Origin of the sequence: Labrys miyagiensis (genome assembly GCF_030160835.1) — a bacterium.
Classification (GTDB): domain Bacteria; phylum Pseudomonadota; class Alphaproteobacteria; order Rhizobiales; family Labraceae; genus Labrys; species Labrys miyagiensis.
This window is the reverse complement of the sequence record NZ_BSPC01000015.1, coordinates 1-57,671: the sequence shown is the minus strand read 5'-3', so window position 1 is coordinate 57,671 and position 57,671 is coordinate 1. Positions and strand designations below refer to the sequence as shown.

The 57,671-nt window shown below is 64.0% G+C and carries 49 protein-coding genes (1 of these 49 running past the window's edge); 15 read left to right on the top strand and 34 right to left on the bottom strand.

From position 1 onward, the window contains the following. Together QQL24_RS08650 and aspS are read right to left on the bottom strand one after the other, a co-directional pair. Positions 1-2,275, bottom strand: the 5' portion of a protein-coding gene (locus QQL24_RS08650; protein ID WP_284311576.1) for an NADP-dependent malic enzyme. 53 nt of this gene lie to the left of the window's left edge; only the first 2,275 of its 2,328 coding nucleotides appear in the window; the start codon lies at positions 2,273-2,275; its stop codon lies beyond the left edge, outside the window. 107 nt (positions 2,276-2,382) lie between these two features. Then, on the bottom strand, positions 2,383-4,200 hold the full coding sequence (gene aspS / locus QQL24_RS08645) for an aspartate--tRNA ligase (RefSeq protein ID WP_284311883.1): 1,818 nt from the start codon (positions 4,198-4,200) through the stop codon (positions 2,383-2,385). 190 nt (positions 4,201-4,390) lie between these two features. On the opposite strand from aspS, the gene rnd reads away from it, so the two are divergent. Together rnd and QQL24_RS08635 are read left to right on the top strand one after the other, a co-directional pair. Then, a complete protein-coding gene (gene rnd, locus QQL24_RS08640) occupies positions 4,391-5,563 on the top strand; it encodes a ribonuclease D (RefSeq protein WP_284311575.1) in 1,173 nt (390 codons plus the stop codon). A 96-nt stretch (positions 5,564-5,659) separates the two neighbouring features. Then, positions 5,660-6,913, top strand: coding sequence for a D-amino acid dehydrogenase (locus tag QQL24_RS08635; protein ID WP_284311574.1), 1,254 nt, complete (start codon positions 5,660-5,662; stop codon positions 6,911-6,913). A 3-nt stretch (positions 6,914-6,916) separates the two neighbouring features. Here the strand turns inward: QQL24_RS08635 and QQL24_RS08630 are convergent, their stop codons facing one another. From QQL24_RS08630 to parC, 8 genes are all read right to left on the bottom strand, one after another. Then, positions 6,917-8,092: a lysozyme inhibitor LprI family protein gene (locus QQL24_RS08630; protein WP_284311573.1), complete on the bottom strand. Its 1,176-nt coding sequence runs from the start codon at positions 8,090-8,092 to the stop codon at positions 6,917-6,919. A gap of 139 nt (positions 8,093-8,231) precedes the next feature. Beyond that, positions 8,232-9,827: a Ppx/GppA phosphatase family protein gene (locus QQL24_RS08625; RefSeq protein WP_431310663.1), complete on the bottom strand. Its 1,596-nt coding sequence runs from the start codon at positions 9,825-9,827 to the stop codon at positions 8,232-8,234. 1 nt (position 9,828) lies between these two features. After that, positions 9,829-12,012 (bottom strand): RNA degradosome polyphosphate kinase, encoded by a 2,184-nt coding sequence (locus QQL24_RS08620; protein ID WP_284311571.1) that lies wholly within the window; start codon positions 12,010-12,012, stop codon positions 9,829-9,831. Between the two features lie 107 nt (positions 12,013-12,119). After that, complete coding sequence (locus QQL24_RS08615; protein ID WP_284311570.1) at positions 12,120-12,809, bottom strand: P-loop NTPase family protein; 690 nt, start codon at positions 12,807-12,809, stop codon at positions 12,120-12,122. After that, positions 12,806-13,924 carry an AI-2E family transporter gene (locus tag QQL24_RS08610; protein WP_284311569.1) on the bottom strand — a complete coding sequence of 373 codons (1,119 nt, stop codon included), beginning with the start codon at positions 13,922-13,924 and terminating at the stop codon, positions 12,806-12,808. The genes QQL24_RS08615 and QQL24_RS08610 overlap by 4 nt, the downstream gene beginning before the upstream one ends. Positions 13,925-13,952: 28 nt before the next feature. After that, positions 13,953-14,483, bottom strand: a complete 531-nt coding sequence (locus tag QQL24_RS08605; protein ID WP_284311568.1) for a CDP-alcohol phosphatidyltransferase family protein — start codon at positions 14,481-14,483, stop codon at positions 13,953-13,955. 194 nt (positions 14,484-14,677) lie between these two features. After that, complete coding sequence (locus tag QQL24_RS36570) at positions 14,678-15,190, bottom strand: L,D-transpeptidase (RefSeq protein ID WP_431310662.1); 513 nt, start codon at positions 15,188-15,190, stop codon at positions 14,678-14,680. Between the two features lie 506 nt (positions 15,191-15,696). Then, the gene (gene parC, locus QQL24_RS08595; protein ID WP_284311566.1) at positions 15,697-17,946 is read right to left on the bottom strand and encodes a DNA topoisomerase IV subunit A; all 2,250 of its coding nucleotides are present in this window, start codon (positions 17,944-17,946) and stop codon (positions 15,697-15,699) included. Between the two features lie 429 nt (positions 17,947-18,375). Between parC and QQL24_RS08590 the strand changes: the two genes are divergently transcribed. Then, positions 18,376-19,359, top strand: coding sequence for a patatin-like phospholipase family protein (locus QQL24_RS08590; protein ID WP_284311565.1), 984 nt, complete (start codon positions 18,376-18,378; stop codon positions 19,357-19,359). A gap of 13 nt (positions 19,360-19,372) precedes the next feature. Here QQL24_RS08590 and QQL24_RS08585 read toward each other — a convergent pair whose 3' ends face one another. Together QQL24_RS08585 and QQL24_RS08580 are read right to left on the bottom strand one after the other, a co-directional pair. After that, positions 19,373-19,951, bottom strand: coding sequence for a DUF4865 family protein (locus QQL24_RS08585; RefSeq protein WP_284311564.1), 579 nt, complete (start codon positions 19,949-19,951; stop codon positions 19,373-19,375). A gap of 10 nt (positions 19,952-19,961) precedes the next feature. Then, positions 19,962-20,357 (bottom strand): tautomerase family protein, encoded by a 396-nt coding sequence (locus QQL24_RS08580; protein WP_284311563.1) that lies wholly within the window; start codon positions 20,355-20,357, stop codon positions 19,962-19,964. Positions 20,358-20,479: 122 nt separating this feature from the next. Between QQL24_RS08580 and QQL24_RS08575 the strand changes: the two genes are divergently transcribed. Continuing rightward, positions 20,480-21,394 (top strand): LysR substrate-binding domain-containing protein, encoded by a 915-nt coding sequence (locus QQL24_RS08575; RefSeq protein ID WP_284311562.1) that lies wholly within the window; start codon positions 20,480-20,482, stop codon positions 21,392-21,394. Positions 21,395-21,491: 97 nt separating this feature from the next. On the opposite strand, the gene QQL24_RS08570 is transcribed toward QQL24_RS08575, so the two are convergent. From QQL24_RS08570 to QQL24_RS08530, 9 genes are all read right to left on the bottom strand, one after another. Next, on the bottom strand, positions 21,492-21,920 hold the full coding sequence (locus QQL24_RS08570) for a CBS domain-containing protein (RefSeq protein WP_284311561.1): 429 nt from the start codon (positions 21,918-21,920) through the stop codon (positions 21,492-21,494). A 165-nt stretch (positions 21,921-22,085) separates the two neighbouring features. Next, positions 22,086-22,529: a c-type cytochrome gene (locus tag QQL24_RS08565; protein ID WP_284311560.1), complete on the bottom strand. Its 444-nt coding sequence runs from the start codon at positions 22,527-22,529 to the stop codon at positions 22,086-22,088. After that, a complete protein-coding gene (locus QQL24_RS08560) occupies positions 22,526-23,128 on the bottom strand; it encodes an SCO family protein (RefSeq protein ID WP_284311559.1) in 603 nt (200 codons plus the stop codon). The genes QQL24_RS08565 and QQL24_RS08560 overlap by 4 nt, the downstream gene beginning before the upstream one ends. Before the next feature lie 12 nt (positions 23,129-23,140). Next, positions 23,141-23,617: a copper chaperone PCu(A)C gene (locus tag QQL24_RS08555; protein WP_284311558.1), complete on the bottom strand. Its 477-nt coding sequence runs from the start codon at positions 23,615-23,617 to the stop codon at positions 23,141-23,143. A gap of 71 nt (positions 23,618-23,688) precedes the next feature. Beyond that, positions 23,689-24,066 carry a hypothetical protein gene (locus tag QQL24_RS08550; RefSeq protein WP_284311557.1) on the bottom strand — a complete coding sequence of 126 codons (378 nt, stop codon included), beginning with the start codon at positions 24,064-24,066 and terminating at the stop codon, positions 23,689-23,691. A gap of 103 nt (positions 24,067-24,169) precedes the next feature. Further along, positions 24,170-24,589, bottom strand: a complete 420-nt coding sequence (gene dksA / locus QQL24_RS08545) for an RNA polymerase-binding protein DksA (RefSeq protein WP_284311556.1) — start codon at positions 24,587-24,589, stop codon at positions 24,170-24,172. 124 nt (positions 24,590-24,713) lie between these two features. Then, positions 24,714-25,733, bottom strand: a complete 1,020-nt coding sequence (locus tag QQL24_RS08540; protein ID WP_284311555.1) for a YcjF family protein — start codon at positions 25,731-25,733, stop codon at positions 24,714-24,716. Between the two features lie 4 nt (positions 25,734-25,737). Further along, entirely contained in the window at positions 25,738-27,213 is a 1,476-nt protein-coding gene (locus QQL24_RS08535) for a YcjX family GTP-binding protein (protein WP_284311554.1), read from the bottom strand. 251 nt (positions 27,214-27,464) lie between these two features. Then, on the bottom strand, positions 27,465-28,007 hold the full coding sequence (locus QQL24_RS08530; protein WP_284311553.1) for a helix-turn-helix domain-containing protein: 543 nt from the start codon (positions 28,005-28,007) through the stop codon (positions 27,465-27,467). 89 nt (positions 28,008-28,096) lie between these two features. On the opposite strand from QQL24_RS08530, the gene QQL24_RS08525 reads away from it, so the two are divergent. Beyond that, positions 28,097-29,215, top strand: a complete 1,119-nt coding sequence (locus tag QQL24_RS08525) for an aminotransferase (RefSeq protein WP_284311552.1) — start codon at positions 28,097-28,099, stop codon at positions 29,213-29,215. Positions 29,216-29,303: 88 nt separating this feature from the next. On the opposite strand, the gene QQL24_RS08520 is transcribed toward QQL24_RS08525, so the two are convergent. From QQL24_RS08520 to QQL24_RS08505, 4 genes are all read right to left on the bottom strand, one after another. Further along, positions 29,304-29,759, bottom strand: a complete 456-nt coding sequence (locus QQL24_RS08520) for a YccF domain-containing protein (RefSeq protein ID WP_284311551.1) — start codon at positions 29,757-29,759, stop codon at positions 29,304-29,306. Positions 29,760-29,846: 87 nt separating this feature from the next. Beyond that, the gene (locus QQL24_RS08515; RefSeq protein WP_284311550.1) at positions 29,847-30,356 is read right to left on the bottom strand and encodes a SixA phosphatase family protein; all 510 of its coding nucleotides are present in this window, start codon (positions 30,354-30,356) and stop codon (positions 29,847-29,849) included. 11 nt (positions 30,357-30,367) lie between these two features. Further along, positions 30,368-31,153, bottom strand: coding sequence for a M15 family metallopeptidase (locus tag QQL24_RS08510; RefSeq protein ID WP_284311549.1), 786 nt, complete (start codon positions 31,151-31,153; stop codon positions 30,368-30,370). Next, entirely contained in the window at positions 31,150-32,310 is a 1,161-nt protein-coding gene (locus QQL24_RS08505) for a caspase family protein (RefSeq protein ID WP_284311548.1), read from the bottom strand. Before QQL24_RS08505 ends, QQL24_RS08510 begins: the two co-directional genes overlap by 4 nt. A 409-nt stretch (positions 32,311-32,719) precedes the next feature. Here QQL24_RS08505 and QQL24_RS08500 point away from each other — a divergent pair, with 409 nt between their 5' ends. After that, positions 32,720-33,892: a hypothetical protein gene (locus QQL24_RS08500; RefSeq protein WP_284311547.1), complete on the top strand. Its 1,173-nt coding sequence runs from the start codon at positions 32,720-32,722 to the stop codon at positions 33,890-33,892. Positions 33,893-33,978: 86 nt separating this feature from the next. On the opposite strand, the gene QQL24_RS08495 is transcribed toward QQL24_RS08500, so the two are convergent. Further along, entirely contained in the window at positions 33,979-34,857 is an 879-nt protein-coding gene (locus tag QQL24_RS08495) for a LysR substrate-binding domain-containing protein (protein ID WP_284311882.1), read from the bottom strand. A gap of 101 nt (positions 34,858-34,958) precedes the next feature. Between QQL24_RS08495 and QQL24_RS08490 the strand changes: the two genes are divergently transcribed. Next, positions 34,959-35,342 carry an ectoine synthase gene (locus QQL24_RS08490; protein WP_284311546.1) on the top strand — a complete coding sequence of 128 codons (384 nt, stop codon included), beginning with the start codon at positions 34,959-34,961 and terminating at the stop codon, positions 35,340-35,342. A gap of 166 nt (positions 35,343-35,508) precedes the next feature. On the opposite strand, the gene QQL24_RS08485 is transcribed toward QQL24_RS08490, so the two are convergent. Then, a complete protein-coding gene (locus QQL24_RS08485; RefSeq protein WP_284311545.1) occupies positions 35,509-36,051 on the bottom strand; it encodes a universal stress protein in 543 nt (180 codons plus the stop codon). A 154-nt stretch (positions 36,052-36,205) separates the two neighbouring features. Further along, positions 36,206-37,237: an NAD(P)/FAD-dependent oxidoreductase gene (locus QQL24_RS08480; RefSeq protein WP_284311544.1), complete on the bottom strand. Its 1,032-nt coding sequence runs from the start codon at positions 37,235-37,237 to the stop codon at positions 36,206-36,208. A gap of 125 nt (positions 37,238-37,362) precedes the next feature. On the opposite strand from QQL24_RS08480, the gene QQL24_RS08475 reads away from it, so the two are divergent. After that, positions 37,363-38,244 (top strand): AraC family transcriptional regulator, encoded by an 882-nt coding sequence (locus QQL24_RS08475; protein ID WP_284311543.1) that lies wholly within the window; start codon positions 37,363-37,365, stop codon positions 38,242-38,244. 5 nt (positions 38,245-38,249) lie between these two features. Here QQL24_RS08475 and QQL24_RS08470 read toward each other — a convergent pair whose 3' ends face one another. The 3 genes from QQL24_RS08470 to dgcN all read right to left on the bottom strand — a co-directional run bounded on the left by QQL24_RS08470 (position 38,250) and on the right by dgcN (position 40,942). After that, positions 38,250-38,744, bottom strand: coding sequence for a DUF3237 domain-containing protein (locus QQL24_RS08470; protein ID WP_284311542.1), 495 nt, complete (start codon positions 38,742-38,744; stop codon positions 38,250-38,252). A 389-nt stretch (positions 38,745-39,133) separates the two neighbouring features. Next, positions 39,134-39,820 carry a fumarylacetoacetate hydrolase family protein gene (locus QQL24_RS08465; RefSeq protein WP_284311541.1) on the bottom strand — a complete coding sequence of 229 codons (687 nt, stop codon included), beginning with the start codon at positions 39,818-39,820 and terminating at the stop codon, positions 39,134-39,136. A 114-nt stretch (positions 39,821-39,934) separates the two neighbouring features. Further along, entirely contained in the window at positions 39,935-40,942 is a 1,008-nt protein-coding gene (gene dgcN, locus QQL24_RS08460) for an N-acetyltransferase DgcN (RefSeq protein WP_284311540.1), read from the bottom strand. A gap of 214 nt (positions 40,943-41,156) precedes the next feature. Here dgcN and QQL24_RS08455 point away from each other — a divergent pair, with 214 nt between their 5' ends. The 4 genes from QQL24_RS08455 to QQL24_RS08440 are packed head-to-tail and all read left to right on the top strand — an operon-like array spanning position 41,157 to position 45,298. Further along, positions 41,157-42,263 carry an MlaE family ABC transporter permease gene (locus QQL24_RS08455; protein WP_284311539.1) on the top strand — a complete coding sequence of 369 codons (1,107 nt, stop codon included), beginning with the start codon at positions 41,157-41,159 and terminating at the stop codon, positions 42,261-42,263. Positions 42,264-42,277: 14 nt separating this feature from the next. Next, positions 42,278-43,081, top strand: coding sequence for an ABC transporter ATP-binding protein (locus tag QQL24_RS08450; protein ID WP_284311538.1), 804 nt, complete (start codon positions 42,278-42,280; stop codon positions 43,079-43,081). 7 nt (positions 43,082-43,088) lie between these two features. Further along, on the top strand, positions 43,089-44,666 hold the full coding sequence (locus QQL24_RS08445; protein WP_284311537.1) for an MlaD family protein: 1,578 nt from the start codon (positions 43,089-43,091) through the stop codon (positions 44,664-44,666). 44 nt (positions 44,667-44,710) lie between these two features. Then, the gene (locus QQL24_RS08440; RefSeq protein WP_284311536.1) at positions 44,711-45,298 is read left to right on the top strand and encodes an ABC-type transport auxiliary lipoprotein family protein; all 588 of its coding nucleotides are present in this window, start codon (positions 44,711-44,713) and stop codon (positions 45,296-45,298) included. 116 nt (positions 45,299-45,414) lie between these two features. On the opposite strand, the gene QQL24_RS08435 is transcribed toward QQL24_RS08440, so the two are convergent. Continuing rightward, the gene (locus QQL24_RS08435; protein WP_284311535.1) at positions 45,415-46,611 is read right to left on the bottom strand and encodes a hypothetical protein; all 1,197 of its coding nucleotides are present in this window, start codon (positions 46,609-46,611) and stop codon (positions 45,415-45,417) included. 123 nt (positions 46,612-46,734) lie between these two features. Here QQL24_RS08435 and QQL24_RS08430 point away from each other — a divergent pair, with 123 nt between their 5' ends. After that, the gene (locus QQL24_RS08430) at positions 46,735-47,931 is read left to right on the top strand and encodes an MFS transporter (protein ID WP_284311534.1); all 1,197 of its coding nucleotides are present in this window, start codon (positions 46,735-46,737) and stop codon (positions 47,929-47,931) included. On the opposite strand, the gene dgcA is transcribed toward QQL24_RS08430, so the two are convergent. Further along, positions 47,901-48,878: an N-acetyl-D-Glu racemase DgcA gene (dgcA, locus tag QQL24_RS08425; RefSeq protein WP_284311881.1), complete on the bottom strand. Its 978-nt coding sequence runs from the start codon at positions 48,876-48,878 to the stop codon at positions 47,901-47,903. The genes QQL24_RS08430 and dgcA overlap by 31 nt on opposite strands. 15 nt (positions 48,879-48,893) lie before the next feature. Beyond that, positions 48,894-49,214: a 2Fe-2S iron-sulfur cluster-binding protein gene (locus QQL24_RS08420; RefSeq protein WP_284311533.1), complete on the bottom strand. Its 321-nt coding sequence runs from the start codon at positions 49,212-49,214 to the stop codon at positions 48,894-48,896. Between the two features lie 398 nt (positions 49,215-49,612). Here QQL24_RS08420 and QQL24_RS08415 point away from each other — a divergent pair, with 398 nt between their 5' ends. Together QQL24_RS08415 and QQL24_RS08410 are read left to right on the top strand one after the other, a co-directional pair. Continuing rightward, the gene (locus QQL24_RS08415) at positions 49,613-56,599 is read left to right on the top strand and encodes an apolipoprotein A-IV repeat region-like domain-containing protein (protein ID WP_284311532.1); all 6,987 of its coding nucleotides are present in this window, start codon (positions 49,613-49,615) and stop codon (positions 56,597-56,599) included. Between the two features lie 159 nt (positions 56,600-56,758). Beyond that, complete coding sequence (locus QQL24_RS08410) at positions 56,759-57,394, top strand: LysE family translocator (RefSeq protein WP_284311531.1); 636 nt, start codon at positions 56,759-56,761, stop codon at positions 57,392-57,394. Positions 57,395-57,671 lie beyond the last annotated feature (277 nt).

Sequence of the window (57,671 nt, the reverse complement as noted above, 5' to 3'; positions counted from 1 at the left end):
CGCCGCGCACGGTGACGTCGCGGCTGAGGATATGGGCCGGCTTGGCGGCACCGATCAGGATCGGGCCGACAGGCAAGGCGTCGGCCAGCATGCGGGTGAGCTGGAAGCCGATATTGGCGGCATCGAGGTTGGGCATCACCAGCACATTGGCCTCGCCCTGGAGACGGGATGAGCTCAGCTTGAGATCGCGCAGCGTCTCCGACAGCGCCGTATCCGCCTGCATCTCGCCATCCGCCTCCAGGTCAGGCCGCTGCTCGGTGAGCAATTCCAACGCGCGACGCATCTTGCGGGCGGACTCGGTGTCGTAGGTGCCGAAATCGGAATGCGACAGCAGCGCGATCTTGGGATCGATGCCGAAACGGCGCACATGGTTGGCGGCGAGGATCGCCATTTCGGCAATCTCCTCGGCGCAGGGATCGGGCTTCACCTGCGTATCGCAGATGAAATAGGCGCCCTTGGCGGTCAGCACCAGCGAAAGCGCCGAATAATCGCGCACGCCCGGCGCCAGGCCGATGATCTGCCGGACATAGCGCAGATGACGCATATAGGCGCCCTCGAGGCCGCAGATCATCGCATCGGCATCGCCGCGATGGAGGGCAAGCGAGGCGATCACCGAGGTGTTGGAGCGCACGATGGTGCGCGCCGTGTCCGGCGTGACGCCGCCGCGACCGGCAAGCTGATGGTAGAGCGACCAGTAATCCTTGTAGCGTGGGTCGTCGGCCGGATCGATGACCTCGAAATCCCGTCCCGGCTTGACGGTGAGGCCGAAGCGCTGGATGCGATTCTCGATCACCGAAGGGCGGCCGATCAGGATGGGCTTGGCGAGCCCCTCCTCCAGCACCACCTGGGCCGCACGCAGCACGCGCTCGTCCTCGCCCTCGGCATAGACGACGCGCTTGGGATCGGCCTTGGCGGCAGTGAAGAGCGGCTTCATCAGGAAGCCGGAGCGGAAGACGAAGCGCGTCAGGCTCTCCGAATAGGCCTCCAGGTCGGTGATCGGGCGCGTGGCGACGCCCGTCTCGTTGGCGGCGCGCGCCACGGCAGGTGCGATGCGCAGAATCAGGCGAGGATCGAAGGGCGAGGGAATGAGCGAGTCGGCCCCGAAGCGGCGCGTTTCGCCGCCATAGGCGCGGGCAACCACGTCGGAAGGCGTCTCGCGGGCCAGCGCAGCGATCGCCTCGACGGCGGCATGCTTCATCTCTTCATTGATCGTGGTGGCGCCGCAATCGAGCGCGCCACGGAAGATATAAGGAAAGCACAGGACATTGTTGACCTGGTTGGGGAAGTCGGAGCGGCCGGTGCAGATCATCGCATCGGGCCGCACCTGCTTGGCGAGTTCCGGCATGATCTCTGGGAAGGGATTGGCAAGCGCCATGATCAGCGGACGTGGGGCCATTTTGGCCACCATTTCCGGCTTCAGCACCCCGCCGGCCGACAGGCCCAGGAAGACATCCGCGCCTTCGATAATCTCGTCGAGCGTGCGGGCCGACGTCTCCTGCGCATAGGGCTCCTTCCAGGGATCCATCAGCTCGGTGCGGCCCTTGTAGACCACGCCCTTGATGTCGGAGACGAAGATGTTCTCGCGCCTGGCGCCGAGCGAGACCAGGAGGTTGAGGCAGGCGAGCGCTGCCGCACCTGCGCCCGAGGCGACGATCTTCACCTCGGCGATCGACTTGCCGGAAAGCTCGAGCCCGTTGCGCACCGCCGCACCCACGATGATGGCCGTGCCATGCTGGTCGTCGTGGAAGACCGGAATCGACATGCGCTCACGCAGGAGCCGCTCGACCTCGAAACATTCCGGCGCCTTGATATCCTCGAGATTGATGCCGCCGAAAGTCGGTTCCAGCGCCGCCACCACGGTGACAATCTTGTCGATCTCATTGGCGTCGATCTCGATGTCGAAGACGTCGATGCCGGCGAACTTCTTGAACAGGACGGCCTTGCCTTCCATCACCGGCTTGGAGGCCAGGGGGCCGATATTGCCAAGACCGAGCACGGCGGTGCCGTTGGACACCACCGCCACGAGATTGGCGCGGGTGGTGAGGTTGGCGGCCTCGGCCGGATCGGCATGGATGGCTTCGCAGGCGGCGGCCACGCCCGGCGAATAGGCGAGCGCCAGGTCGCGCTGGTTGCCGAGCGGCTTGGTCGCCTGGATCTCGAGCTTACCTGGCCTGGGATGGCGATGATAGATCAGCGCACCCGCGCGCAGATCCTCGGACATGGTCGAGGCGCTTGGCGTTGCGGGAGGCGTCGCGCCGGACTGGCCATCGGACATGGAGTTTCCCATCCTGTTGTGCGGGCGGGCTCCGTGAGCGGCCCCCGCCTCATCTTCTTATACTTCCCTAGCTGTCGCGTACTGCAGCCCCGCCAGCCGCGCCACCTTCACTTTTCCTGCACATTCAGACGAATATGCAGTTCGCGCAACTGCTTTGGGGTTGCTTCCGAAGGAGCCCCCATCAGGATGTCCTCGGCCCGCTGGTTCATCGGGAACAGGGCGACCTCGCGCAGGTTCTGCTCGCCGGCCAGCAGCATGACGATGCGGTCGACGCCCGCCGCCATACCGCCATGGGGCGGCGCGCCATATTGGAAGGCGCGATACATGCCGCCGAAGCGCTCGATTACCGCTTCTTCGCCATAGCCGGCGATCTCGAAGGCCTTCACCATCGCGTCCGGCTTGTGGTTGCGGATGCCGCCGGAAGCAAGTTCGAAGCCGTTGCAGGCGATGTCGTACTGGAAGGCCTTGAGCGTCAGTGGATCCTGGCTCTGCAGCGCTTCGAGGCCGCCCTGCGGCATGGAGAAGGGGTTGTGCGAGAAATCGACCTTCTTGTCGTCCTCGTTCCACTCGTACATCGGGAAGTCAACGATCCAGGCGAATTCGAAGCGGCTCTCGTCGATCAGCTTGAGATCGGTACCGACCTTGGTACGCGCCATGCCGGCGAACTTGTAGAACTTATCCGGTGCACCCGCCACGAAGAAGGCCGCGTCGCCAGCCGTGAGACCGAGCTGGATGCGGATCGCCTCGGCCCGCTCCGGTCCGATGTTGTTGGCGATCGGCCCGCGCGCGCCGACGCCCGTCGCGCCAGGGCTTGCCTGCTGCGTGGTCTCGTCCTTGGCCTTGTCGAAGAACAGAATGTAACCGAGGCCCGGCTGCCCCTCGCTCTGGGCCCAGGAATTCATGCGGTCGGCGAAGGTGCGCTGGCCACCGCCAGGCCCGGGGATGGCCCAGACCTGGTTGGCAGGATCTTCGAGCAGGCGCGCGAAGACCTTGAAGCCGGAGCCGCGATAATGCTCGGAGACATCCTGCATCACCAGCGGGTTGCGCAGGTCCGGCTTGTCCGAACCATATTTGCGAATTGCCTCGGCATAGGGAATGCGCGGCCAGCCCCTGGTGACCGTCTTGCCCTTGCCGAACTCCTCGAAGATACCGGTGATCACCGGTTCGATGGTGTTGAACACGTCTTCCTGCGTGACGAAGCTCATTTCGAGGTCGAGCTGGTAGAACTCGCCCGGCAGGCGGTCGGCACGCGGGTCCTCGTCGCGGAAGCAGGGCGCGATCTGAAAATAGCGGTCGAAGCCGGCCATCATCAGGAGCTGCTTATATTGCTGCGGCGCCTGCGGCAGGGCATAGAACTTGCCGGGATGGATGCGCGAGGGCACCAGGAAGTCACGCGCGCCTTCCGGCGAGGAAGCCGTGAGGATCGGCGTCTGGAACTCGTTGAAGCCGGCCGTCTGCATGCGCTGGCGCATCGAGTTGATGACCTTGCCGCGCAGCATGATGTTGTTGTGGATGCGCTCGCGCCGCAGATCGAGGAAGCGATATTTGAGGCGCGTCTCCTCGGGATAGTCCTGCTCGCCGAACACCGGCAGCGGCAGCTCCGCCGCCTGTCCGAGCACCTCGATCTCCTTGACATAGACCTCGACGAGGCCCGTCGGCATTTCCGGATTCTCGGTGCCTTCCGGGCGCTTGCGGGCATCGCCGTCGATGCGCACCACCCATTCCGCACGCAGCGTCTCGGCAGTCTTGAAGGCCGGAGAATCGGGGTCGACCACGCATTGGGTCAGGCCGTAGTGGTCGCGCAGATCGATGAAGAGCAGGCCGCCATGGTCACGGATGCGATGGCACCAGCCGGAGAGCCTCACATCCTGCCCGACATGGTCGGGGCGAAGATCAGCGCAGGTGTGGGAGCGGTAACGGTGCATCGAAGTGTCTTTCCGGGTCATGTTTTCGGCCATAGACCCCAACGCCCCCATCACAGTCAAGGCTCGCGGAAGAATTCGCGGCCGCTGGTAAGACATGCGGTGTGAAATCCCCGAGCATACGCCTTGTTATCAAGGGGTTGTGTGCGACCCAACCTTGCGTTGGCGCTTGTGCTGGTCGATAAGCATGATTATGCCACAATCTTCATCCGCGCCTGTTCCAATCCTGACCACAACCGAAGCGCTGGCTGCAGCCTGCAGCCGCTTTGCTGAGCATGACTTCGTGACCGTCGACACCGAATTCCTGCGCGAGACGACTTTCTGGCCGAAACTTTGCGTCGTGCAGGTGGCCAGCCGCGAGGAAGCCGTCGTCATCGACGCGCTGGCCGAAGGGCTCGATCTCGCTCCCCTCTTCGACCTGCTGCGCAACGAGAAGGTACTGAAGGTCTTCCACGCCGCCCGCCAGGACATCGAGATCGTCTGGCACCTCGCCGGCTTCATTCCCACCCCGATCTTCGACACGCAGGTTGCCGCCATGGTGCTCGGCTATGGCGATTCCATCGCCTATGACCAGTTGGTGCAGCGTGTCACCAGCACCCATATCGACAAGTCCTCGCGCTTCACGGACTGGTCGAAACGCCCCCTCACCCCGGCGCAGGTGAGCTATGCCGTCTCGGACGTGACGCATCTGCGCGATGTCTATCTAAAGCTCGCGAGCCAGTTGGAGAAGCGCAAGCGCACGCATTGGGTGCTCGACGAGATGTCGGTGCTCACGTCGCCCGACACCTACCGCCAGGCACCCGAGGATGCCTGGCGCCGTGTCGGCGGACGGATGCGCAAGCCGCGCGACATTGCGGTGCTGATCGAGGCAGCCGCCTGGCGCGAACGCGAGGCGCAGCTCAAGAACGTGCCGCGCTCGCGCGTGCTCAAGGACGATGCCCTCACCGAGGTTGCCCTGCAGGCACCCGACACGCCCGAGAAGCTTGCCTCCATCCGCATGATCCCCAAGGGATGGGAGCGTTCGCGCCCCGGCCTCGACCTGATCGATGCGGTCAAGGCCGGCCTGGCACGCGATCCCTCCAGCCTACCGCGTGTCGCCCCTCCCCGCGTCGCCAGCAATGGCGCCAGCGCCACGGTCGAGCTCCTCAAGGTGCTGCTCAAGATGGTGGCGGAAAGCCAGGGCGTCGCTGCCAAGGTGATCGCCACCACCGACGATCTCGACCTTATCGCCGACAATGACGAGGCCGATGTCGCCGCCCTCCATGGCTGGCGCCGGGAGCTCTTCGGCGAGAAGGCTTTGGCCCTCAAGCAGGGCAAGCTGGCTCTCGCGATCGAGCGGGGCAAGGTGACGACAATCAGCCGATAGCGGCAAGCCATCGGCCTGTGATACCGATACACGCAATGCTGCGGCGCAACAGATTCGCCGGCGGCAGGGCTGTGCAGGCAAGGATTTGAGGTCTTCATGAAGGTCGCGGTACTCGGCAGCGGCGTAATCGGGGTCACCTCCGCCTATTATCTCGCCAGGGCCGGGCACGAGGTGGTGGTCTATGACCGCCAGAGCGGCCCTGCTCTCGAAACCAGCTTCGCCAATGCGGGCGAGGTCTCGCCGGGCTATGCCTCGCCTTGGGCGGCGCCGGGCATTCCGCAGAAGGCGATCCGCTGGCTGCTGATGAAGCACGCCCCGCTGATCCTGCGCCCCAAGCCCGATGCGGCTATGGTCGCCTGGGTCTGGCGCATGCTGCTCAACTGCACGGCCGAGCGCTATGCCGTGAACAAGCGCCGCATGGTGCGCCTGGCCGAATACAGCCGCGACAAGCTGATCGAGCTGCGCGCCGCCACGGGCATCCGCTATGACGAGCGCATGCAGGGCACGCTGCAGCTCTTCCGCACGCAGAAGCAGCTCGACGGTATCGGCAAGGATGTTGAGGTGCTCAAGCGCGACGGCGTGCCCTTCGAGGTCCTCGATCCGGAGGGCTGCGTCGCCGCCGAGCCAGCTCTGGCCAAGGTGCGGGAGCTGATCCGCGGCGGCCTGCGCCTGCCCAATGACGAGACTGGCGACTGCTACAAATTCACGGTGGTCCTCACCGATCTCGCGAGGGAACTCGGCGTCGAGTTCAAATATGATACGCAGGTTCAGCAGTTGCGCTTCACGCCCGACCGCATCGAAGGCGTGCAGACCGCCAGCGGCCTCGAAACGGCCGATATCTATATCGTCGCCTTCGGCAGCTATACCCCGGCCTTCGTCAAGCCGCTCGGCTTGCAGGTGCCGGTTTATCCGGTGAAGGGCTATTCGCTCACCATCCCGATCGTCGACGAAAGCCGGGCGCCGGTCTCCACCATCATGGACGAGACCTACAAGATCGCGATCACGCGTCTGGGCGACCGCATCCGCGTCGGCGGCATGGCGGAGATCTCCGGCTTCAGCAAGGATCTGCCACCGCCGCGCCGCGATACGCTGGCCCAATCGGTGACCGATCTCTTCGGTGGCGCCGGCAATCTGGAAGCCGCCACCTTCTGGTCGGGCCTGCGCCCGATGACGCCGGATGGCACGCCGGTCATCGGCAAGACGAGCTACAAGAACCTCCTGCTCAACACCGGTCACGGCACGCTGGGCTGGACCATGGCCTGCGGCTCGGCCCAGGTGATCGCGGATATCGCCAGCGACAGGACGCCGGATATCGAGGTGGGCGACCTCGCGCTGAGCCGGTATGGCTGAGACTCAGCCGCCGCCCTCGGGATCCTCGACCCAGCCGATCCAGTCTTCGAGATAGCTTGCGACAATGCCGGTTGCCGTCCTCGCGGCCATATCTGCCGGCAAGCCGCGCTTTTCGACCAGCCACTGCGCCGTCTGCTTTTCCGCCGCGGGGATCGCTGCGATGAGCCTCGTACGGTCGCTCCTCGGCCAGACCTTGCCGTTGTTCCAACTCTGGATCCGTTTCACCACCTTCTTCAAGCGCTCCGGACCATTGGTGGCGAAGTCCTGCGGTTGCACCGACATTTGGAGTTCGCTCGTGGCAATGGCTGCGAAATGCCCGTGTACCATGGAACCGGCATCGCGCATCAAGACCTCCTGAGGCGCCGAGAACGCGTCGCTGATGGTCTTCCAGGCTGGCTGGGTGAACAGACCGTCGCGAGGCGAGCAATAAGGCGCGCCCGAATCCATCGACGAGCCGTAGAGCTCACCGAAAGCCTTGTAGGCAAGCTCGGGATGTTGCTTGAACAGGAAGCTCTGAGGACATTCCACCACCATGCTGTCCTGATTGTTTTGGATGAGCAGGCGCAGCAGCATGATGAGCCCCGCGTCCTTGTGCGGATCATCCTCGCCGGTCAGCATCTCCTGGCCGCTCTGCAGGCTGGCGACAGCCCGATCGATCGCCTTGTCGCCTTCCTCCCTGGTCACCCCGCTGGCCGGTTCGAAGCGTGCGAGATAGGCAAGCCAGCCGGCGGCCCGGCCGTCATCTCCCAGAGCCCGCAGCTTGTCCGCCGCACGCTTCGGATCGCCCGGGATCGAGGCAACGATCATATCGAAGGCGAGGTTGCGGGTCTCGTCCTTGAGGAAGCCAGTCCGCGAATCCATCTGCTTGCGAAGGCAATCGATCACCTCCTGGTTCTGCTCATAGACCTCGCAACTGCTGCGTCCTTTGAGCCACCCGCGCTGCTCGGCCTTGATCGACGAAGCCGTGTCGGCCGGCGCGCCGGATAGAAGCTTGCCATATAGATCGGCGATGGTCCTATCCACCTCGGCAAGATGCGGATCGCCACATATCGACTTTTCGACAGGAGTGGCGGCCTTCGTACAATCGAAAGAAGCTTGAGACGATGTCTCGCCGGCTCGCGCTGAGATCGCAATCATCGCCAGAATGACACCGGCTAACAACGAAGCCGCTCTCGTCATGTGTTGCTCCTAAGGCCGACTTCGACAGTAGAGGCGCTGTTGCCTTCATTGTCGGCCAGGGCGAAGCTGTATCATACCAAGAGATAGCGATTTGTGGTGTTCGACACCATGCGAGGATGTGGTGCCTGGGATTGTAGGCCTATTCCGCCGCAGCGACTTCCGCCGAATCGATGATCCGGACCAGAGGCTCGCGGCCAATCAGGCGGCCGAGCGCTCTCATGCGGGTGGCCAGGCGTTCGCCGGCCAGGCCTTCCAGATCGCGCGGCACGTCGAGCAGCAGCTTGCCGTGGCTGACATGGAGCGGCGCGCGCGGCAGCACGCCGGGCATCGAGGCCGTCAGGATGTAGGCCACCCGCATCAGTCCGCCGAGGATGCGCGCCCGATCGAGGATTCGGGTCGTCGCGATCTCGCGGATGCGTGCAGAAAGCTGCTCGTCGTTCAGGCCAACATGGCGGAAGAAATTCGCCACTGCCATGTAGGCGCGGCCGCGATGGTCGATGCCCACAAAGGCGGCGTTGGCGATGATGTTGAGGCTCTGCTCGCCCCGATAGTCGGGATGGGCGCGCCAGCCGATATCCGCCACCAGGCAGGCCGCATGGCGCTGGCGCCGTTCGTCGGCCGTCTCGTCGATATTGGTCGACGACATGAAGCGATCGCCCCAGCGCAGCAGCTCCTCGCCGTGTTGAGGCGAGCGGGAGCGCAGGATGTTGAGTTCGCGCGCCGCCGAGATCAGCGGATCGAGCTTGCGGTCTTCCTCATTGAGCAGCGTATAGAGCAACCCCTCGCGCACGCCGAGCGCGGAAATCACCACATCCTTCGGCTTGCCGATCTTGATGATCTCGGCGAGCAGCGCCGCGCCATAGGCCAGCAGGGGCAGGCGGCCGACAGAGACGGTCTCATTGCCGATCAGCGTGGTGTTGTCGACCCGCATGATCAGCTTGCAGAAGTCGAGCATCTCCCTCGCCGGCACGCTATAGCCGTGCATGATGTGCAAGGGATAGCCCATCTGGATCATGTGCAGCTTGGCGAGTGAGCGCCAGGTGCCGCCAACGGCATAGAAGGTACGCTCCTTGAGGCCTCGCAACGGCTCGGCCTTTTCGAGCTTCTCCTGCGCGATCTTGGCGGCCTTGCGGATGTTCTGGCCGGAGGCATCCTGCAAAGCGAGGCCGCCCAGCGGCGTCGTCATGCCCGCGCCGGCGCGATGGCCGTGCACGTCGATCAGTTCGAGCGAACCGCCGCCCATGTCGCCAACCACGCCGTCAGGCATGTGGAAACCGGAGATGACGCCAAAGGCTGATAGCCGCGCCTCGCGCTTGCCCGATAGCACCTCGATCGGGGCGCGGCAGATCTGTGTCGCCCTGGCGATGAACTCCTCGCCATCATCGGCATCGCGGGCCGCGGCGGTCGCCAGGACATAGAGATCCTTCACACCCATGGTGTCGCAGAGGGCGCGGAAACGCACCAGCGCCGCATAGGCCTTGGCGACGGCAGTCGGATCGAGACGCTTCGTCGTCATGATGCCCCGACCGAGGCCGGCCAGGACCTTCTCGTTGAAGATCGCGGTGGGACTGCGCGTCAACCCCTCATAGACGACGAGGCGGACGGAGTTCGACCCGATGTCGATGGTGGCGATCGGCGGTCCCTGGAAGATGCGTCCTTGCGCAAAACCAGGTTGGCCGGGCTTCGGCGCCGAATTTCCCGAAGGTTTCGTCTGGGTTGCCGCAGGGGCCAGCATATCAGCGTCGGCGGCTAAGGAGAGTTCGGGGAGAATTGTGTTCAAGAGATTTGCCTCGTCCCGATAGGCTGGGATTTGTCATGAAATATTTGTGCGCGTTGAACGGCTCTTCATCCGGTAATGGGACTATGCGTTCCGCAGACCCGTCGGGCAAGATGCGCCAGCTCTGTTGGTTGTCGATAAGATTGGCGATCATGATCTGATCCAGCACCTGTTCGTGTACTGTCGGATTCAGAATTGGGCAGAGTGCCTCGACACGGCGATCCAGATTGCGCTCCATCATGTCAGCGGAGGAGATATAGATCACCGCCTTCTGGTGTGGCAGGCCGTGACCGCCACCGAAGGCATAGATGCGGCCATGTTCGAGGAAACGGCCGACGATCGACTTGACCCGGATATTGTCGGAAAGGCCGGGAACCCCGGGCCTCAGGCAGCAGATGCCGCGCACCACCAGATCGACCTGCACGCCGGCCTGGCTCGCCGCATAGAACGCGTCGACGATCATCGGATCGACGAGCGCATTGCATTTGAACCAGATGGCGGCCGGGCGCCCTGCCTTGGCATGTTCGATCTCGGCGGCGATGTGGTCGAGGATGCGCTGCTTCAGCGACACTGGCGAGACCGCCATGCGCTCCAGCGCCGCCGGCTCGGCATAGCCCGTGATGAAGTTGAAGATGCGCGAGACATCACGCGCGATCACCGGGTCGGCGGTGAAGAAGGAGAGGTCCGTGTAGATGCGCGCCGTGATCGGGTGATAATTGCCGGTGCCAACATGGCAATAGGAGACGAGCTGGCCCATCTCGCGCCGCACCACCAGTGAGAGCTTGGCGTGGGTCTTCAGCTCGATGAAGCCGAACACCACCTGCACGCCGGCTCGTTCAAGGTCGCGCGCCCAGCGGATATTGGCCTCCTCGTCGAAGCGCGCCTTGAGCTCCACCAACGCGGTAACCGATTTGCCGGCTTCGGCCGCCTCCGCCAGCGCCTTGACGATCGGGCTGTTGGACGAGGTTCGGTAAAGCGTCTGCTTGATGGCGACGACATTGGGATCACGCGCCGCCTGGTTGAGGAAGGCCACCACCACGTCGAAGGATTCATAGGGGTGATGCACCACGATGTCCTTCTGCCGGATGGCGGCGAAGGCGTCGGAACCGTGGTCGCGGATGCGCTCGGGCGAGCGTGGCGTATAGGGCTTGAACTTCAGATCGGGCCGGTCTAGCGCCACCAGCTGCGAGAGCTCGTTGAGCGCCAGCATGCCCTCGACCTTGAAGACGGCATCATCGGCGACGTCCAGCTCCTCGGTGACGAACTGGCGAATGCCTTCTGCCATGCTCGACTCGATCTCGAGCCGGATCACCACGCCGCGCCGGCGCTGCTTCAAAGCTGTCTCGAACAGAAGCACGAGATCTTCCGCCTCTTCCTCGACTTCAAGGTCGGAGTCGCGGATGACGCGGAACGAACCTTGCCCCTTCACGGTGTAGCCTGGAAACAGCTTGCCGATAAACAGCACCGCGAGATTTTCCAGCGTGATGTAGCGCGCGGCCCCGGTCTCGGCGAAATCCGGCAGGCGGATGAAGCGCTCGACCTTGTTGGGGGCGCGGATGAGGGCGTTCAGCACGCGGCCATCGCTCACGCGCTTGAGCTGCAGGGCGATGGTGAAGCCGAGATTGGGAATGAAGGGGAACGGGTGCGCCGGATCGACCGCCAGCGGGGTGAGGATCGGGAAGATATAGCTGAGGAAATAGTCGTCGAGCCAGGTGCGCTCGGCCTTCGAGAGGTCCCTCGGCTCGGTGATCACGAGGCCTTCGAGCAGGAGATCGTCGCGCAGCTCGGTCCAGCGCTTCTGCTGGTCGGAAGCCAGCCGCGAGACGCCCTCGCCGATCTTCACGAGCTGCTCGGCGGGCGACAGCCCGTCGGGGCTGCGGGCGGTGACACCCTCGCGAACCTGGCCGATCAGGCCGGCGACGCGCACCATGAAGAATTCGTCGAGATTGTTGGCCGAGATCGACAGGAAGCGCAGTTGCTCCAGCAGCGGGTGACTCTTGTTGGACGCCTCCTCGAGCACCCGGCGGTTGAATTGCAGCCAGGACAGCTCGCGATTGATGAAGCGGTCCGGGCTGGTGCGCAGCGTGATGGCGTTCTCGATCGCGACCTCGCGTTGCTCCTCCTGCGTCTCCTCGGTCCGCATCGCACTTTCCTCTGCCGATTCTGTCTGGCTGATCATCGCCCGCGCCGTTCGCTCTCGCTCTACGCCGCCTTTGTGACAGTTCTGTCACAAATGGAACGGCCGAAGAGTCACTCGCTTTCATCGGGTTGTGCAAGAACTTCCTTGAGAAGTTCACCGGCCAGTGCCCTGGTGATGCGCCGCCCCCGCGACAGGCCCTCCCGGTCGAGCACGGCCACGACCTGGCGCGCGGCATCGAAGGAACGCTCGATACGCCTGACCAGGAAATCGACCACGCTGGTGTCGACCACGAGCTGGCGATCGAGGAACAACTTCACCAGCAGCATGCGGAAGAGATCGTCATCCGGGGTGTCGATGGTGAGCACCGTCATGGCGCGCAGGCGCGAGATGAGATCGGGCAGGCCGAGGCCCCAGCGATCGGGAGCTTCATGCGCCGTGATCAGCAAGGAAGCACCAGCCTCGCCCACCAGGTTGAGCAGATGGAACAGCGCCGTCTCGTCGATACCAGCCTGGGCATCCTCAAGCACGACGGCGCCTCGCGCCACCAGTTCCGGCACGGCCTCGTCGCCGAGCAGCCCGGCCGGCATGATCACGGCCTTGGCGGCTTCCGACCAGATCGCGGCGAGATGGCTCTTGCCGGAGCCGGTCGGCCCGATCAGCAGCGCACGCCTGGCCGGCCAGTCGGGCCAGCGCTCGATGAAGGCGTAGGCGCCTTCGTTGGAAGGCGAGACAAGGAAGTCCTCGCGGCTGAATGAGGTCAGCGGCGGTAGGTCGAGCGCCAATTGCCGAGGAAGGGTCATCGCGGAGAGTCCGGCGGCGTCGGCGGGGCGACATGTCCAGCAGAGACGTGGCCGGTATAATAGGAGCTGGCGAGGTAGCGGCCAAGCGCGAAGCGAACGAGCACGCCGATGGCGGCGGCGACCGGCACGGCCACGAGCAGGCCGATGAAGCCGAACAGGCTGCCGGCCGCGAGCAGCGAGAACATCAGCCAGACGGGATGCAGCCCGACCGACCCGCCCACCAGCCTTGGCGAGAGCACATAGCCTTCCAGGACCTGGCCGAGGCCGAAGATGATGGCGACATAGACGGGCAGATGCCAGTCCGGCCAGACCTGCACCAGCGCCACCGCGAGCGTGACGACGAAGCCGAGGATCGAGCCGACATAGGGAATGAAGGAGGCGAGCCCGGTGCACAGGCCGATAAGGAAGCCGAAGCTGACGCCGGCGAAGGTCAGGCAGGAACCATAGAACAGGCCGAGCAGCACGCAGACCGTGGCCTGCCCGCGCACGAAGCCGGCGATCGCCCGGTCGACATCGCGGAAGATGCCCCGTATCGGCTCGGCATGGTCGCGCGGCAGCCAGCTGTCGACCCGGGCGATCATGCCATCCCAGTCGAGCAGGATGTAGAAAGCCACCACCGGGGTGACGATCAGCGCGCTGGCCACCCCGATCACGGCCTGCCCGCCGGACCAGATCGAGGAGAGGACCGAGGAGAGGAAGGTGCCGAGCAAGGCAGCCCCCTGCCCGACATAGTCGCCGAGAGACTTCTGGATGTTCTGGATGCGATCGCCCACCAGGCTGCCGAGCCAGCCCTGGTTGAGCTGGGCCAGGATACGCTGGAGGGAAGCGACATAGCTCGGCAGGCGCTCGCGCAGGCCGTTGAACTGGTCGCCCAGCACCGGCACCAGCAGCAGGATAGCCAGGACGAGGATGAAGATGAAGCAGAGCAGGATCACCGAAGCCGCCGCCCAGCGGGGCAGGCCCAGGCGCTCCAGCCTGTCGGCGATGGGATCGAGGAAATAGGCGATCGCCAGCCCGCCCACGAAGGGGAACAGCATGCCCTGCAGCAGCCAGATCAGCGCGATGAACAGCGCCAGCGCACCCAGCCAGAAATAGATCTGCCGTTGAAAGCTCATACCCACACTCCCGGAACCTTCAACTCGATCAGCTCGCCATATGGTTGAGCCACTGGCGCAGATAGGCGGCAGCGGAGGCAATGGTCAAGACCGCGACGATCGCACTGCCCGCCTCGATGAGGAACGGAAAGGGCCAGCCCGTCCCCTTGGCGAACAGCACGAGCACGACGAAAACAATCTGCGTCGCCGTGTTGAGCTTGGAGAGCTGCGAGGGGGCGATCGTCATCGGCTGCTCCATGACCCAGGACACCAGCACCGCGCCAATGATCATCAGGTCTCGGAAGACGGCGAGGATCACCAGCCAGAGCGGCACGACGCCGACGATGCCGAGCGTCACGAAGATCGAGACCAGCAGTGCCTTGTCCGCCAGGGGATCGAGAACCGCGCCCAGTTTGCTGCGCATGTCGAAGCGCTTGGCGATGTAGCCGTCGATGCCATCCGACACGCCCGCGACCAGGAAAGCGACGAAGGCCCAGCCCCAGGCGCCCGCTCCGATGCACCACACCGCCAGCGGTACCAGGCAGAATCGGAAGATGGTGATGAGGTTGGGTATGGTCATCCTGGGAGCGCGGACACCTTGCTGGGAGCGCGGACGTCTCGTCCGCTCTTGAAACGATGAGCGTTGAGAATAGAGCGCGACCTTGTTTTCGTCACTCCAACGTAGCGAACCGACGTTCCGAGCGGGCGACAAAGCCTCAGACATTCATGTACCCGCACCGTTTCAAGAGCGGACGAAACGTCCGCGCTCCCAGGCTACAGCACCACCACTGTCGCGCCGACGTCGACCCGGTTGTAGAGATCCATCACATCCGGATCAGCCATGCGGATGCATCCCGACGACACCGCCTTGCCGATGGAGTTCGGCTCATTGGTGCCATGGATGCGGTACAGCGTGTCGCCGAGATAGAGCGCCCTCGCCCCCAGCGGGTTGTTGAGGCCGCCATCCATATGATCGGGCAATTCGGGACGGCGGGCGATCATTTCCTTGGGCGGCGCCCAGTCCGGCCATTCGCGCTTGCGGCTGATGGTCTGCGTGCCCTTCCAGGAAAAGCCCTCCTTGCCGACGCCGATGCCGTATTTAAGCGCGGAATTTCCGTCCTCCAGTACGTAATAGAGACGGCGCTCCTGCGTGGAGATCACGATCGTGCCCGCCGCGTAGCCTGAGAACGGCACGACGGTGCGCTTGATCGGCGACTTCAGCAGGGCGGCCTGCTCGTCATCCTTGACGCCGGAATCCAGATTGGGCGCCATCTGGTTGGGATCGATCGAAGCATCCTCTTGCTGCTTGGGCCGACGCTGGGGCTGGAAGTTGCCGTCCTCGTCGCCATAGTAGCCGTTGGGATCGTTGCGATAATCGTAGGAATCATCGAGCTGACGATCCGAGCGATAGTCGGGCGGCGGCTCCCGCCAATAATGCGACCCGCGCGGCTGGTAGTAGCCGTCGTCCCCGCCATCATCGGGGATGTCGACATATCCGCGGGGATAGCCCCATTCCTGAGCCTGTGCCGCACCACCCAGTGCCAGCAGTGCGACAAGGGGCAGTAGCAGCTTTGTCCTGATCGTCATCGTGCAATCCATACTTACCGGAACAACGCCCGGTTGGCCTTACGTCAGCAAGGCAGAATGCAGACACATTCTTGGAGACCGCGGGCGTAATTGTGGCAAAGGCAGCGGCACAAAGCCGCTAATTTTTAAGGGCTTGTTCACCAAGGGTTCAGGGTGGCTCGCTTGTACCACCAAGACCGCTTGGCTCCTGCCAGCCAACGCCTGCGCTATTTCCCGGTGAACTTGTTGTTCTTCGGGAAGCCCTTGGGCGGCAGGCGACCGGCATCGGCGCGGTTGCCGGTCCATTCCACCAGATCCGTCACCGTCCAGGTGCGGTCGGAGGAATCGGTCCAGGTCAGGCCCTGCGCCTTGTCGAAGACGCGGATATCGGACAGGCCACCATCCTTATATTTCTGCAGGCGCACGCCCCTGCCCCGCGACATCTCGGTGACCTGGTGCAGCGGGAAGACCAGCAACTTCCGGTTCTCGCCGATCACCGCCACCATATCGCCGGCAGCCGGTACGACGACCTTCGCCTCGGCGGGCGCGTCGACATTGAGCACGGACTTGCCCTTGCGGGTGTTGGCGAGGATGTCATCCTCTAGCACCACGAAACCACGTCCGTCGCTGGCCGCAATCAGGAGCTTGCGTCCGCCCTGATAGGCAAAGACGTCGAGGACGTCGGCGCCCTCGTCGATGTCGACCATCAGGCGGATGGGCTCGCCCATGCTGCGCCCGCCCGGCAGCTTGGAGGCTTCGAGCGTGTAGACCTTGCCGTTGGTGGTGACGACGAGGAGTCTGGCCGTCGTCTCGGTCTGGAAGCCGAGCTTGAGCCGATCGTCCGCCTTGAAGCTGAGCGCGGAGAGATCGCCCAGATGTCCCTTCATGGCCCTGATCCAGCCTTTTTCCGAAACGATCACGGTGATCGGCTCGCGCTCGACCATCGCAGCCGTCACGGTGGACAGGTCGATATTGCCGGCCTTCGACGCATCGATCTCCGTGCGGCGCTTGCCGAGCGGCGTATCGGGCCCGTATTTCTTGGCGACTTCGCCGATCTGCCAGCCCACCGTCTTCCACTGCAGCGCCTCGGAGCCGAGGAGCTTTTCGATGCCCGCCTTCTCCTTGGCAAGTTCGTCATGCTCGCGTTTGAGCTCCATCTCCTCGAGCTTGCGCAGGTTGCGCAGGCGCATGTTGAGGATGGCCTCGGCCTGGACGTCGGTGAGATCGAACGCCCTGATCAACTCGTCCTTGGGCTCATCCTCGAAGCGGATGATGCGGATCACCTCGTCGAGATTGAGATAGGCAATGATATAGCCGGCCAGTACCTCCATGCGCCTTTCGACGGCGGCAAGGCGGTGCTTGGAGCGGCGGACCAGCACGACGCGACGATGGCTGAGCCATTGCTGCAGCGCCTCGCCGAGCGAAAGCACGCGCGGCACCTGGCCGTCGACCAGCACATTCATGTTGAGCGGAATGCGGCTCTCGAGTTCGGAGAGCTTGAACACCGATTCCATCAGCACGGCTTCGTCGACATTGCGCGACTTCGGCTCGATGACGACGCGCACATCTTCGGCCGACTCATCTCGGATGTCGCCGACCAGCGGCAGCTTGCGCTCTTCCAGCAGCTCGGCGAGCTTCTCGATCAGGCGGCTCTTCTGGACGAGCCACGGGATCTCGGTGACGACGATCACCCAGGTGCCTCGGCCGAGATCCTCCTTGTGCCAGCGGGCGCGCACGCGGAAGCCGCCGCGGCCCGTGCGATAGCTCTCTTCGATCGAACCCGCGCTTTCGATGCAGATGCCGCCGGTGGGAAAATCCGGTCCCTTCACGAACTGGAGGAGATCGGCGGTGGAAGCCTTCGGATTCTCGATAAGATGCAACGCCGCCTGGCAGAGCTCATAGGCATTGTGCGGCGGGATCGAGGTTGCCATGCCCACCGCGATGCCCTGTGCGCCATTGGCGAGCAGGTTCGGGAAGGCGCCGGGCATCACCACCGGCTCCTCGTCCTCGCCATTATAGGTGGCGCGGAAATCCACCGCGTCCTCGTTGATCCCTTCCAGGATCAGCATGGCGGTTTCGGTCAGGCGGGCTTCGGTGTAGCGGTAGGCAGCGGCGTTATCGCCATCGATATTGCCGAAATTGCCCTGCCCGTCGACAAGCGGGTAGCGCTGGGCGAAATTCTGGGCAAGGCGCACCAGCGCGTCATAGACCGCCTGGTCGCCATGGGGGTGGAACTTACCGATGACGTCGCCGACGACGCGGGCGCATTTCTTGAAGGCCTGGTCGGGGTCGAGCCGCAGGAGGCGCATCGCATGCAGGATGCGCCGGTGCACCGGCTTCAGGCCGTCGCGGGCATCCGGCAAGGCGCGGCCCATGATGGTGGAAAGCGCATAGGCAAGGTAGCGCTCTTCCAGCGCATCGCGCAGGTTGACCGCCTCAATCCCATCGCCCGCCGGCAGGTCGTCCGTTTCATCCATGCGGTTGACTTACAAAAAAGTGGTGATTCGGGGCAAGTCTCAGGCCCTGAGACAGTTGTGGACCATGGATGAGACTTGGATGAGGCCAGGATTGACAAGCCTCGGCAGGGCGTCCTTGATTGATAAGCTCGTCCTCATCTCAGGCTTTGCCTGCGGTGGTTGTAGCGAGCCGGAAGGCTTGCATCCTCCTCCTTTTACTCAGCCAAAATGGCTCCCGCCTAAGCCCTATTCATGGTCCACAACCCCCTGAAGGCGCACGTCAAAGCAAGCTGATCACGTGCTATTGTGGATAGGTGAAGGCGATGCCACCATTTCGACAAGGCCGGGGCGTTTCATACCTAGCGGAAGGCCTCTTGTTCTTTTGAGTGCTTATGCGGTCAGGAATGCATTATGTTTCAGACTTTGCCGTGGAGAGGTCAGGGAAATGTCGTGGAAATATCGCCCCCGCCTGAAAATCACATCGCCAAGCCTCCGCGCCCGGTGATCGGCCTGGCGCTGGGTGGCGGGGCCGCCCGCGGCTTTGCGCATATTGGCGTGCTGCGTGTCCTCGAAGAAGCTGGATATGATGTGGATGTGATCGCCGGCACCTCGATCGGCGCCGTGGTCGGCGGCTGCTATATCGCCGGCAAGCTCGACGCGATCGAGGACTGGGCCCGCAGCCTCACCAAGCGCCGCGTCCTCAATTTCCTGGACTTCAATTTCGGCGGCAGCGGCCTGATCTCCGGCTCCAAGCTGGCACGCATGCTGCACGACGGCCTGAATGGCGTCCAGATCGAGAATCTGCGCATGCCCTTCGCCGCCATCGCCACCGAGATCGGCCCCGGACATGAGATCTGGCTCACGCGTGGCAATCTCGTCACCGCCTTGCGTGCCTCCTATGCCCTGCCCGGTATCTTCGAGCCCGTGCGTGTCGGTGGACGCTGGCTGATGGATGGCGCCCTGGTCAATCCGGTGCCGGTGTCGGCCGCCCGCGCCCTTGGCGCGCGTGCCGTGATCGCCGTAAACCTCAATGGCGAACTGACGGGACGCGGCGGCGTGATTCATACGTTCGGCGCCGATTCGGATCTGGACGATCCGCCGGTGCCCAACCGCCGCATCCGGGGGGCCGGCGCCCTGGGCGCGGCCAAGTCGCTGGTGCGTCGCCGCTTCGGCTTCACGGCACAGCCCGCGATACGGCGCACGCGGAACTCGCCCGGCATCCACACGGTGATGATGGAGGCCTTCAACATCACGCAGGACCGCATCTCCCGCTCCCGCCTCGCCGGCGATCCGCCCGATGTCTCGATCGGACCGCGCCTCGGTCGCATCTCAGCCTTCGATTTTCACAGGGCTGCCGAAATCATCGAGCTCGGCGCCGATGCGGCCGTCAAATCGCTCGACGCCATCAAGGAGACGATGGAGGCGCTGGCCTGATCCCCCCGAGGCGTCACGCCTGAAGGATCGCGCTAATTTCCGGCCTCGAGATATGGCCGACCTCGTAGCGCGTACCAGCATCGCCGGCCGGCTCCCCCGCCGAGAGAGCGAAATGTACGATCTGCCAGGATTGCGGATCGACCGCCAGGGCCGAGAGACAGACGCCCGGCTGCCCTACTCTCTCCGCTGCCTGCTCAAGGGCGGACGAAACCGCCAGAGAGGGATCGATGTCGGGCGGCATGGCTTCCTCGCGGATTGTAGCTGCCGTCGCAGCGCTCAACGGCTCCGCACCGGCGAGACAGGCTGCGCCTATCCAGTGCCGCACCGGCGGGCGGCCGAAGGAGGAGACGATGCCGCCGAATCCACGCCCGCCCCAGAGGAAACCGCCCATTCCCTCGGCTGAGGCCCAGAGATAGAAGGTGGCGTATTGGTTGACAGGCGAACCGGCGACACCTCTTTCGCGAACCAGATAAGCCTTCAGGCCAAGTCCCGGAAGATTGTCGAGCAAAGGCCCCTTGGTGGCGATGCGCTCGCGGATGATGCCCATGTCGTACTCGGCCGGGAGCGTGATGGCGTAATGCATGGCGTACATGGCTACCTCCTCAAGCCACTTCTTCCACCGCCAGCTGGGCGAGGCCGTTGCTGAACGACCAGCCATCGCGCTCGGTCGTCGTGATAATGATCATCACATCGTCGGCACGAATGCCGGGGGCCTCGCCGAGCAGGGTAACGAGCCGTTGATAGAACTGTTTCTTCGTCGCCGTGCTGCGTGGCCGGCCCGCCGTGATGGCGATCACGACGAAATCATCCGAGCGCCGGCCGGCGAAATAGCTGCGGTCATAGATCAGGGCGCCGGGCTCGAGCTCCTCGACGATCTGGAAGCGATCATCAGCGGGCACATCAAAGGCTTCGACCAGCGCGCGATGAACATTGTCGGCAAGGGCGCGGCGATACTCGGGCGACCTACCCCTGGTGAGCGAAATTCTGGCGAGCGGCATGATGCGTTTCCTTCGATGGGTCTCAAGGCCTGCTGCCTTGACCCGCGCATCATGCACCCGCATAATCATGCAGAAAATCAGGAAATTTTTGATCATCAATCCCATAAAATGGGACGATTTCTATGCGCCACATCAATCTCGATCTTGACGTCCTGCGCAGTTTCGTGACCGGCATGGAACTCGGCAGTTTCGCACGGGCCGCCGATCATCTCGGACGCTCAACCTCCGCCGTCAGCGCGCAGCTGAAGAAGCTGGAGGATCAGGCCGGCACGCCGATCTTTCGCAAAGCCGGGCGTGGCCTGGCGCTGACGGAGGCGGGCGAAACGCTCCTCGCCTACGCCCGTCGGCTGCTCGATCTCAACGATGAGACCATGTCGGCGCTCGGAGGCGGCGATCTCACCGGCAATATCCGCTTCGGCGTGCAGGAGGATCTCGGCGAGACCCTGCTTCCCGAGATCCTCGGCCGCTTCGCCCGTGCCCATCCCAAGGCGCGGATCGAGGCCCGCCTGTCACGCAATGCGGATCTCCTGCGCCGGTTGGCCTCGGCCGAACTCGACCTGGCCATCACCTGGGGCGACTATACGGGTGCGGCATCGACGGGCGTCAGTGGCGAGCATCTCGCCGATGTGCCGATGCGGTGGATCGGCCCGGCGAACCCTTCTCTCATCGAGAAGCTGCCGTCGAAAGACGAACCCGTGCCTTTGGTGATGTTCGAAGCACCCTGCCTGTTCCGCACCGCCGCGACGGAAGCGCTCGACCGCGCCGGCATCCCCTGGCGCATCGCGGTCACCAGTTCCAGCCTGTCCGGGCTCTGGGCTGCCGCCGCAGGCGGGCTGGGCGTCACCTTGCGCACCGAGATCGGCCTGCCCGGCCATCTCACGGCGTTCGACGCCACGGCCGGCCTGCCGGTTGCCCTGCCCACGGTGCCGCTGCTGCTGCACAGTACGCAGGCCCAGCAGAGCCCCGCCATCGACCGGCTTGGTGACATCATGCGTGAGAGCCTGCGCCAGCCCCTGGCGCACAGGCGCGCGGCTTAGGCTGCGCTGCGCAGTTTTGGGGGCGAGTCTTCAGACCCGGCTCTTGGCACGCAAGGCCTCACACGAAGCGGATCTGAAGACCCGCCCCCGGGCCACGTCAGGCGGTGATGTAGTCGCGCATCGCCTGTGTCTCGGCTTCCATCTCGGCGAGCCGAAATTTCACCACGTCACCGATCGAGACGATGCCGATCAGCTTGCCGTTCTCGACCACGGGCATATGCCGGAACTTGCCAGTGGTCATCCGCTCCATGATCGAGGGAATGGTGTCGCTCTCGCGCACCGTCTCCACCTTGGCGGTCATGTGCACCTTGACCTTGTGCTCGAATCCTTCGGCCGCGTTCTTCGCCAAGGCGCGGACAATGTCGCGTTCCGACAGGATGCCGGCAATCGAGCCGTCTTTTTTGGTGATCAGCACCGCGCCGATGCGCTTCTCAGCCAGGGTTCTGGCCGCTTCGGCAATGGTGTGGTCCGGCGACAGGGTAAAGATCTCCCTGCTCTTGCCTCTTAGAATATGTGCAACGGTCATAAGCACTCTCCTCCGACTGCATTCCGCTTGCCGCGTCTTTTGTTGGGGGAGAGGCCCTGGCGAGGGACGATCATCCCCTGAAAGGAGATGATGGCGCTTGCCGCCGCGTCGCGCAAGTCTGGGTTGAACGCGCCGCAATATTGAATCGATTTACGAATCTTACGATCAATCACCTTCCCCCGCCTTGGCGATGAAGTCGATCACGGTCTTGCGCTGCTTGGGATCGTCCATGCCGGCATAGACCATGCGCGTGCCCGGTACCACTGATTGGGGGCTGGCGATGAAACGGTCAAGCGTCGCCTCGTCCCAGGCCAAGCCGCTGTTGCGCATGGCATCCGAGAAAGGATAACCGGCCAAAGTGCCCGCCTTGCGCCCGATCAGGCCCTCCAGCACCGGCCCCGTCGCCATGCGGGCGCCCTTGCCGATCTGGTGGCAATGGGCGCAGGGCCCGAAGACGGGATCGAAAGTCGCGTCGGGTGGACGGATGTTTACCGCCGCCGGCATGTCGGGAGGCGCCGCCGCCCGCTGTTGGCTCTGAAACGCGATCACCACCCCGGCCGCGATGCCGGCAAGCCCCGCAGCCAGACCAAACCAGATGACCCGGTTCACGACTCGAGCGCCCGGCGCATCTTCTCGATGGCTTCGTCGCGTGGCGCCTGGTAGTCGATCAGCGTTACCAGATTGCCCTTGGCGTCCATCATGTAGACGGCGGTGGAGTGGTCGAAGGTGTAGCTGTCCCCCTCCCCGACCTTCTTCACATAGACACGGAACTTCTTGACCACGTCGGCGATCTGCTCGGGCGTGCCCGTGGCGGCGGTGATGCGCGGATCGAAGCTCTCCAGGTAGGATTTCAGCAACTGTGGCGTGTCGCGCCCCGGGTCCACCGAGATGAAGACGACATTGAACTTGTCGCCATCGGGGCCGAGCGCCTTCAGCCGGTCCGTCATGTCGGTGAGCGTTGTCGGGCAGGCGTCCGGGCAGTTGGTATAGCCGAAGAAATAGGCCGTCGGCTTGCCGAGGAAGCTTGCTTGCGTGATCGGCTTGCCATCCTGGTTGACCAGGCTGAAATCACCGCCGATCAGGCTGGTCTGCTGCGGCGCCCGCCCGCCGACGCCCATAGTCAGCGCCAGGGTGACGCAAGCCGCGGCGAGGACGCAAAAAAGGGCGGCGAGGATGATGATCTGGAGGCGGTTGGTCTGAACGCTCATGCCGGCCTCCTCTCACTGTGCGTCATGCTCAGGAGCCTTGGCCCCGAGCGATTCGACCTTGAACTTCACGTTCACGGTGCCGGCCTTCTCGAATACCAGCGTACCGTCGATCTCGTCGTCCTTCTTGAGCTGCTTCTTCAGCCCGGTAAACATCAGATGGACGGCCGAGGGGTTGAGCTCAACCTGGCCATGGGCGGGAATTTCGAGTCCGCCTTCGACGGGCGCCATCGACATCACGCCATCTTTCATCGACATCTGGTGGATGGCAAAGCCAGCGGAGGCGGCAAAGCTGCCGCCGGTGAGCTTGTCCGGCTGGTCGCCCGTGTTCTCGATGACGGCATAACCGCCACCGACCGGCGCTCCCTGGGGCGTCGCCCGGGCCCAGGGATGGTGGATGACCAGCGTGCCGGCCTTGTAGTCATGGGCGGTGGCGGGGGCGGCGAGCAAGGCGCTAAGCACCAGTGCGCCGAAAAGAGGGAGGAGTTTCATGGCAGAACCTGAACGGAATCGAGCAAGCACAGGTGCTTGCGAAAAACATGATAGGAAAGATCGAATGCTGTTCAGGCAGTAGGCGGGCCGCGGGGCCAGGCGGCGCCCGAGCCAAGCTGGCCCATTGTCCGCGCAGAAGAGCCCGGGCGAAGCGTCAGGACCTCCGGAAAACGGATAATGCGGAGAGTGAGGTCGGCCTGCGGCTGGAGCGGCGCGAGGCGCAGCGCGCATTGATCGCAGGAATGGCCGAGATGGCTCTTCGTCCTGCCATCCGCCTCTGTGCCGAATTGGCAGAGCGTGATGACCGTGCCGGCAATGATAACGCTATTGCCAGTGCCATCGTCTCCAGTCGCCGCGACAACACGACTCATGCCGTTGAGCATGAGCGCCAAGGCGATCAGCGCAGCAAGACAAAGCCGCACGAGCGGGGCGTGGCAGAACCGGACCATGCCCCTATGCAGCGGAGCCGCCGCCGAAAGTCAAGGCGGCGGATCGCAGCGCATTGGGTGTGCAGGTCTCCGACACCCACACATCGACTACGCCCTCTTAAGTTTAATCGTCGCGATAGACGCGTTCGCGACGTTCGTGACGTTCCTGCGCTTCGAGCGAGAGGGTGGCGATCGGCCTGGCGTCGAGACGCTTCAGCGAGATCGGCTCTCCCGTTTCTTCGCAATAACCGTAGGAACCATCCTCGATCCGGGAGAGGGCCGCATCGATCTTGGAAATCAGCTTACGCTGACGATCCCGGGCGCGCAGTTCGATCGCGCGGTCGGTTTCCGAAGAGGCGCGATCGGCCAGATCAGGATGGTTTTCGTTTTCGGCCTGCAGATTGGCGATGGTATCCTGTGCTTCGCGCAGGATATCGAGCTTCCATGCGTTGAGCTTACGGCGGAAATAATCCCGCTGGCGCTCGTTCATGAAAGGCTCATCGTCAGTCGGCCGATAATTGGTATCCACACTCAATGCAGGCATGTAAGAATCCCAACACTCCGCTACTGGGCGACAGGTCTATAGTCTCAGTGACGCTCCACGACAATCATCTTCGTTGTCACCGATTTGTCTAAAAACAGAAAGCTGTGCACGGCGCTCCCTCGGCTCACTCCTCCTTTACCTTGTCCTTCATGATCAGCCCACCCGCGACATCGGTCACGCCGGGCCGCGGCAGGACATCGAACGGCATCGGCCGTGTCGCCATCATTGCCGCAAGGCCAAGGCGTGCAATGAGGATGCCATTCAGCACCCCCTCTCCGAGCTTGGCCGAAATTCGCGAGGCGATGCCATGGCCGAGGGCCTGGCTGAGGATGGAATCGCCCGCCGCCATGCCACCGGTGATGGCGAGATTGCCCAGCGCATGGCGCAGCAGGCTGATCATGCCGAGCCCGCCCGGCCGGCCGCCATACAACGTTGCGAGGCGGCGGATCACCCGAAGCGTCTCGGCCCCGACAAAGAACATGTCGACCAGCGCGCGCGGGCTGACGGCGGTGACCAGCGAAACACGCTTGGCGGCATCGGCGATGATCAGTCTGGCTTCAGCGTCGAGCGGACCCATCAATTCGCGCTCGACCACACGGATGAGATCAGCGCCATCGACGATATCGCCGGCGGCGGACTCCACGGCGGCACGCGCCCGGGCCATGCGGGGATTGGCCCCGTAGAGTTTCACGAGATCGCGGGACAGGCTTCGGGCGGCGTCCCGGTCGTCCTTCGCAATGGCGGCGACAGCCCTGTCATGCAGGTGCTCGATGCGCGATAGCCGCATCAGGCCGATGATTTCCCGGATGGCGATGACGAGAAAGGCCAGTGCGGCTATGCCGGCAAGCGCCGCGCCCACCCAGCCCAGCCAGCTCGCATAGGAGAAGAGATCATCGATCAGCTTGGTGACGGAAAGGCCGACGGCGAGCGACACCAGGCCGCCGACAGCCGACCAGAAGATCGCGCCCCAGCGGCTGCGGCGCGGGCGCACGGGCTCTATCTCGGGCACCTCCTCGAAGATCTCCGGCTCCGGCGTCACCACGACATGGCCGCGCTTCGCCGCCGCGGCAACGGGCGTATCGGCCATCACCACATTGGGATCGTCGAGGCGGAAGGCGCGCGGTTTGCGGGGGTCCGTCGTCATTCTCTCATGCCAGTTTGTCGCCGATCAGGAATTCGAGCGTCCGGTCGAGGCGAATATGGGGAAAGATCTGACCTTCTTCCAGTTTTGGCGGCCGAAAGCGGATGAAGCGGTAGTCGACGCCTTCGCGCTGCCCGCTCTCCAGGCCCATGAAAGTGCCGCCCTTGAAGACCGCATTGGGATTCTCCGGCAATTCGCCGGGGAAGACGGCGATCTCGGCCACACCATCGAACACCTCGTCCGCCGTCTGTTCGCCGGCAAGTGGCGTGCCGATGATGCAGGGCAGCGTCTGCCGACCCTGCTTGACGCTGGCCTCGCGCGTCGCCCGCACCGAGGCCAGCGCCACGACATCGACCGCGGCGCCTGAAAAAGAGGCACGCTTGATGGCGCTGTCAGCCATCTTGCGCAGGATGGCTTCCAGCTTGTCATGGCTGGTGTGGTGGAGATGGTCCGCCTTGGTGGCGGCGAACAGGATCTTCTGGATGCGCGGCCGGAAGATCGCCGACCACCAGCTGTTGGCGCCGACGCGGAAGGCCGAGAGCACGGAGGTCAGCGCCGTCTCGAGATCATGCACCGCCTGCGGGCCGGCATTGAGGGTCGAGAGTGCGTCGACGAGCACGATCTGGCGGTCGAGCTGCGCAAAATGCTGGGTGAAGAAGGGCCTGATGATCTTGTGCTTATAGGCCTCGTAGCGCCGCTCCATCATGGCGTGGAGCGAGCCGGGCTGTGCCTCCCCCGCCTGCGAGAGATCGAGCGGCGAGAAGGTCAGGGCCGGCGAGCCTTCGAGATCGCCCGGCATCAGGAAGCGTCCCGGCGGCAGTGTGGAGAGCGCGAAGCGTTCGTCACGGCCGGCCCGCAAATAGGCGGTGAAGAGGCTCGCGGCCTCGCGCGCCACCGCCTCGTTCTCGGACGCGGCGGGATCGAGCGAAGCGAGGAAGGCGTGCCACGGACCGGCGATGGCGAGGCGCGAGCCCTCGCGGCTGGCGGCCAGCGTCTGCGCCGACCATTCGGCATAGCTCATGTTGAGGAGCGGCAGGTCGAGCAGCCATTCACCGGGATAGTCGACGATATCGAGGGTGAGGCGTGACATGCCCGAAGCGAAGCGCCGGTTCGACTGGAAATCGATGACGAGGCGCAGCTCGGAGATCTGGCGGGTGGACTCGGGCCAATGACGATCGAGCCCACTGAGATCGGCCAGGTGGGTCTCGTAGTCGAAGCGCGGCACGGTGTCGTCAGGCTGGGGCGAGAGATTGGCGCCGGCCACGCGCCCCTCGGCCTGCGCGCGGAAGACCGGCAGGCGACCGCCCTCGATCAGCGCCTGCACCAGCGCGGTGATGAACACCGTCTTGCCGGCACGCGACAGGCCGGTGACACCAAGACGGACAGTGGGATTGAAGGTGGAAGTCGCAAAGCCTGCGAGGCTCCTGGCCGCGATCAGCGCTTCGTCGAACACGGATACCCAGGAAGAGGCTTGTGGCGGCATGATGCGGCACATCTAGGGGGAACAGGCCGAAAATTCCAGAGATGGAATCAAAAGGCGGATCTTGAGGGCGCTGGTTTTCCAGCCGGCTCTTCCTTCGCGGCGGGCGCGGCGCCTGTCGGTGTGCCGGTCTTCAGACCGGCATGTTCGCCACCCTTTGGCCCTGGATGCCGGTCTGAAGACCGGCACACCTTCGCGCCCTCTCGGCAGCGGCATCGCTTCCAAGATGCCGACTGAAAAGCCGGCGGTCCCAGCTACGACACCACATTCCGCAAGAAGCGCAGCAGCCCCTCCCCTGTATTCACATAGCTGTATCGTTGCGCGCTGTCGAAGATCAGGAAATCGCCCACCTCGACACGATGCTGCCGTTCCGCCGTCTCCACCACCAGCGTGCCCTCGATCACATAGAGCATCTCGCGCCAGCCCTCGCTGTCCGGCAGGGCGTCGTAGCGGTCGCCGGGGCCAAGGGCCCAGGTCCAGAGTTCCGCCGAGTTGCGCGCCGGCGCGGCGCCGAGGAAGGAGGCCTGGCTCCCGGTATGCCGGCCTCGCCAGCCGGGCTGGTCGACCCTGCGGTTATCGGCCATGTCGGGCGCTCGCACCAGGGTGCCGAAATCGACGCCCAGCGCCGTCGCCAAGCGATCGAGATTGGCGAGGGAGATGTTGGCATCGCCCCCTTCCACCGCCACGATCAGCCGACGGCTCAGGCCAGCGGCGTCGGCGAGCGCCTGCTGGCTGAGCTTGGCCCCTGCCCTGAGGCGCCGGACGTTGGCGCTGACATGTTCGAGTACCTCGCCCACACTGCCCTCTCGCTTGACTGCGCATTATAATGCACATACGAATGAGCAATATAATGCGCATAGGCAGCGCTGGCAATCAGGAGCGGACCATGAAGATTCGCAATTTCGGCGTCGAGATCTGGATGAACGGCTACGAGACGCGCTGCACGCATAACCTGGCCGAAACCTGCGTCGAATCCCTCACCATCGCCCAATTGCTCGCGATATCGGGCCAACCCGAAAGCGCCCTCGCCGACCTCCTGCCGATGAAGATGACCTATGGCGCCATCGAGGGCAGCGAGAGGCTGCGCCACGCCATTGCTGGGACTTATGCCAGGCAGGATATCAACAATGTCTTGGTCACGCATGGCGCGATCGGGGCGAATGCGCTGGTGCATGAGACTCTGGCCGAGCCAGGCGACAGGGTGATATCGGTGCTGCCGACCTATCAGCAGCATTATTCCATTCCCGCGAGCTACGGCGCCGATGTGCAGATCCTCAAACTGCGGGAGGAGAACGGCTTCCTGCCCGACCTGCAGGAGCTGAGCCGCCTCGCCACACCCGGCACCAGGCTGATTGCCATCAACAATCCCAACAACCCCACGGGATCGCTGATGGACGAGACCATGCTCGCCGAGATCGCCACGATCGCACGGGCCTGCGGCGCCTGGGTCCTCTGCGACGAGGTCTATCGCGGCGTCGACCAGGAGGGCGATGGCTTCACCGCCTCGATGGCCGATCTCTATGAGAAGGGCATCAGCACGGGCAGCATGTCGAAAGCCTATTCGCTGGCCGGGTTGCGCCTCGGCTGGATCGCCGCGCCGGAGGGACTGATCCGGGCCGTTTCCATCCATCGCGACTACAACACCATCAGCGTCGGCATGCTGGACGACCATTTCGCCGCCCTGGCGCTGGAGAACCGTGACAAGGTACTGGCCCGCAGCCAGGCCATCACGCGCGGGAACCTCGCCATCCTCGACGCCTGGGTACGGCAGGAGCCGGCGATCCGCTATCTCAAGCCGCGTTCGGGGACCACGGCACTGTTGAAATACGATCTCAACATGCCTTCGGAGCAGTTTTGCATCGAGCTGCTCGAACGTACCGGCGTGCTGCTGGTGCCGGGCAGCGCCATGGACATGGAGGGGTATCTGCGCATCGGCTATGCGAACGGCACGGACATATTGCGCGAGGGGTTGGCGCGGATCAGCGACTTCCTGAGAGAAATCTAACTGGGAGCGCGGACATCCTGTGCGCCTCTTGGAAACGCCGCATTCGACGACAAAGGGAAGAGCGGACAAGATGTCCGCGCTCCCAGCGCTATCGCCTGATCGCCGTCACGGTCGCCTCGGCATTTGCCTTGCGCATCGCTGCCGCGACTTCCTTCGACACCACGGTCTTGCCGATCGGTGCGAGGGCGATCTCGGCGAGCTTCAGGTGCTGGATGCCGAAGGGAATGCCGATGATGGTCAGGAAGCAGGCGACGGCCGAGATGATGTGGCCGATCGCCAGCCACAGGCCGGCGAAGACGAACCAGATGATGTTGCCGATCAGTCCGACCGGGCCGGTGCCAATGTCGTCTTTCTGATGCAGATCACGCCGGCTTACCGCTTCCCGCCCGAAGGGGAAGAAGCAGAAATTGCCGATGGTGAAGCAGGCCCAGCCCCAGGGGATGCCAACGATGGTGATGAAGGCGATGAGGCCGAGCAGCCACCAGGCGAGCCCCATGAACACGCCGCCCAGGACAAACCAGATGATATTGCCGATCGTGCGCACGCAAGCATCCCCTGATTTGCAGACCACATGTAGATAGGTGCTCCGGGCGCTATTACGAGTTGCGCGGGTCTGTCTTCTGCTGACCCGCTACGCATCCAGCATCTTGGGCGTGAGGAACAGTACCAGCTCACCCTGATGGCCGGTGATGGTGGCCCAGTCGCCGATCTCGAAGTCGAGCACGGCCAGCGCCGCCGTCGGAAATTTCTCGTCGAGCGGATCGGCCGCCGTACCGCCGCCCTTGACCAGGAAGGAGGCCGTCCGTTCGAGGCCCGGATTGTGGCCGACGATCAGCAGGCTGGCGACAGTGGGCTCCACCGCCCGGATGACGCGCAGGATCGCCTCCGGCGAGGCCTCATAGATTGCCCGTTCATAGCGCAGTGAATGCGGGCCGAGATAGGGCTCGATCAGCGTGAAGGTTTCACGCGTACGCAAGGCAGTGGATGCGATGACATGGTTGGGCAGCAGCGCCCGCCTCGCCATCTGCTGGCCCATGCGGGGCGCATCGCGGCGCCCGCGCGGGCCGAGCGGGCGCTCATGATCGGACACACCGGCGGGATAGTCCGATTTGGCATGGCGCAGCAGCATCAGTCTCTTCATTGCCGCACCACTTAAGGTTTTTTTGCCAAAGCAATGATTTCAGGGCGATATTCGAAATGCATGGTGTCGTAATGATACCATTTTCCGCCCCAGATGAAGCCATGCTTCTCGAACAATTCGACAATCTCCATCGGGATCTTGTTCTTATAGGTGACCTTGTCAGTCTCCTGCTTGGCGCCGCTCCAGCGCCAGTAGTCGGTATACTTAACATTGATGTCGATGGCCGCGGCATAGGCATGCATGCTCATGCGCACAGTGCCGGCAATCGCCCGGCAATTATAGGTGCCGGCCGAGGGCTTCAGATAGACCTGGAACCTGGCCGGGAGGGCCTCGAGATCGCGCGAAACGGCTTCCAGATGCTCGGCAACACCGTTCGCCGCGGCAACCTTCAACGTACCGCCCTTGAGCGAGGGCAGCCACTGGATGGTCTTCATTTTCACCTGCCCCTTGGTGCAGTCGCCATAAAGGGCATCGAACAGGGCCTGGTTGCGCGCGCGGCCAGGATCGTCGGCAGGCGTTTTCGGGATGGGGTAGTTCGCGCCCAGCGTATAGGGCATGGCGAACATGTCCATGATGTCGGCATGGGTGACCCGCTGCTCCGGCGTCTTGTCGGTGACGCCGTTGGAGAGCGGGATATGGTTGCCGTTCTTCAGGATCAGGTCTTTGGCGTCATAGCCGGCGATCACATCCGGATAGGCGGCCACCAGGGCATCGAGCGCGGGATCGGCGAGGGCGGGCGAGGCCATCGCGCCGGTGGCGGCAAGCGCCAGCAGGCCGCAGCGGAGCATGGCCCTCATTGACCTGCCTCGGCGCGCTGGATCAGGGCGACATTGGCCTTCTCGACAGCGCTCAGCTGCACGTCCCAGGTCCAGGGCCGGTACCAGGAGAACTGCGAGAAATAGGCGCGCAACTGCTCGTCCTTCATGAAGCGGCCGCGGCGGGCATAGATCTCGTTGCGGGCGAAGCGCAACTGCTGGCTGTTGAGACTGGCGACATCGTTCCAGTTCAGGCGCCTTGTGCCCGAATCGGGCAGGATGAATTCCGGCCGGCTCGGCTGGGGCGGCGGCTCGTTGGAAGCCTGCTGCTGGAAATCCTGCTGCGGCTGTGGCTGGAATCGAGGCTGGGGTTGCGGTTCTGGCTGCGCCTGAACTTGAGGTTCCACGGCGATCGTCTTGACGGGCTGCGGATTTTCCACCGTGCCGGCCATGGCGAAGGAGCCGATGATGGCTTCGTTCACCCAGGGCGTCTGGCCGCCCTGGGTCGACTGGTCCACATCCGCCCGGACCTGGCCGAACATCTGGCGGATGTCGAGGCCGGGCGTCTCCATATGGGCGAGCAGGGCCGTGGTGAAGGGCGAGTTGCGCCCCGAGCCGTCCTGCGCCACCGAGCCCGGCGCGGTGGAGAAGGCGATCAGCGTGCCCTTGGCCGAGGACGCATCGAGATCGATGCGCGCCAGGCCCCGCGTGCCGGCGCCGCGCACCAGCGTGCGCGTGAGCGGGTTGTCGCGGCAGGAATCGAGAATGACGATCTTCACCTTGGGGGCGGCGCTGTCCACCAGCTCCAGCAGCTTGTCGAGCGAGAGCGCCTGGGTGTCGAGATCGAGCTCGTCCGAGATCTTGGCCGAGACCGGGATCAGGTAGTTCCGGCCCTTCACCTGCACGCCATGGCCCGAATAGAAGATCACCACGCTGTCGGCATGGTCGGCATCGCGCAGGAAGGCCCTGAGGCCATCGTTCATCGCCTGCAGGTCGCCGTCCTTGACCAGGGTCACGGCATAGCCGATCCGCCCCAGCGAGGCGGCCATGTCGGCGGCATCGTTCGGCGGGTTGACCAAAGGCGTCACCGACCGATAGGCGCCGTTGCCGATCACCAGCGCCGCCTTCGGCGCGGCCTGGGCCCAACCCGCCGCAAGCAGCCCCAGCAGCAGGAAAAAGCACCAGAGGGAACGTCGCATCATCATGGCCCGGCCGGCTGTTGAAAACCGAGGAAGAGTATCGCCCTTTGTTAACACATCGAGCGCGCGAAAACACACATGTGGCGCCCGTCGTGCCGTAGGCATGCACGAAATTTTCACCATTGCTGCCGTTTGGTGACCACATCTGTGGCAGCTTTGCCACGGCTTCCAACTGTCTCATGAATCGAGGCAATTCAGCCGATTTCTGGCTTGCAAGGGAACGGCGCTTCCGGCCATGAAGACCTATGTAAGTATTGCGTCAAGACTAAAAGGGGCCGTGGATTTGAGCCAGGCAGCCAGCACTGGATGGAAGGGTTTTTCGCGATCCGCAACGCTTCTCTGCGCGACTGTGGCCCTTCTCGCGCCCCCTTTTGCCGGAAGCGCACTTGCCGACGACGATGATACGCCGATGCATTTCAGCATCGTCGCCTCCGGCAAGACCTGCCCTGGCTGCGTCGTCATCAACGCTTCCGGCCAGATCGTCGACGAGACCTCGCGCAGCTTTGCCGCGTTCCTCTCGCAGAATCGCCTCGACGGCGTCCTGCCGCCCGAACCCGGCGACGGCCAGCCGCAGCCGGCGAACGCTCCCAAGGTGATCGTGGCCTTCGAATCCGTCGGCGGCAAGGTGCAGTCGGCCCTGATCATCGGGCGGCGCATCCGCAAGGCCGGCTGGACCACGGTGATCGGCCAGGCGCGGCTCATGGCCGGCAAGCCCGTCTTTGAGAGCGCGGGCTGCTATTCCGCCTGCACCATGGTGATGCTCGGCGGCACCAATCGCTTTGTCGTGCCCCTTTCCAAGGTCGGCATCCACCAGTTCTCGCCCCAGTTCAACGACGGCGAGACTTTCGACGCGCAGGAGATGAACCAGATCGTGCGCGACTATGGCCGCGAGGTGGTGAGCGTCTATGATTTCGTGCATGCGATGGGCGTGACGGAGGCCTTCTTCACCACCACCTTGCGCACGCCCTTTTCGAGCCTCGACGAGTTGCCCAAGGATCAGTGGGTCTCGACCGGCGTGGCCACTGCCCTCTTGCCCGACGTGGAAGGGGCAGTACCGCTTCCGACCATCCTGGATGCCGCGAGCCAGAACGACCTGACCTCCTCGATCGCCAAGCCCAGCGTCGGTCTCAAGGCGCCCGATCCGGTCCAGCCGCGTACTGCGGCTTCCGAGAGCTGGACGGTCATCCATGCCGACGGCGCGGCGGTCACGGCGGAATTTACCAACCCCGAATATCGGGTCGCCCTCGCCTGCCAGGATGGCAAGACAGCCAAGCTCGACCTTTCATTCAAGGAATTGTCGCCGCTCGATATCGAGAAGCTGCGCGCCGCCGCCTTCTCGGCCAAGGTGCTCAAGATCGACGGGCGCGAAATCGCCATCGACAACGTCGCCACTCCGACGGATGGCGAGCAGAGTATCATCGCCTCCCTCGCCGTGAAGGACGTCAAGGATTTCACCTCCAGCGACGCCCTGATCTTCGCCGTGCTGAACAAGGCCGGCGAGCCTGTCGGCCGATCGGGCTCGATCCCGACCACGGGGGTGGCCAAGGCCATCGGCGACGCCATGGCTGGCTGCGGGGCTTGACCAGCCTCAGCCTCACGGCCTTCCGGAACTGCGCGCTTGGGTTCGGATTCGATCCGTCCGCGAAGGCGGGCAACTCGCCGTCCCTGTCATTGCGCGGGGGCCGTCAAGGCTCGAAACCAGTCGCTGAACAGCACGACAGGCTCCGCAGGCGGGATCCTGGTGATGATGAAGTAGTGCTGGTCGACTAGCGTCGCGATATCCGAGAGAATGACCAGGTCGCCGCGCTTGAGTTCTTCCCGGAATACCTCGGTCGGGCAGAGTGCCACGCCATGGCCTGCGATCACGGCGGTCGCCAGCAGGTTGAAATCCTGGAACACGGCGCCGTTGAGCGGAAAGGGCGCGGGCGCCCCTGCCTTGCGGAACCATTCCTCCCAGCCCGACTTCCCTTCGTCATGCAGCAGATCCGCTCGCGCGATGTCGGCCGGTCCCGCAATTGGTCCAAAACGCGTAAGATAGGCCGGGCTGGTTACCGGCTTGTTGGCACGCGAGAAGATCGCGGTGTTCTTCACCTGCGCCGCCTCATCCCGGCCCAGCGTGATCAAGACATCGAGATCGCCGAGCGGCAGTTTCTGCGACGCCCGCGCATATTGGACGTTGAGCTCGATGTCGGGGTGCATCTCGGAGAATTGCGCAAGGTTCGGCACGAGCCAGCGGGCCGCGATCGAAGGGATGCAGCCCACCGTGATCGTGGGCTTCGACACATGCGTCATGAGAGTGTCGACCCTCTCGGCAATCGCGGTGAAGCAGGGAGTAAGTGTCAGGCCCAATGCCTGGCCCTCCGCCGTAAGCGTGATACCGCGGGCATTCCGCAGAAACAGCGGCTTCCCAATCCACTGCTCGAGCACCTTGAGCTGATGGCTGACGGCCGAATGGGTGACACACAGTTCATCCCCCGCCCGCGATACGCTGCCGAGCCGCGCTACCGCCTCGAATGCACGCAAGGAATTGAGCGGCGGGAGCTTCAGCATATGTCGAAATATCTCACACGACCTGTTCAAACCTATCATTCGTTAAGCGCAGGAAAAAGTATTAAAGCCGTAGAAAGACAAGCAATCCGGAGCAAATCATGTTCGTGCGAAATTTGAAGAGCGTCGAGGGAAGTGAGTTTTTTGTGGAGTGGGGAAATGGCACCAGCCACCGGCTGCTGACCGAGTCCGACGCGATGGGCTTCACGGTTTGCCACACAGTGGTCCGGGCAGGCAGCGAGTCGCTGCTTGAATACCGGAACCATCTGGAGGCCTGCTACTGCATCGCCGGAGAAGGCGAGGTCGAGGATATGCGGGGCAACCGCTTCCCGATCCGGCCAGGAGACATCTACGTCCTCGACGAGCATGACAAGCACTATCTGCGCGGCGGCGCGTCCGATCTCGTGCTCGTCAGCGTCTTCAATCCGCCGCTGAAAGGCACCGAGCAGCATAGGTTGGATGGTGCAGGAGGATCGGCCTATTGATTTGCGGCAGCGGAAGAGCCTGCGACCGAATCGGTCCAGGCGTCCTGAGTATCCCGTGCAGGAAATTTACCGGCGGAAGCCTCTTCGGCCGGTCGCTGGACATGACTATTCCTCGGGCGAGGCCTATCCCCGCCCGACATCTTCACAGAGCGCGATGCCTACCTGCTCAGTGCAGTAGATCCGAATCCCAGGCCGCTTTCTTGGCCTCTTCCACGGTCGGATAGCGGTGATGGGCGGCTTCCGCCGCGACCTCGCCGGCTTCGTCGATATCGACAGTCTGCTTTTCCTCGCGCACCACCATCACCGAGCAGCCGGCATGGCGCACGATGGCACTGGCGTTCGAGCCGAGCAGATAGGTGGCGACGCTCGGCTGGTGCGAGCCGACCACAACGAGATCCGCACGCTGCTCTTCCGCAATCGCCAGCACCTCGTGATAGATGCCGCCGATGCGGACCACGCTCTGCACCTTGCCGCCCGGCAACTCGACGCTGGCGGCAAGCTCGGCAATCTGGCCCTTGGCCTTTTCGGCCACCTCGCCTTCGAAGCTCACGGGCACGGTATCGAGCATCATCAGCGGCATGATCGGGACGACATGCACGAGCGTCAGCGTCGCACCGCTGGTGTCGGCCAGCTTCACCGCGCTTCCGATGGCGAGCTTGGCGAGGCTGAGATCGGCGACATCCACAGGAACAATGATCGACTTGAACATGCTTCTACTCCTGTTGGCCGAGCATGGTCCGCGAATAGACGTCGCGGCGCCTGCTGCAGTTCAGAGAGCGCACCCTGGCCGTCTTGATGGACAGGCGATCAAATCGATAGGGAGCCTCCCGACGAACGGGAAACTCGTCTGGATGCAAAAAGGTTCAGAGCACGCCGAGCTTTTTTTGCAGCGAGGAGGAAGAGGTCGTGTACTGGAAGGTCAAGCGCTTGTCGGGATAGACATAGCGATGCGCTTTCTGGGCCATCAGCGCGCCTTCATGGAAGCCTGACAGGATCAGCTTCAGCTTGCCGGGATACCAGTTGATGTCGCCGATGGCGAAGATGCCGGGCTGCGAGGTCTCGAAGGTCTCGGTGGAGACCAGCACCAGTTCGTCATTGTGCAGGTCGAGGCCCCAGCTCGACACCGGGCCGAGCTTCATGGTCAGGCCGAAGAAGGGCAGCATGCGGTCGATGGACAGCCTATAAGTATTGCCGGAGTCCTCGCGGACCACGGCGCCGGAAAGCTCGCCCTCGGCGCCCTCCAAGCCGACAACCTGCCCAAACTTCAGGTCCATCTCGCCAGCCGCCGCCAGGGCGCGCATCTTTTCCACCGAATGCGGCGCGGCGCGGAAGGCATCGCGGCGATGCAGCAGCGTGACGCGCTTGGCCAGCGGCTGAAGGTTCAGCGTCCAATCAAGGGCGGAATCGCCGCCGCCGACGATCAGCACCGAACGGTCGCGGAAGGCCTCCATCTGGCGCACGGCATAGGAAACGGACTTGCCCTCATAGGCCTCGATCCCCTCGATCGGCGGCTTCTTCGGCTGGAAGGAACCGCCGCCGGCGGCGATCACCACCAGCTTGGTCTCGAACACTTCGCCGGCATCGGTGGTGACATGGAACAGGGGATCGCCGATGCGTTCGATCTTTTCGATCATGCGAGAGAGATGGAAGACCGGCGAGAAGGGCTCGATCTGCTTGAGAAGATTATCGACCAGCCCCTGCCCGGTCACCAATGGGAAGCCGGGAATGTCATAGATCGGCTTTTCGGGATAGAGCTCGGCGCATTGGCCGCCGATCTTGTCGAGGATATCGACCACATGCGCCTTGATATCGAGCAGACCGAGTTCAAACACGGAAAACAGGCCCACAGGCCCAGCGCCGACAATGAGAACGTCGGTTTTGATAATCTCAGTCATGATCTGTCCGATAGAGGCGCAAAAGGGCAGGAAGGTTGCCCAAAGACAACGAAGCGCAGCCTGTCGTCAACTGCGCAATTGTGATCAAGCCTGCATCGATAGGGTGAGGCCGTCGGAGCAAGTTCATGACCAGACACGAAACCAGCCTCTCTTATGCCGCCCGGATCGAACGGGTGCTTGGCCACATCGCCGAGCATCTGGACGACAGGCTTGATCTCGACGATCTCGCCGCCATCGCCTGCTTCTCGCCCTGCCACTTCCACCGCATCTTCGTGGCGATGACGGGCGAGACCGTAGCGGAGGCCGTGCGGCGGCTGCGCCTCCACCGCGCCGCGGTGGAGCTCAACCGCTCGCAGCGGACCATGCCACGTGTGGCCGCCCGTGCAGGCTATGGTTCGGTGGCTGCCTTCACGCGGGCCTTCTCCTGCGCCTTTGGCACGCCACCCGCCGCCTATCGTCGTCTTGGCCAGGATCTTCGCCCCGCTCCACCCCAAGCAGGAATGAAGACCATGACGCATGCACCCGCCCTCCGCACCGCCGTCCGCTACGACGTGACGGTTGAGGATTTCCCAGAGATCGAGCTCGCCACGCTGAAGCATCAGGGCGACTACCAGAGGATCGGCACTTGTTTCGACCGCTTGTCGAGCTGGGCCGGCGCATGCCGGCTTCTTGGCCCCGACACCAGGATGATCGGCATCTACTATGACGATCCGGCCGCCAAGCCGCTGAGCGAGTTGCACTCTGAGGCGGGCTTGACTCTGCCCGAGGGCACCGCGATCGAGCCCGACATGCAATGGCGCTCGGTCGGCGGCTACCCGGTGGCAAAGTTGGTTCACAAGGGTCCTTATGCGGATCTCGACGTCGCCTATGCCTATCTCTACCACGTCTGGCTGCCCCAATCGGGCCGCCAGCCGGGCGAGGCGCCCTGCTTTGAGGAATATCTCAACAACCCACGCCTTCTGCCGCCCTCCGAATGGCTGACGGCGGTGCATCTGCCGCTGGCTTAAAGCGCTCAGAGCACCTCGAAGAGGCTGTAGACCGGCCCGTCCGCGCGCCGGTCTCCCACGCCGACGGCCAGCATATGGTTGAGCCAGGCATGCTCCGGCGACGCGGTCTCAAACATCGCGTTGATGCGGAAATAGTAGTCGGCCGGATCGACGCGCGTCCCCTTGGCGAGTTCGGCCAGCACAGCCGGCGAACCATGGCGCAAGCCGCGATAGAACATGCCGATGAGGGCACCGTCACTTGTCTTGAGCATCAGGCGCACATCGAGGGTGGTGGCGCCATCTGGCCGGACGATCTGCCAGTCCGCGCCGCCGCCGAGCACCTCGCCCGAGAGGCGTTCCCCTTCGAATCGCCCGCCGGTGACCACGCCGACACGCCGGTCGCCATCCGGCGTGAGGCCCAGACGAATGATGGGTTCCACGTCGAGATGCATCACGAAAAGCGGCCTCGTCCGGATGCCCTTCTGGACATCCGGCAGGGTATCGAGCGACAGGGTGGACATGGGGATATTGCCTCCGCCAGGACGACTGATGGCGGTACTCTAGCTGCCAGAATGCGGAACGTCTCCTGTCATGGGCAGAGGAATCCGTCGGTAGGGCGAGATGAGGCGGAGAAGAATAGAGCGAGCCGAGTGCGCGCCCTCGCCCCGTTTACGGGGAGAGGATAGAGGTGAGGGGCAGCACTGACCTCTCCCCAACAGGCCTTTCGAAGAAGAACGAAAGAGCAGAATTTTTACCACGGGTCTTCGACAGGCCACTCACCTCTCGTAGAGCCAATCCCAGAAGCTCGCGCCGCCCCTCACCCCTATCCTCTCCCCGTAAGAACGGGGCGAGGGGACTTTGAAGGCGTGCCTTTTCTTATGGGTTTCATCTCGCTCAAGCGAGCAAGCCCTCAACCCTCATAGGTCACCACGATCTCGCCCACGCCCTCGCAGGTGCCGCGCAGCCTGTCGCCAGGCTTGACCGAACTGACCCCAGCCGGGGTGCCGGTCATCAGGAGGTCGCCGGGCGCCAATGCGACGTAACGCGACAGATAGGCGATCGCCTCCGGCACCGACCAGATCATCTGCGACAGATCGCCGGACTGCTGCACCTTGCCGTTGACGGTGATCTCGATCCTGCCCTTGGCGGGATGGCCGATCCTGGCAGCCGGCGCGATGGCACTGATCGGGCAGGACTGGTCGAAGCCCTTGGAGAGATCCCAGGGGCGCGCCAGCTTCTTGGCCTCGGCCTGGATATCGCGCCGCGTCATGTCGAGGCCGATGGCATAGCCATAGACATGCTCCAGCGCCTGCTCGACCGGAATGTCGCGCCCGCCCTTGCCGATGGCCACCACCAGTTCGACCTCGTGGTGCAGGTCCGACGTCTGCGCCGGAAAGGACAAGGCGCCACCAGGATTCACTGCATCGGCGGGTTTGGAGAAGAAGAAGGGCGGTTCGCGCGTGGGATCGGCCCCCATCTCGCGGGCGTGGTCGGCATAATTGCGGCCAACGCACCAGATTCGACGTACCGGAAAGACGGAACTTTCGCCGGCAACCGATACGAAGGCCTGCGGCGGTGGATCGATCACATACTGCATGGGCGCTCCAGGAGCAAAGCGCGTCTAAGCGTAAACGCTCTTTTGCTCTCACTCTTTGTTTCGACGCGTCTTTGCGATTCTTGCCGATGCCGTCAAATCGCAAAACGCTTTAACTCACTCGTACAGCACCTTCACGTGCTTCACGATCTCGGCAACGCCGAAACGCACCGGATCGGTGGTGGGCAGCCCCTCCGTCTCGGCAATCTCGGCAAGACAGGCTCTCGCTGCCGCCTCATCCAGGGCCTGCGTGTTGACGGCGATACCCACGCATTGGATGCGCGGATTGGTGAGCCGGCCGCAGGCGACAGTGGCGTCGATCACCTGGCGGATGGTCGGCAGCCTGGCGGGCACGCCGCGCATGGTGGTGCGGGTCGGCTCATGGCAGACCACGAAGGCATCGGGCTGCGCGCCATGGAGCAGGCCAAGCGTCACCCCGGCGAAAGAGGGATGGAACAGGCTGCCCTGCCCTTCGATCACGTCCCAATGCTGCGGGTCGGCATCCGGACTCAGCCATTCGGCGGCGCCGGAGATGAAATCGGCCACCACGGCATCGACGGCGACGCCCCGCCCGGAAATGAAGATTCCGGTCTGCCCCGTGGCCTGGAAATCGGCGTCGAGCCCTTGTGCCCGCATTTCCTTTTCCAACGCCAGGGCCGTGTATTTCTTGCCGACCGAGCAATCCGTGCCCACCGTGAGCAGGCGCAGGCCGGTGCGCTTGGTGCCCTGGCCGGTGGCGAAGGTCTGGCTGGGCAGGCGCACATTGTGCAGCGTCCGTCCATTGCGTTCGGCCGCCGCAGCGATCTCCGGCACATCCTCCAGCCGCTTGTGCAGGCCGGAAGCGATATCGAGCCCAGCATCGAGCGCCTCGACGATGCTGCGGATCCAGTGCTCGGGCAGAACGCCGCCGGCGTTGACGACGCCGACGACCATCGTGCGGGCGCCCCGCCTCTTGCCCTCGGCAATGTCGATATCCTCGAGGCCGAGATCGGCCTTGCAGCCGGGCAGCCTGAGCTGGCCGACACACCAGTCGCGCCGCCAGTCGACGATACCGGCGGCAGTCTTGGCCGCGAGCTGGTCGGCAACATCGCCGATGAACATCAAATAAGGCTTCTCAATCTGCATCCGGCCGCCGCCTGTTCGAAATCACTAGGGCGCACGGCCTCCTTCCAGACAGAAGAGACATGCGCTATCATATTGTTTGCACATAATCTTTTGCAAAGCAGCACTCGGCTTTTGCGGATCATGTTCATTTGACTAGTATGGCCAGCAATGATTCCCTCGCAAGAGCCAGTTTCGATCCGTGACGCGTGAACCGGAAATAGACGACAGTGACCTCGTGAAGGATGGGACAGCCCGGCTGGCGCCCACCGGGGCCTGGGTTGCGCGCAACTCCCGGCATCTCGAAAAGCTCGCGAACATCATGATGAACGCGGCGCCGTCGAACTCCACGGTGGAGTTCGATCTCGGCGGCATCTCGCAGCTCGACACGCTTGGCGGCGTGGTGATCGAGAATATCCGCGCCGCCTTCGGCGCCAAGAACTCGACCTTGCATATCGTCAACGCCAGCGAGGCGCAGTCCATCCTGCTGGCCGAGATCGCCGCCCAGAACATCACCGCCCCGCCCGCGCCGCCGGAGGCGCATCATCTGATCGAGCTCTTGGCCGATCTCGGGCTGGGCATGCGCAAGATGGCGCATGACGCCGTGAACATGAACGTCTTCCTGGGCGAGACCGTCAAGGCGATCGGTCGCCTCCTGACAGCACGCAGCCGTTTTCGCTGGGCCGCCGTGATCAACCAGATCGAGCTGATCGGCCTGCGCGGCGTTCCGATCATCTGCCTGATCTCCTTCCTGGTCGGCGCCATCCTGGCCCAGCAGCTCATCCTGCAGCTCAGCAACTATGGTGCGCAGATCTATGTCACCTCGGCGCTTGCCGTGCTGATGTTCCGCGAGGTCGGCCTGCTGCTCGCCGCCATCATGGTGGCGGGGCGGTCAGGTTCGGCCATCACCGCAGAACTCGGCTCGATGAAAATGCGCGAGGAAATAGATGCGATGCATGTGATGGGTATCGACTCGATGGAGGTGCTGGTGATCCCGCGCATCCTCGCCCTGATCATCTCGCTGCCCATGCTGACCTTCCTTGCCGCGATGGCAGGCATCTTCGGCGGTGCCCTCGTTTCCTGGGGCTATGGCGGCATCACGCCGACGAACTTCCTGCAGAATCTGCGCGATGCCATGACCATGCACACCTTTCTCGTAGGCCTTATCAAGGCGCCGGTGATGGCCTTGATGATCGGTATCACCGCCTGCATCGAAGGGATGAAGGTCGAGGGCTCGGCCGAGTCCTTGGGCCGCCAGACCACGGCCTCGGTGGTGAAGTCGATGTTCATCGTCATCATCGTCGATGGCGTCTTCGCCATGTTCTTTACGTCGATAAACTTCTAAAGGCTGTCGCCGGTATGCCAGATCCCGCCCAGCCTCCCGCGCCCTCCAAGGAAGTCATCCTGTCCGCCCGCGATGTGCGCGTGACCTTCGGCACACGCTTCATCCTCGACGGGCTGAGCCTCGACGTCTATCGCGGCGAGATCCTCGGCGTGGTCGGTGCCTCCGGCACCGGCAAGTCGGTGCTGATGCGCACCATCATCGGGCTGGCACCGCTCTATTCCGGCAAGATCGACGTGTTCGGCCAGGACTATCTCGCCTTGCCGCCGCGCGAGCAGCAGCGCGTGGCCAAGCGCTGGGGCGTGCTGTTCCAGCAGGGCGCCTTGTTCTCTTCGCTCACGGTGAAGCAGAACATCCAGGTGCCTATGCGTGAATATCTCAAGCTCTCGCCCAAGCTCCTGGACGAGCTCGCCATGCTCAAGATCGCGCTGGTGGGGCTGAAGCCCGACGCCGCCGACAAGCGTCCGTCCGAACTCTCCGGCGGCATGATCAAGCGCGCCGCCCTCGCCCGGGCGCTGGCGCTCGACCCCGATCTCGTCTTCCTGGACGAGCCGACATCGGGCCTCGACCCTATTGGAGCTGGGGAATTCGACGATCTCATCGCCACACTCAGGCAGACTCTGGGATTGACCGTCTATATGGTGACCCATGATCTCGACAGCCTTCATGCGATCTGCGATCGCATCGTGGCCGTTGGCGAAGGTCATGTACTGGCTCAAGGCCCCATGGAGACGATGCTCGCTTCCGAACACCCCTGGCTGCGCGCCTATTTCCACGGCCCTCGTGCCCGCGCCGCCCTGGCATCCTCCTCCAAGGGTTGATTGAGCAATGGAAACACGTGCGCACAATGCCTTGATCGGCCTGTTCACGCTGGCGGTGGTTGCCGCGGCCCTGGGCTTTGTCGTGTGGTTTGCCCGCATCTCCGAGAGCCAGACGGTGAAGCGCTATGAGGTGGACTTTCCGGGCTCCGTCAGCGGCTTGTCGGTCGGCTCCAGCGTGACCTTCAACGGCATCCGTGTCGGCCAGGTCGAGACCCTGGACATCAACCCGAAGGACCCCTCCGGCGTCGTGGCGATGATCAGCGTCAGGCAGACGACACCGGTTCACACCGATACCTCGGCCCGTCTCGAATTCGCCAGCATCACCGCCAACGGCAACGTCCAGCTGATCGGTGGCAAGCTCGGCGCGCCCGATCTCCTGCCGGAGCCCGGCCAGGAGGTTGCCATCATCAAGGCACAGCGTTCCGAGCTGCAGAACCTGTTCGACAGTGCCCGCGATACGGTCAACCAGGCTTCCAGCACGATGGAACACATCAACACGCTGATCAGCCAAAACCAGGACAGTATCTCCCAGACTATCCAGAACATACAGACCTTCACCAAGGCGCTCGCCGACAATTCCGGCGATGTCGGACAATTCCTGCATAATGCCGGCGTGGCGGCGACGAGCATCGCGCGCCTCGCCGACAACCTGAACGGCATGTCGGGCGATATTCAGAAGCTGATCCAGGCCGTCTCGCCGGATAAGATCGACCACATCGTCTCCAATGTTTCGGCGATAACCGATCAGTTCGCATCCTTCTCCAAGGCCTTCGACTCCGCCAAGGCGCAAGCGGCGATCGACAATATTTCCAGTTTCACCAAGACCTTGGCCGATATACGCGACCCGTTGCAGACCTTCGCGACCAACGCGTCCTCGCTCATGGCGCAGCTCAACACCATGGCGCCGAAGCTCGATGCCGGGCTCGACAACATCAACAAGATCACAGCGGCGGTCGACAGTAAGAAGGTCGGGCAGGTCGTCGACAATGTGACCAATTTCACCGCGGCCCTGGGCCAGAACGCCGACGAGCTCTCGGGATTCATCAAGGACGCGCACAAGGTCTCGAGCGACCTGACCGGCATGACCTCCAAGGTGGCTATGGCGCTGGACAGCTTCAACAAGGTCGCCGCCGCGATCGATCCGACCAAGGTCAACAACGTTGTCGGCAATGTCGATAAATTTGCCCAGTCGCTCGGCGATTCCACCACTCAGGTCCGGCAGATCGTGGCCGACGCCAGCGATCTCGCCCGCAAGCTCAATCATACCGCCGACCAACTCGACGGCATCATGAACAACATCACCGCCATGACGTCGGGCCAGGGCGGCCAGGGCATGTTCACCGAGATCACCGAGACGGCTAAGTCCATCCGCCAGCTCGCCAACAATCTCGATGCCCGGACGGCGATCCTGTCGAAGAATCTCGACCAGTTCACTGGCTCGGGCCTGCGCGACTATCAGCAGTTGGCGGTTGACGGCCAGAAAACACTGCAGAATATCCAGCGCACCCTCGACGGCCTGCAGCGCAATCCACAGCAGCTGATTTTCGGGCCGAAATCGAATATCCCTGATTACAAGGGCAAATGATTATGCAATTTGTCAGTATGCGTCTTGCTTATCCTCGTTTGTCCTTGCCTGTTCTGCCCGTGCTCGCCCTTTCGGGAGCCTTGCTGCTGGGCGGTTGCTCGACCCTGATCAGATCCCCGCCGCCCGCGACCTATGACCTTACTGCCCCTACGCAGGTCACGGCACGCGGCAATGGCCGTGCCCAGATCATGGTTGCTGAGCCGACGGCGCTGCAGGCGATCAATTCCGACCGTATCGTGGTGCGCCCGGGCAGCGGCGAGATCACCTATCTGCCGGGTGCCCAATGGGCCGACCGCGTGCCCGTTCTCGTGCAGGCCCGACTGATCCAGACCTTCGAGAACGCCCACCGCATCGGTATGGTCGGCCGGCCCGACGACAAGTTCACGCCGGACGCCGTGCTCAGCACGGAGATCCGTGATTTCGAGATCGAGGCGGGTAGCAACCCCGTGGCCGTCGTGACGATCGCCGCGCGTGTCGTGAGCCAGCGTACCGGCCGCATCTCGGCGGCAAGCCTCTTCACAGCCCGCGTCCCGGCCGCAGGCACCGGCGGCCAGCAGGCGACGTCCGCGCTCGACCAGGCACTGAAGAAGGTGCTGGTCGACATCATGGTGTGGGCGACGAGCAAGGTTTGATAAGCTTCGACTGAAACTTCATCTCATGCCGTCAATTTATTGATATATCTCTATTTTTAGCAGAAAATGTTGCCGGCATCCCAATGAAATCGCGGTCTGGGATCACTGTCCCGGCTTCAACTGAACAGCACGGCCTTCTTGGCGAAGGGCATCGCCTCGATCTCGCCGATCGTCATGGCTGGCACGATGGGCGGATGGGAAGAAGCCGCGGTCGCCTCCGCAACTTCGGCAACGGGCGCAAGCTCTCTCTCCGCGGCCTCCTCGGGCTCGAGGCGAAGCGGGGCTGAGAAGACGGACTCGCTCTCGTCGACGGGCTCTTCGTCGATGAAGGTTACCAGGCTCGTTCGCAGGGGCTCGTCCGCTACCGGCTTGGCGGCTTCCACGGGCTCGACGGCATCATGGTCGACATCCTTGTGCCAGCGCTGCGTGACCAGGTGATTGGTCGGCAGGATCAGTTCATGGCGCGGTGGATCCTGGGTCAGCAGGGCCTCCGCCGCTGCCTCGTCGAGCTCGATGATCGGGAAGGGCTCGGCGCTCGCCGTCTCGGCTTTGGTTTCCTTCGGGGGAGGATCGGAGGGGATCCCAGCCGCCATGACCTGTTCGGCCTGCGGTGCCGGAATCGCCTCGGCCAGAAAGGATTCGAGCTCAACGAAGACGTCTCGCTCCGGTGGCACTTGCGCCGGCGCAGGCTCTTCATGCAGCAGCGCGGAAGCAGAATCAGCTTTGGCGATATCGAGCGCCTCAGGTTCGAGCGAGGCAATCTCTTCGGCGCCAACGGGGGGCGGCTGGACAGCAGCCTCCGCAACGACAGGCACTTCATGAACGGGCTGGGGCTGTAGTTCTGGCTCGATCGGAGAAGGTTCCGGTTCGCCCATGGAGGCCTCGGCCTCATGGGTCGCCAAAGGCTCCACAATCACCAGGTCAAATGCTTCCTCGTGGGTCTCGGCCGGAATGGCCTCGGCCAGAGCCGCCTCGTGATGCGCCGGATGCTCCACCACCGTTTCGGCCTCTGCCTCGAAAGGCGCTGACAGGCCGCGTGGTGTCGCCGGAACGATCTGCGCCGCCGCGATGGCCTGCGCGATATCGGCCATGCCCCGCGTCACCTCATCCCGTGCATCGAAGGTCCCGGCACTCTGCACCAGGCGTTCCAGCCGGCGGATGGCGCTCAGTACCGCATCGGTATCGGCATTGCGGTTACGACGGCCATATTCGGCCAGGAACCAGCGTCCGCGCGCGGTCTCCATCACGGCCGCTTCGATGGCCCCGTAATCTTCGTCGCTCAGCAGCGGTTCTGGCCGGGCAGGTTGCATCAATTGGCGCTCGTCAACATTCGAATGCGGGCGTAAGAGATTCAACGAATCATCATTCGATCGATTCTTCATCCATATAAGCCAAAGCCCCCGCCTGGAGCCAATCCTGCGCGGCGTTTTCCCCCGATGTCTCTGATTTCCTTCAAGGATTGGAGCGCTTCACGCAAGGCTGCCATCGCGGCCAGTGTGACTTACGCCCTTTTGCTCACCGGCCCCGGTGTCTACACGCCGTTTTTCCCCCTCTGGCTGGTGGAACGCGGCTTCGATGCACGCGACATGGGGCTCTTGCTCGCCATTCCAATGCTGATGCGGGTGGCCAGCGCACCCTTCACCTGGATCGGCGACGGCGCACTCGGTCCGCGCCGCACCTTCCTCTTCATGGCCTGTTGCGCGGCCTTCGGCTATGCCGGCCTCGTCTTCGCGGAGGGGTTTGGCGCGGTTGCAGTCAGCCTTGCGGTGGCCTTCCTGTTCTCCTCGGCGGCCACGCCTCTCCTCGATGCGATCGTGCTCTCGGGCGTCAGCCGGCACGGCCACAAATACGGCCAGATCCGGCAATGGGGCTCCCTCGCCTGGCTGGTCTCTGGGCTGGCGGCCGGTCTGCTGCTCAAGCATTTGCCGATCACCACCGTGCCACCCATCCTGGCGATCCTTGCCGCCCTCACCGTCTTCGCGGGCCTGGCGCTGCCAGATGACCGCGGCCGCGGCCATCGGATGGTCAGGTCGCAATCGCTGGAGGGAACGGCGCCCCCACTCCTGCTCATGGCCGTGTTCGTAACGGGCATTTCCTGCATCCAGGGCGCCCATGCCTTTCTCTATAGCTTCGGCACCATGATCTGGCAGAACCAGGGCTTTTCAAGCTTCCAGATCGCCGAGCTCTGGGCCATCGGCGTGGTGGTGGAGACCAGCGTCTTCCTGTTCGGCAGCAATATCGCCGGAGCGCTGGGCCCCTATCGCCTTATCCTGTTCGGCGGCCTCGCCGGCGTGCTGCGCTGGACGCTGCTGGGCTTCGCTCCATCACACGGCTTGGCGGTCGCGGCGTTGCAGGTCATGCACGGCTTTACCTTCGCCTGCGTGCATCTGGCGACCATGGGCTGGATCGCCCGCTTCACCCGCAGACCCTCGGCGCGCCAGGGCCTCGTCGCCTCGGCGATCGGCATGGGCCTCACAATCGGCACGGTGCTGGCCGGACAACTTTACCAGCTCTTTTCAGCCCACGGCTATTTTGCCATGGCCTTCATAGCCGCCCTCGGCATCGGCCTCGTCATGCTTGCCAGCGTGTTCGAGGCCCGAAATCAGCCCCAGAGCCCGGCTTCGGGCGGGTAGACCAGGTTGCCTTCATAGTGCAGGCCCGGTTCGCGGTCTCTCGACAGCAGCAGCGGCCCGTCGAGATCGATCACCTTCGCCTGGCCCCCCAGCAGCAAGGCGGGTGCCATGGCAAGCGAGGTGCCGACCATGCAGCCGATCATCAGATCGAGATCGAGGGCCCGGGCGTCACGGGCGAGAGCCAGGGCCTCGGTGAGACCGCCTGCCTTGTCGAGCTTGATGTTGATGGCGTCGTACCGCCCGGCGAGCTGTCGGAGCGAAGCACGGTCGTGCAGGGATTCATCGGCGCAAACCGGCACCAGCCGCTCCACATCGGCAAGGGCGCCATCATCCGAGGATGGCAGTGGCTGCTCGATGAGCACCACGCCGACATCGGCGCAGGCCCTGAAGTTGGCGGCGAGATTATCGGCGCGCCAGCCTTCATTGGCATCGATGATCAATTGGGAATGGGGGGCATTGCGGCGGACAGCGGCGATGCGGGCGGCATCATCGGCTGTACCGAGCTTCACTTTCAGCAAGGGCCGGTGCGCAGCCTTGGCAGCGGCTTCGCCCATCGCCTCGGGCTCGGCGAGCGAGATCGTATAGGCGGTGATCACAGGCTGAGGCGCCGTCAGGCCGGCAAGCTGCCAGGCAGGCTTGCCCGCGCGCTTGGCTTCCAGGTCCCAGAGTGCGCAGTCGACGGCATTGCGGGCGGCGCCTGCCGGCATGGCACTCTGCAGCGCCTCCCGGCCGAGCCCGCCTTCCAGCACGCCGCGCTGGGCCTCGATCGCGGCGACGACGCCCTCGACCGTCTCGCCATAGCGGGCATAGGGCACACACTCGCCCCGGCCCGTCACGCCGTCACGCTCGATTTCGGCCACCACCACCACGGCCTCGGTCTTCGAGCCACGCGCGATGGTGAAGACATTGGCGAGCGGCCAGCGCTCGACCGAAAGAGAGAGACGCATGCTCACGGCGGGCGCTCAGGCCTGTTTCTGCGGTGTGTTGACGATGAGGCCGTCGAGATTGTCGCGTACGCGGATCTGGCAGGACAGGCGCGAATTGGGGCGAACGTCAAAGGCGAAGTCGAGCATGTCCTCTTCCATCGGCTCTGGCTCGCCCACGAGCGGCATGAAGGTCTCGTCGACATAGACATGGCAGGTGGCACAGGCGCAGGCGCCGCCGCATTCGGCCAGGATGCCCGGTATGCCGTTGCGGATCGCCGCCTCCATCACCGTCGATCCGGGCTCCGCCTCGACTTCGCTGTCATGCCCGGTATGATCTCGGAATATGATTTTTACCATCGTCCATCTCAACTTCTGACAGGCGTTCTATATAGAGCGCTTTGGCAAGGTTCCAGTCCGGCGCTGCATTGGCGTCCCACGGCCGCCATCTGGAATTGTAGGGCGCAATTGCCCAACATCGCCTCATTCCCGCGAAAAACCCCAAAACTGCCGCATTTCCATGTCGTCTCGACGTGGTAAAAAAGTCGTTAACGATGCTGCAGGAAAGCCGGTCCAAGCGGTTTCCATTCCCGACTGCGCAAGATAGGATTTTAAGCTGGTGGCAATGTCCCCAATAGATTGGGGCCTTTGCATACCCCGTTTCATGAGAAGCGGAACGAGAAGGGCAGCGCTTCGGCGCCAAGCCCGTCCGTATTTTGCGTGTGGGCGGCAGTGATAAGAGTAGCGTGAGGCAGGCGATGTCGACGAATAAATCGAAGGTCCAGGATCCGGCGGATGCCGCCCTGTCTGCGATCGAGGAGGCGCTCAGCCTGAGCCAGGCGGCATCCAACACGCCCGACAAAGAGCAAGCCCCAATGCCCAAAGTGGAGGAAGGCTTCAACTTCGAAGTCGAACCCGAACCGCAGGAACCGCCCGCCCTGGCCCCGGCGCCGATCGAGGACAAGCCCGCGGAGCGGCCCTTCGCCCGCGAACCCCGCTCTCCCGCCAATGACGACCGCGCCAGCGTCGGCCAGCTGCTGCAGGCCCTCCAGCGCCGCCCCTCCCCCGTGGCCTACTGGACTGCCCTCGCCCTCTCCGTCGCCTGGCTCGCCGGCGGTGCCCTTCTGCTCAATCTGCTCGGCAACCTTCAGCTCTCGAACCTGTTCCAGGGTGCGACCTATCAGGCCAACCCGGGCCTGGCGCTCGGCGTCCTCGCCGTCCTTCTGCCGCCCCTCTTCTTCTTCGCCGTCGCAGCCCTGATCTGGCGCGCCCAGGAAATGCGCTTCGTGACCCGCTCTATGACGCAGGTCGCCCTGCGTCTCGCCGAACCCGAGGGCGCGGCAGCCGAAGCCGTCACCTCGGTCGGCCAGGCCATTCGCCGTGAAGTCGCCGCGATGGGCGATGGCATCGACCGGGCGCTGGCACGCGCCAGCGAGCTGGAGATCATGGTGCATAATGAAGTCTCCATGCTTGAGCGCTCCTATACCGAAAGCGAGCAGCGCATCCGCTCTCTGGTCGAAGACCTCTCCACCCAGCGCGAGGCGATCGTCGGCAATGCCGACCGCGTGCGTTCGGCCATCGTCGTCGCACATGACGACCTGACGCTCGCTCTCGGCTCGGTCGCCGGACGGATTTCATCGGAGGTCTCGGAGGCCGGCCTGCAGGTGATGCGCTCCTTCGGCGAGCGCGGCAGCCAGCTCACCTCGGAACTCGCCAAGGTTGGCGACCATATGGTCGGCGCCATGTCCGATCGCGGCAATTCGCTGATCGAACGCATGACCGTCACCGCCGAGGCCGTGAACAATGCTCTCACGGGTTCGTCGGAGATGGTGACCGATCATCTCACCAAGCGCGCGGCCGAGATCACCGATCACCTCACCTCGACCTCCAACAAGGTCAACGAGACCTTCGCCACCCGCGCCAACGAGATCAGCGACACGCTGTCCTCGCGCGCCCTGCTCCTCAACGAGACGCTCACCAACAACAGCCAGCGCATTGTCGACGACATCGTCGAGCGCGGCACCGCGGTGAACGAGACGCTGGTGCGCACCGGCGCCAGCCTCAGCAACGCTTTTGCCGAGAGCACCGACGTCGTTGCCACCTCGATCCGTGATACCGGCTCCAAGATGGTCGAGCAGATCGTCGGCAGCGTCGCGGACGTCAACTCGACGCTGCGCACGACGGGCGATGCCATCCTCGCCGACCTGCAGAACCGCGGCATGGATGTCGCCGGCCGCCTCGAGGGAACCGCGACGCATATCGCCGAGATCATCACCACACGCGGCGGCGATCTCGCCGACCGCCTGTCGCTGACGGGCGAGCGCATCCACGAATCCATCGTGGTCGGTGGTGGCGATATCGACCGCCGTCTCGCCGCGACCGGCCAGACCATCGTCGGCAATATCGAAAAGCGTAGCGCCGAAGCCGAAGCCGTCGTCGCTGCCTCCGCCCAGCGTCTGCAGGCGATGCTGGAAGAGGAAGGCAACCAGCTCTCCGGCCGCATCAGCACGGCAGCCCGCGATGCTTCCGGCCTCCTCGCCGTCAGCGGCGACACCCTCACCCGCGTGATCGGCGAGCGCAGCGCCGCCGCCGTCTCCCAGATCAATTTCGGCGTGTCCCGCCTGGAAGACACCGTCAAGACCCAGACCGATACTTTCGGCAAGTCCCTCGCCGACCGCCTCGACGAGCACGAGACGCGCAGCCAGCAGATCGCCGATAACCTGCACGCGCGCCTCGACGAGCGCCTCTCCGGCCTGGAGACGCGCAGCCTCGCCCATGCACAGAACGTGCATGCTGCGCTCGACGATACGCTGTCGGGCTTCGACACCCGCTTTGCCAACAGCGCCACCGCTCTCCATGGTGGCCTGGAAACGCGCATGTCGGAGTTCGAGCAGCGCTTCCAGTCGCTGTCCACCCTCGCCCATGCCGATCTCGACCGCCGCCTCGGTGATTTCGAGGCACGCTTCGGCGAGAACATCCAGAACAACCGTTCGGGCCTCGACGAGACGCTCCGGAGCTTCGAGCAGCGCTTTAACGGCAATGCCGAGCAGACCCATGCGGCTCTCAACCTGCGCCTGGGCGAGTTCGAGCAGCGCTTCGGCTCGAGTGCCGAGGATGCACATGCCACGCTCGACCAGCGGCTCGGCGTCTTCGAACAGCGCTTCGGCTCCAGCGCCGATGGCATCCATGCTGCGCTCGACAAGCGCCTTGGCGATTTCGAACGACGCTTCGGTTCCAACGCCGATGACATCCATGTCGCGCTCGACAGGCGCCTTGGCGATTTCGAGCAGCGCTTCGGCTCCAGTGCCGAAGAGGTGCACGCTACGCTCAACAAACGCCTCGGCGAATTCGAGGACCGCTTCGGCTCGACGGCCGACAATGCCCAGGAAGGTCTCGACCGGCGCATCAGCGAATTCGAACGCCGCTTCGGCTTCAGTGCCGAGGTGGCCCAGGCCGCCTTCGAACAGCGCCTCGGCGTGTTCGAGGACCGCTTCAGCAACAGCGCCTCCAATGCGCAGTCGGCTCTCGACCAGCGCCTCGGCACCTTCGAGGATCGCTTCAACTCAAGCGCCGCGAATGCGCAGGTCGCTCTCGACCAGCGCCTCGGCGCCTTCGAGGAACGCTTCGGTTCCAGCGCCGGTCATGCGCATAATGTGCTCGACCAGCGCCTGGGCGAGTTCGAGAAGCGCTTCGAGGTCAACGCCGAGAATGCCCATGCCCTGATCGACAGCCGCCTCGGCCAGTTCGAGCAGGATTTCGTCGGCAACGCCAACAACGCCCATGCGCTGCTGAACACGCGCATGAACGATTTCGAGCGCCGCTTCCAGCTCATGACCTCGACGGCCGCCACGAATTTCGAGAACCGGATCAACGACTTCCAGACCAGCTTCACCGACAACCTGCAGGCCAACCAGTCGGAACTGGCCTCTCGCCTCGGCGACTTCCAGGCCCGCTTCAACGGCGACGTGCAGAACACGCAGGCCGCCCTCGACGACAGCCTCGCCGCCTTCGAGATGCGTTTTGCCAGCAACACGGCCCTCGTGCGCTCTTCGCTCGACCAGCGCTTCGGCAATTTCGAGACGCATTTCATCAACAACTCGTCGACGCTACAGGATGCCCTCGACCAGCGTCTGGCCACCATGCAGGCCCATGTCGCCGCCAATACGGACGTCGTCCAGGGGGCCATCGCCGACAAGCTCAACGCCTTTGAGACGAAGTTCCAGTCCAGCGCGACGACGGTGCACGCCACCATCGAGGACCAACTGCGTGCCTTCGAGGAGAGCCTCAACAACCGCATCAACACGGTGACGCAGTCGCTCGAACGCCAGATCGCCGCGCTCGACGACATCGTCAGCAATCGTGGCCAGGCCCTCGCCGCCAAGATTGGCGACGATACCCGCACCCTCAGCGACGATCTCTCGCAGAAGCTGCTTGGTTTCGAGAGCTCGATCCGCCTGCATGGCACCCGCCTCACGGACCAGGTGCAGGATCACACCGCCAATGCGGCCGACCTGCTCGGCGGCAAGCTCGATGCCTTCGATGCCCGCTTCGGTTCGCACACCGCCTCCGTCGCCCAGACGCTGGACGACAAGCTGGCGACGCTCGATGAGAAGATCGCCAACCTGGACGAACGCATCGCCAACAAGGCCGGCGATGTCGCCATGGTGATCGATGGGCGCTTCGCCCGCATCGACCAGGGCCTCGACAACCGCGCCCGCGCCCTCAACGAGACGCTGGCGACCCGCACGCTCGAACTCGCCAAGACCCTCGGCGAGGGTGGCAAGGACGTCACCGCCGCCCTCGAAAGCAAGGTCCGTGAGGTCTCCGACCTGCTGGATGACCGTGCCGCGACCATCGGCAACGTACTCGACAACCGCGCTGCCGCCCTCAGCGACCTGCTGAACGGCCGCGCCAGCGAGATCAGCGGCCTCATCGATGGCCGCACTGCAGCGATCGGCGATGCCCTCGACAGCCGTGCCAGCGCGATCACCACCCTGCTGGACGGCCGCGCCGGAGAGCTCACGGGCGTCATCGACAGCCGCACCGCAGCGATCGCCGATGCCCTGGACAGCCGCGCCGGCAAGATCACCAGCCTGCTGGACGACCGTGCCAGCGAACTCACGGGCCTCATCGACAGTCGCACCACGGCGATCGGCGATAGCCTGGATGGCCGCGCCAGCACGATTACCAGCCTGTTGGACGGCCGTGCCAGCGAGATCGCCCGCCTCATCGACGGCCGTTCGGCTGCGATCGCGGACACGCTGTCGCGCCGCGCCGACGACATCGCGGCGGTGCTCGGCAGCAAGGGTTCCGATCTCACCGAGACCCTCAGTGCCCGCGCCGAGGACCTTACCTCGCATCTCGACAACCGCTCTGCTCTGATGAGCAACGATCTGTCCTCGCGCGCTTCGGAGATCGCGGCGCATTTCGACGGCAAGACCGCCGCCATCGTCGACACGCTGACCAGCAAGGTCGGCGAAATCGACCACGCCCTCGGTTCGCGTGCCGACGAGATCGCCCATGCCCTCGACAGCCGCATCACCCGCTTCGAGCAGGACGTCCTCGGACGTCTCGCGGACCTGGCGGATGCCCTCGACTCGCGCGGCCTGCATATCGCCGACACGCTCAGCGAGAAGGTGCAGCGTGTCTCGGTCGACCTGTTGCAGAACATCGCCACGGCCGATGCCACCCTCGGCCGGCTGTCGGGCGATGTCGGCGCCAAGCTCGGCGAGCGCGCCGACGAGATCAACGCCCTGCTCGACACGCGCGCCAATGAGATGGCGGGCCTGCTCAACGAGCGCGGCCAGCATCTGATCGACACGCTGAACCAGATCTCAGCCGACGTCGCCACGCAGCTGCGCGACAAGACGAGCGCGATCAACGCCCTGATGGGCGCACGTTCCACCGAGATCGCCAATGTTCTCGACGAGCGTGGCCAATATCTGGCCGATACGCTGGCGAGCCGCAGCACCAACCTGTCGGCCGAATTGCGCGATATCGCCCAGACCGTGGCCGAGGCCCTGGATGAACGAGCCACCCAACTGGCCGATCTCATCGGCCAGAAGGGCGGCGACCTGGTCGAGGCTCTTGGCAACAAGCGCACCGAACTCAGCGATGCCCTCGCCTTCTCCTCCAACGCACTCTCCTCCGCCATCGAGACCCGCTCGAGCCGGGCGATCAACGATCTCGGCGCGCTGCATCTGCGGGTCCGCGACGAAATTGCCGCCCTGCTCGATCGCGTGTCAGGGACCAACAACACGTTGCACGAGACGCTCGACAGCTCGGCCAAGGCCCTCGACTCCATCGAGGGTGGCCTCTCCGATCGCCTGCGCGACTTCCAGTCGACCATGCTCAGCCTGGCCGACCAGACCAACGGCGCCACCGACCGTGTGGGCGACCAAGTCTCGACGCTGCGTGATCTTGCCGCTAACCTCATCAACGATGTCGGCACCATGGCCTCCCGCCTGGAAGAGCAGAGCAACCATCTCACCAACGCCGCTTCGGTGCTGAACGAGACGCAGACACGTGTCGACCACGCCCTGGACGAGCGCCGCTCGACGCTGGAAGCCCTGGTTGCCACGGTCGGCAACCGGATCGAGGCGATGGACGAGATGATGAAGTCCTTCGGCACGGTGATCGAGGAAAAGCTCGCCAATGCTGAAAGCAAGGCGCGCCAGACCAGCGGCCTGCTCGCCGACAACGCCAACACGACAGCGCAGACGATCGCCGACCAGTTCGAGCTCATCCGCGCCACCACAGGCAAGGAACGCGAGCGCACCTCCAGCGCGCTCAAATCGGCCTATGATCAGGCGGTCGAGGAGATCAACGGCCTGTTCGGCAATGCCACCGAACGCTTCTCGGAAGTCGCCGAAGAAATGCGTGGCATGACGAAGACCGTGAAGCAGGAACTCGAAGCCACTCGCTCCGAGCTCAAGCGCGGCCTGCTCGAGATCCCGAAGGAGACCTCGGATTCCACGGCGACCATGCGCCGCGTGGTGGCCGAGCAGATCCAGGCCCTCAACGACCTCGCGGATATCGTCAGCCGTTCCGGCCGTTCGCTCGACATCACCGAGCCGGATCGCCCGGTACCGGCCCCGCTGCGCCTGCGCGAGCGTGACCGCGAGCCCGAGGTGGCGGCCGAGGCCCCCGCTCCGCGCAGGCCGGAAATGCCGCGCGCCGCGCAGTTGCCGGCCACTCCCACCGCTCGTCCGGCGCCGGAACCTGCACCCGCACCGGAGCCCAAGCCCGCGGCGCCGGCACGCAGCACGGCTGTGGCTCCCGTAGCACCGCCTCCGGAGAACCGTGGCGGTGAACGGCGTGGCCGTGGCTGGCTCTCCGAGGTCCTGGCCCGCGCCTCCCGCGAGGAGACGGACCAGGCTCCCCAGGCCGGCACCCCGGCTGTCAGCGCCTCCTCCCTCGACACGCTGTCGGTCGACATCGCCAAGATGATCGAACATGACACGGTTGCCGAGGTGTGGGACCGCTATCGTCGCGGCGAGCGCAACGTGTTCTCGCGCCGGCTCTACACGCTGCAGGGCCAGCAGGCCTTCGAGGAAATCCGCCGCCGCTATCGCCGCGATCCGGAATTCCAAGCGACCGTGGACCGCTATGTCCAGGAGTTCGAGCAGCTCATCGCCGAAGTGGATCGCGAAGACCGCAGCGGCAACATGGCAAAGACCTATCTCACCGCTGATTCCGGCAAGGTCTACACCATCCTCGCCCACGCCGCCGGCAAGCTGGCGTGAGGTAGCGGACAGAAGATGAAACAAGGCCCCGGCAAAACCGGGGCCTTTTTTGTGGATCGACCTTCAGGTCAATCCAAGAGGCCCTTCCCTGCAAATCGCCACTTGTGATCACAAGCAGCGAGGCTAGATTACGCGAACCTGCCCAGAAGGAATCCCACCGTGGACCTCGCCTCGCAATCGCACGCCCTTCTCGTCGTCTATACGCTTTACATCGTTGCCACGGCGAGCCCCGGGCCGAGCAACATGGCGATCATGGGCATCGCGATGCGCCAGGGGCGGCTGCCCGCCCTCGCCTTCACGGCGGGCGTGATGACAGGTTCGATCACCTGGGCGCTCCTGGCGGCCACCGGCATCTCCACCCTGCTCGCGGCCTATGCCAACGCCATCTTCGCCATCAAGATCGGCGGCGGCCTCTATCTCCTGTTCCTCGGCTGGAAAGCGGCCCGCTCGGCCATCAAGCCCCAGCCCCTCGATCGCAGTCCGGTAACGGGGCCTGTCGATTATGGCAGGCTCTATCGTCGTGGTCTGATGCTGCATCTGACCAATCCGAAATCGATCCTGTCCTGGATCGCCATCATGTCGCTCGGCCTGCAGGCGGAGGCGCCGGGCCGCACCATCCTCGCCATCATTGCCGGCTGTGCCCTGCTCGGCATCACCGTCTTCGGCGGCTATGCGCTGCTGTTCTCCACGGATCTCATGGTGCGTCTCTACCAGAAGACCCGGCGCTGGATCGAGGCGACCCTGGCGCTGTTCTTCGGCTTCGCCGGCATCCGCCTGCTGATGACGCGGCTATAAGGTTTCTGAGAGCGCAGGCAGGAAGGGCGCATGTGGTGTGCCGGTCTTCAGAGCCTGACCGAAAGTCGACGGAATCTCGACTTTTTGTCATTGCCGGGCTTGTCCCGGCAATCCAGGGAAGCGCAAACGTCGGAAAGGCGGAGTCTGGATACCCGGGACAAGCCCGGGTATGACAAAATCTGCGCCTCCCTCGGCTTCTTCACAACTTTTGAGTCAGGCTCTGAATTCTACTGAGTCACGATTTTAGGAGATTCGCGCGCGTGTGGGATTTGGTAGG

Bases quoted from the DNA above. Each gene is read 5' to 3' on its own strand.
- aspS (WP_284311883.1), bottom strand. From the start codon at position 4,200: ATGCACCGTTACCGCTCCCACACCTGCGCTGATCTTCGCCCCGACCAT.
- rnd (WP_284311575.1), top strand. From the start codon at position 4,391: ATGCCACAATCTTCATCCGCGCCTGTTCCAATCCTGACCACAACCGAA.
- QQL24_RS08635 (WP_284311574.1), top strand. From the start codon at position 5,660: ATGAAGGTCGCGGTACTCGGCAGCGGCGTAATCGGGGTCACCTCCGCC.
- QQL24_RS08630 (WP_284311573.1), bottom strand. From the start codon at position 8,092: ATGACGAGAGCGGCTTCGTTGTTAGCCGGTGTCATTCTGGCGATGATT.
- QQL24_RS08625 (WP_431310663.1), bottom strand. From the start codon at position 9,827: ATGCTGGCCCCTGCGGCAACCCAGACGAAACCTTCGGGAAATTCGGCG.
- QQL24_RS08620 (WP_284311571.1), bottom strand. From the start codon at position 12,012: ATGCGGACCGAGGAGACGCAGGAGGAGCAACGCGAGGTCGCGATCGAG.
- QQL24_RS08615 (WP_284311570.1), bottom strand. From the start codon at position 12,809: ATGACCCTTCCTCGGCAATTGGCGCTCGACCTACCGCCGCTGACCTCA.
- QQL24_RS08610 (WP_284311569.1), bottom strand. From the start codon at position 13,924: ATGAGCTTTCAACGGCAGATCTATTTCTGGCTGGGTGCGCTGGCGCTG.
- QQL24_RS08605 (WP_284311568.1), bottom strand. From the start codon at position 14,483: ATGACCATACCCAACCTCATCACCATCTTCCGATTCTGCCTGGTACCG.
- parC (WP_284311566.1), bottom strand. From the start codon at position 17,946: ATGGATGAAACGGACGACCTGCCGGCGGGCGATGGGATTGAGGCGGTC.
- QQL24_RS08585 (WP_284311564.1), bottom strand. From the start codon at position 19,951: ATGTACGCCATGCATTACGCCATCACGCTCCCGGCCGAGTACGACATG.
- QQL24_RS08580 (WP_284311563.1), bottom strand. From the start codon at position 20,357: ATGCCGCTCGCCAGAATTTCGCTCACCAGGGGTAGGTCGCCCGAGTAT.
- QQL24_RS08575 (WP_284311562.1), top strand. From the start codon at position 20,480: ATGCGCCACATCAATCTCGATCTTGACGTCCTGCGCAGTTTCGTGACC.
- QQL24_RS08570 (WP_284311561.1), bottom strand. From the start codon at position 21,920: ATGACCGTTGCACATATTCTAAGAGGCAAGAGCAGGGAGATCTTTACC.
- QQL24_RS08560 (WP_284311559.1), bottom strand. From the start codon at position 23,128: ATGAGCGTTCAGACCAACCGCCTCCAGATCATCATCCTCGCCGCCCTT.
- QQL24_RS08555 (WP_284311558.1), bottom strand. From the start codon at position 23,617: ATGAAACTCCTCCCTCTTTTCGGCGCACTGGTGCTTAGCGCCTTGCTC.
- QQL24_RS08550 (WP_284311557.1), bottom strand. From the start codon at position 24,066: ATGGTCCGGTTCTGCCACGCCCCGCTCGTGCGGCTTTGTCTTGCTGCG.
- dksA (WP_284311556.1), bottom strand. From the start codon at position 24,589: ATGCCTGCATTGAGTGTGGATACCAATTATCGGCCGACTGACGATGAG.
- QQL24_RS08540 (WP_284311555.1), bottom strand. From the start codon at position 25,733: ATGACGACGGACCCCCGCAAACCGCGCGCCTTCCGCCTCGACGATCCC.
- QQL24_RS08535 (WP_284311554.1), bottom strand. From the start codon at position 27,213: ATGCCGCCACAAGCCTCTTCCTGGGTATCCGTGTTCGACGAAGCGCTG.
- QQL24_RS08525 (WP_284311552.1), top strand. From the start codon at position 28,097: ATGAAGATTCGCAATTTCGGCGTCGAGATCTGGATGAACGGCTACGAG.
- QQL24_RS08515 (WP_284311550.1), bottom strand. From the start codon at position 30,356: ATGAAGAGACTGATGCTGCTGCGCCATGCCAAATCGGACTATCCCGCC.
- QQL24_RS08510 (WP_284311549.1), bottom strand. From the start codon at position 31,153: ATGAGGGCCATGCTCCGCTGCGGCCTGCTGGCGCTTGCCGCCACCGGC.
- QQL24_RS08505 (WP_284311548.1), bottom strand. From the start codon at position 32,310: ATGCGACGTTCCCTCTGGTGCTTTTTCCTGCTGCTGGGGCTGCTTGCG.
- QQL24_RS08500 (WP_284311547.1), top strand. From the start codon at position 32,720: ATGCATTTCAGCATCGTCGCCTCCGGCAAGACCTGCCCTGGCTGCGTC.
- QQL24_RS08490 (WP_284311546.1), top strand. From the start codon at position 34,959: ATGTTCGTGCGAAATTTGAAGAGCGTCGAGGGAAGTGAGTTTTTTGTG.
- QQL24_RS08485 (WP_284311545.1), bottom strand. From the start codon at position 36,051: ATGTTCAAGTCGATCATTGTTCCTGTGGATGTCGCCGATCTCAGCCTC.
- QQL24_RS08480 (WP_284311544.1), bottom strand. From the start codon at position 37,237: ATGACTGAGATTATCAAAACCGACGTTCTCATTGTCGGCGCTGGGCCT.
- QQL24_RS08475 (WP_284311543.1), top strand. From the start codon at position 37,363: ATGACCAGACACGAAACCAGCCTCTCTTATGCCGCCCGGATCGAACGG.
- QQL24_RS08470 (WP_284311542.1), bottom strand. From the start codon at position 38,744: ATGTCCACCCTGTCGCTCGATACCCTGCCGGATGTCCAGAAGGGCATC.
- QQL24_RS08465 (WP_284311541.1), bottom strand. From the start codon at position 39,820: ATGCAGTATGTGATCGATCCACCGCCGCAGGCCTTCGTATCGGTTGCC.
- dgcN (WP_284311540.1), bottom strand. From the start codon at position 40,942: ATGCAGATTGAGAAGCCTTATTTGATGTTCATCGGCGATGTTGCCGAC.
- QQL24_RS08450 (WP_284311538.1), top strand. From the start codon at position 42,278: ATGCCAGATCCCGCCCAGCCTCCCGCGCCCTCCAAGGAAGTCATCCTG.
- QQL24_RS08445 (WP_284311537.1), top strand. From the start codon at position 43,089: ATGGAAACACGTGCGCACAATGCCTTGATCGGCCTGTTCACGCTGGCG.
- QQL24_RS08430 (WP_284311534.1), top strand. From the start codon at position 46,735: ATGTCTCTGATTTCCTTCAAGGATTGGAGCGCTTCACGCAAGGCTGCC.
- dgcA (WP_284311881.1), bottom strand. From the start codon at position 48,878: ATGCGTCTCTCTCTTTCGGTCGAGCGCTGGCCGCTCGCCAATGTCTTC.
- QQL24_RS08420 (WP_284311533.1), bottom strand. From the start codon at position 49,214: ATGGTAAAAATCATATTCCGAGATCATACCGGGCATGACAGCGAAGTC.
- QQL24_RS08415 (WP_284311532.1), top strand. From the start codon at position 49,613: ATGTCGACGAATAAATCGAAGGTCCAGGATCCGGCGGATGCCGCCCTG.